The sequence below is a fragment of the Geodermatophilus sabuli genome (genome assembly GCF_900215145.1).
In the GTDB taxonomy this organism is placed as follows: Bacteria; Actinomycetota; Actinomycetes; order Mycobacteriales; family Geodermatophilaceae; genus Geodermatophilus; species Geodermatophilus sabuli.
This window is the reverse complement of record NZ_OBDO01000008.1, coordinates 1-55,444: the sequence shown is the minus strand read 5'-3', so window position 1 is coordinate 55,444 and position 55,444 is coordinate 1. Positions and strand designations below refer to the sequence as shown.

At 73.8% G+C, this 55,444-nt stretch carries 56 protein-coding genes and 1 riboswitch (1 of these 57 cut by a window edge); of the genes, 24 read left to right on the top strand and 32 right to left on the bottom strand.

What is annotated here, in order from left to right; all coding sequences use genetic code 11:
• Positions 1-306, bottom strand: partial view of a DEAD/DEAH box helicase gene (locus tag CRP39_RS17435; RefSeq protein ID WP_097207659.1) — the 5' end (the start) only. 2,811 nt of this gene lie to the left of the window's left edge; the window shows 306 of its 3,117 coding nt (coding positions 1-306); its start codon is at positions 304-306; the stop codon falls past the left edge of the window.
• 120 nt (positions 307-426) lie between these two features.
• Here CRP39_RS17435 and CRP39_RS17430 point away from each other — a divergent pair, with 120 nt between their 5' ends.
• Entirely contained in the window at positions 427-951 is a 525-nt protein-coding gene (locus CRP39_RS17430) for an HNH endonuclease (protein ID WP_172442497.1), read from the top strand.
• Positions 952-968: 17 nt separating this feature from the next.
• Here the strand turns inward: CRP39_RS17430 and CRP39_RS17425 are convergent, their stop codons facing one another.
• The 3 genes from CRP39_RS17425 to CRP39_RS17415 all read right to left on the bottom strand — a co-directional run bounded on the left by CRP39_RS17425 (position 969) and on the right by CRP39_RS17415 (position 2,502).
• Positions 969-1,877, bottom strand: a complete 909-nt coding sequence (locus CRP39_RS17425) for a phosphorothioated DNA-binding restriction endonuclease (protein ID WP_097207657.1) — start codon at positions 1,875-1,877, stop codon at positions 969-971.
• Between the two features lie 71 nt (positions 1,878-1,948).
• Entirely contained in the window at positions 1,949-2,266 is a 318-nt protein-coding gene (locus CRP39_RS17420; protein WP_097207656.1) for a type II toxin-antitoxin system PemK/MazF family toxin, read from the bottom strand.
• A complete protein-coding gene (locus tag CRP39_RS17415; protein ID WP_097207655.1) occupies positions 2,266-2,502 on the bottom strand; it encodes a ribbon-helix-helix domain-containing protein in 237 nt (78 codons plus the stop codon). Before CRP39_RS17415 ends, CRP39_RS17420 begins: the two co-directional genes overlap by 1 nt.
• A gap of 263 nt (positions 2,503-2,765) precedes the next feature.
• Here CRP39_RS17415 and CRP39_RS17410 point away from each other — a divergent pair, with 263 nt between their 5' ends.
• On the top strand, positions 2,766-3,128 hold the full coding sequence (locus CRP39_RS17410; protein WP_097207654.1) for a cupin domain-containing protein: 363 nt from the start codon (positions 2,766-2,768) through the stop codon (positions 3,126-3,128).
• Positions 3,129-3,337: 209 nt separating this feature from the next.
• Here the strand turns inward: CRP39_RS17410 and CRP39_RS17405 are convergent, their stop codons facing one another.
• A complete protein-coding gene (locus CRP39_RS17405) occupies positions 3,338-3,850 on the bottom strand; it encodes a hypothetical protein (protein WP_097207653.1) in 513 nt (170 codons plus the stop codon).
• A 92-nt stretch (positions 3,851-3,942) separates the two neighbouring features.
• On the opposite strand from CRP39_RS17405, the gene CRP39_RS17400 reads away from it, so the two are divergent.
• The 5 genes from CRP39_RS17400 to CRP39_RS17380 all read left to right on the top strand — a co-directional run bounded on the left by CRP39_RS17400 (position 3,943) and on the right by CRP39_RS17380 (position 10,359).
• Complete coding sequence (locus CRP39_RS17400; protein ID WP_097207652.1) at positions 3,943-4,215, top strand: type II toxin-antitoxin system Phd/YefM family antitoxin; 273 nt, start codon at positions 3,943-3,945, stop codon at positions 4,213-4,215.
• The gene (locus tag CRP39_RS17395; RefSeq protein WP_097207651.1) at positions 4,212-4,496 is read left to right on the top strand and encodes a type II toxin-antitoxin system RelE family toxin; all 285 of its coding nucleotides are present in this window, start codon (positions 4,212-4,214) and stop codon (positions 4,494-4,496) included. Before CRP39_RS17400 ends, CRP39_RS17395 begins: the two co-directional genes overlap by 4 nt.
• Positions 4,497-4,693: 197 nt before the next feature.
• Positions 4,694-7,942: a TM0106 family RecB-like putative nuclease gene (locus CRP39_RS17390; protein ID WP_097207650.1), complete on the top strand. Its 3,249-nt coding sequence runs from the start codon at positions 4,694-4,696 to the stop codon at positions 7,940-7,942.
• 202 nt (positions 7,943-8,144) lie between these two features.
• Positions 8,145-8,879, top strand: coding sequence for an endonuclease/exonuclease/phosphatase family protein (locus CRP39_RS17385; RefSeq protein ID WP_342744240.1), 735 nt, complete (start codon positions 8,145-8,147; stop codon positions 8,877-8,879).
• A gap of 205 nt (positions 8,880-9,084) precedes the next feature.
• Positions 9,085-10,359 carry a hypothetical protein gene (locus CRP39_RS17380; RefSeq protein WP_097207648.1) on the top strand — a complete coding sequence of 425 codons (1,275 nt, stop codon included), beginning with the start codon at positions 9,085-9,087 and terminating at the stop codon, positions 10,357-10,359.
• Between the two features lie 92 nt (positions 10,360-10,451).
• Here the strand turns inward: CRP39_RS17380 and CRP39_RS17375 are convergent, their stop codons facing one another.
• Positions 10,452-11,120, bottom strand: coding sequence for a DUF6308 family protein (locus CRP39_RS17375; protein WP_097207647.1), 669 nt, complete (start codon positions 11,118-11,120; stop codon positions 10,452-10,454).
• Positions 11,121-11,757: 637 nt separating this feature from the next.
• Between CRP39_RS17375 and CRP39_RS17370 the strand changes: the two genes are divergently transcribed.
• The 3 genes from CRP39_RS17370 (at position 11,758) to CRP39_RS17360 (ending at position 15,032) form a co-directional block, all read left to right on the top strand.
• Complete coding sequence (locus CRP39_RS17370; RefSeq protein ID WP_172442496.1) at positions 11,758-12,423, top strand: DUF4352 domain-containing protein; 666 nt, start codon at positions 11,758-11,760, stop codon at positions 12,421-12,423.
• A 213-nt stretch (positions 12,424-12,636) separates the two neighbouring features.
• A complete protein-coding gene (locus CRP39_RS17365) occupies positions 12,637-13,542 on the top strand; it encodes a hypothetical protein (protein WP_097207645.1) in 906 nt (301 codons plus the stop codon).
• Positions 13,539-15,032 carry a DUF4407 domain-containing protein gene (locus CRP39_RS17360; protein WP_143426685.1) on the top strand — a complete coding sequence of 498 codons (1,494 nt, stop codon included), beginning with the start codon at positions 13,539-13,541 and terminating at the stop codon, positions 15,030-15,032. Before CRP39_RS17365 ends, CRP39_RS17360 begins: the two co-directional genes overlap by 4 nt.
• Before the next feature lie 167 nt (positions 15,033-15,199).
• Here CRP39_RS17360 and CRP39_RS17355 read toward each other — a convergent pair whose 3' ends face one another.
• The 3 genes from CRP39_RS17355 to CRP39_RS17345 form a co-directional block, all read right to left on the bottom strand.
• Positions 15,200-15,661, bottom strand: coding sequence for a DUF898 family protein (locus CRP39_RS17355; RefSeq protein ID WP_216359786.1), 462 nt, complete (start codon positions 15,659-15,661; stop codon positions 15,200-15,202).
• A gap of 52 nt (positions 15,662-15,713) precedes the next feature.
• Complete coding sequence (locus CRP39_RS17350) at positions 15,714-17,102, bottom strand: ADP-ribosylglycohydrolase family protein (RefSeq protein ID WP_097207643.1); 1,389 nt, start codon at positions 17,100-17,102, stop codon at positions 15,714-15,716.
• A gap of 217 nt (positions 17,103-17,319) precedes the next feature.
• On the bottom strand, positions 17,320-17,601 hold the full coding sequence (locus CRP39_RS17345; protein WP_097207642.1) for a type II toxin-antitoxin system Phd/YefM family antitoxin: 282 nt from the start codon (positions 17,599-17,601) through the stop codon (positions 17,320-17,322).
• A gap of 309 nt (positions 17,602-17,910) precedes the next feature.
• On the opposite strand from CRP39_RS17345, the gene CRP39_RS17340 reads away from it, so the two are divergent.
• Complete coding sequence (locus CRP39_RS17340) at positions 17,911-18,915, top strand: DUF3048 domain-containing protein (RefSeq protein ID WP_245853940.1); 1,005 nt, start codon at positions 17,911-17,913, stop codon at positions 18,913-18,915.
• 379 nt (positions 18,916-19,294) lie between these two features.
• Here CRP39_RS17340 and CRP39_RS17330 read toward each other — a convergent pair whose 3' ends face one another.
• Positions 19,295-20,176, bottom strand: a complete 882-nt coding sequence (locus CRP39_RS17330) for a sulfurtransferase (RefSeq protein WP_097207639.1) — start codon at positions 20,174-20,176, stop codon at positions 19,295-19,297.
• 124 nt (positions 20,177-20,300) lie between these two features.
• Between CRP39_RS17330 and CRP39_RS17325 the strand changes: the two genes are divergently transcribed.
• Positions 20,301-20,945, top strand: a complete 645-nt coding sequence (locus tag CRP39_RS17325; protein ID WP_097207638.1) for a dihydrofolate reductase family protein — start codon at positions 20,301-20,303, stop codon at positions 20,943-20,945.
• A gap of 82 nt (positions 20,946-21,027) precedes the next feature.
• On the opposite strand, the gene CRP39_RS17320 is transcribed toward CRP39_RS17325, so the two are convergent.
• The 3 genes from CRP39_RS17320 to CRP39_RS17310 all read right to left on the bottom strand — a co-directional run bounded on the left by CRP39_RS17320 (position 21,028) and on the right by CRP39_RS17310 (position 22,390).
• Positions 21,028-21,663: a DUF2238 domain-containing protein gene (locus CRP39_RS17320; RefSeq protein WP_097207637.1), complete on the bottom strand. Its 636-nt coding sequence runs from the start codon at positions 21,661-21,663 to the stop codon at positions 21,028-21,030.
• A gap of 116 nt (positions 21,664-21,779) precedes the next feature.
• A complete protein-coding gene (locus CRP39_RS17315; protein ID WP_097207636.1) occupies positions 21,780-22,172 on the bottom strand; it encodes a type II toxin-antitoxin system VapC family toxin in 393 nt (130 codons plus the stop codon).
• Positions 22,169-22,390, bottom strand: coding sequence for a FitA-like ribbon-helix-helix domain-containing protein (locus CRP39_RS17310; protein ID WP_097207635.1), 222 nt, complete (start codon positions 22,388-22,390; stop codon positions 22,169-22,171). The genes CRP39_RS17315 and CRP39_RS17310 overlap by 4 nt, the downstream gene beginning before the upstream one ends.
• Before the next feature lie 144 nt (positions 22,391-22,534).
• On the opposite strand from CRP39_RS17310, the gene CRP39_RS17305 reads away from it, so the two are divergent.
• Complete coding sequence (locus tag CRP39_RS17305; RefSeq protein WP_097207634.1) at positions 22,535-24,202, top strand: NAD(P)/FAD-dependent oxidoreductase; 1,668 nt, start codon at positions 22,535-22,537, stop codon at positions 24,200-24,202.
• Between the two features lie 21 nt (positions 24,203-24,223).
• On the opposite strand, the gene CRP39_RS17300 is transcribed toward CRP39_RS17305, so the two are convergent.
• From CRP39_RS17300 to CRP39_RS17290, 3 genes are all read right to left on the bottom strand, one after another.
• Positions 24,224-24,421 carry a hypothetical protein gene (locus tag CRP39_RS17300; RefSeq protein ID WP_183358961.1) on the bottom strand — a complete coding sequence of 66 codons (198 nt, stop codon included), beginning with the start codon at positions 24,419-24,421 and terminating at the stop codon, positions 24,224-24,226.
• Complete coding sequence (locus CRP39_RS17295) at positions 24,418-24,621, bottom strand: DUF6290 family protein (RefSeq protein WP_172442495.1); 204 nt, start codon at positions 24,619-24,621, stop codon at positions 24,418-24,420. The genes CRP39_RS17300 and CRP39_RS17295 overlap by 4 nt, the downstream gene beginning before the upstream one ends.
• Before the next feature lie 215 nt (positions 24,622-24,836).
• Entirely contained in the window at positions 24,837-25,178 is a 342-nt protein-coding gene (locus CRP39_RS17290; RefSeq protein ID WP_097207633.1) for a hypothetical protein, read from the bottom strand.
• Positions 25,179-25,302: 124 nt separating this feature from the next.
• Between CRP39_RS17290 and CRP39_RS17285 the strand changes: the two genes are divergently transcribed.
• The 3 genes from CRP39_RS17285 to CRP39_RS26445 all read left to right on the top strand — a co-directional run bounded on the left by CRP39_RS17285 (position 25,303) and on the right by CRP39_RS26445 (position 27,620).
• Positions 25,303-25,926: a hypothetical protein gene (locus CRP39_RS17285; protein ID WP_097207632.1), complete on the top strand. Its 624-nt coding sequence runs from the start codon at positions 25,303-25,305 to the stop codon at positions 25,924-25,926.
• A gap of 20 nt (positions 25,927-25,946) precedes the next feature.
• Positions 25,947-27,083: an N-acetylglucosamine-6-phosphate deacetylase gene (locus CRP39_RS17280; protein WP_097207631.1), complete on the top strand. Its 1,137-nt coding sequence runs from the start codon at positions 25,947-25,949 to the stop codon at positions 27,081-27,083.
• Positions 27,084-27,395: 312 nt separating this feature from the next.
• Complete coding sequence (locus CRP39_RS26445; protein WP_143426684.1) at positions 27,396-27,620, top strand: hypothetical protein; 225 nt, start codon at positions 27,396-27,398, stop codon at positions 27,618-27,620.
• Positions 27,621-27,641: 21 nt separating this feature from the next.
• Here the strand turns inward: CRP39_RS26445 and CRP39_RS17270 are convergent, their stop codons facing one another.
• Positions 27,642-28,136: a C40 family peptidase gene (locus tag CRP39_RS17270; protein ID WP_097207629.1), complete on the bottom strand. Its 495-nt coding sequence runs from the start codon at positions 28,134-28,136 to the stop codon at positions 27,642-27,644.
• Between the two features lie 15 nt (positions 28,137-28,151).
• Positions 28,152-28,302, bottom strand: a riboswitch (cyclic di-AMP (ydaO/yuaA leader).
• Between the two features lie 319 nt (positions 28,303-28,621).
• On the opposite strand from CRP39_RS17270, the gene CRP39_RS26950 reads away from it, so the two are divergent.
• Positions 28,622-28,780 carry a hypothetical protein gene (locus CRP39_RS26950; protein ID WP_172442494.1) on the top strand — a complete coding sequence of 53 codons (159 nt, stop codon included), beginning with the start codon at positions 28,622-28,624 and terminating at the stop codon, positions 28,778-28,780.
• A 75-nt stretch (positions 28,781-28,855) separates the two neighbouring features.
• On the opposite strand, the gene CRP39_RS17265 is transcribed toward CRP39_RS26950, so the two are convergent.
• Positions 28,856-29,755, bottom strand: coding sequence for an SMP-30/gluconolactonase/LRE family protein (locus tag CRP39_RS17265; RefSeq protein ID WP_097207628.1), 900 nt, complete (start codon positions 29,753-29,755; stop codon positions 28,856-28,858).
• Between the two features lie 52 nt (positions 29,756-29,807).
• Here CRP39_RS17265 and CRP39_RS17260 point away from each other — a divergent pair, with 52 nt between their 5' ends.
• The gene (locus tag CRP39_RS17260; RefSeq protein ID WP_216359785.1) at positions 29,808-30,650 is read left to right on the top strand and encodes an NmrA/HSCARG family protein; all 843 of its coding nucleotides are present in this window, start codon (positions 29,808-29,810) and stop codon (positions 30,648-30,650) included.
• Positions 30,651-30,732: 82 nt separating this feature from the next.
• Here CRP39_RS17260 and CRP39_RS26440 read toward each other — a convergent pair whose 3' ends face one another.
• Together CRP39_RS26440 and CRP39_RS17255 are read right to left on the bottom strand one after the other, a co-directional pair.
• The gene (locus CRP39_RS26440; RefSeq protein ID WP_172442493.1) at positions 30,733-31,077 is read right to left on the bottom strand and encodes a hypothetical protein; all 345 of its coding nucleotides are present in this window, start codon (positions 31,075-31,077) and stop codon (positions 30,733-30,735) included.
• A gap of 181 nt (positions 31,078-31,258) precedes the next feature.
• The gene (locus tag CRP39_RS17255; RefSeq protein WP_221201696.1) at positions 31,259-32,425 is read right to left on the bottom strand and encodes an RtcB family protein; all 1,167 of its coding nucleotides are present in this window, start codon (positions 32,423-32,425) and stop codon (positions 31,259-31,261) included.
• A gap of 117 nt (positions 32,426-32,542) precedes the next feature.
• Between CRP39_RS17255 and CRP39_RS17250 the strand changes: the two genes are divergently transcribed.
• A complete protein-coding gene (locus tag CRP39_RS17250) occupies positions 32,543-33,082 on the top strand; it encodes a flavodoxin (protein WP_097207626.1) in 540 nt (179 codons plus the stop codon).
• Positions 33,083-33,122: 40 nt separating this feature from the next.
• Here CRP39_RS17250 and CRP39_RS17245 read toward each other — a convergent pair whose 3' ends face one another.
• On the bottom strand, positions 33,123-34,766 hold the full coding sequence (locus CRP39_RS17245; RefSeq protein ID WP_097207625.1) for a serine/threonine protein kinase: 1,644 nt from the start codon (positions 34,764-34,766) through the stop codon (positions 33,123-33,125).
• 11 nt (positions 34,767-34,777) lie between these two features.
• Complete coding sequence (locus CRP39_RS17240) at positions 34,778-35,209, bottom strand: ATP-binding protein (RefSeq protein WP_097207624.1); 432 nt, start codon at positions 35,207-35,209, stop codon at positions 34,778-34,780.
• Between the two features lie 88 nt (positions 35,210-35,297).
• Here CRP39_RS17240 and CRP39_RS17235 point away from each other — a divergent pair, with 88 nt between their 5' ends.
• Together CRP39_RS17235 and CRP39_RS17230 are read left to right on the top strand one after the other, a co-directional pair.
• Positions 35,298-35,648 (top strand): STAS domain-containing protein, encoded by a 351-nt coding sequence (locus tag CRP39_RS17235; protein WP_097207623.1) that lies wholly within the window; start codon positions 35,298-35,300, stop codon positions 35,646-35,648.
• Between the two features lie 10 nt (positions 35,649-35,658).
• The gene (locus CRP39_RS17230) at positions 35,659-37,872 is read left to right on the top strand and encodes a SpoIIE family protein phosphatase (protein WP_143426682.1); all 2,214 of its coding nucleotides are present in this window, start codon (positions 35,659-35,661) and stop codon (positions 37,870-37,872) included.
• A 42-nt stretch (positions 37,873-37,914) separates the two neighbouring features.
• Here the strand turns inward: CRP39_RS17230 and CRP39_RS17225 are convergent, their stop codons facing one another.
• The 5 genes from CRP39_RS17225 to CRP39_RS17210 form a co-directional block, all read right to left on the bottom strand.
• Positions 37,915-39,597, bottom strand: coding sequence for a PHA/PHB synthase family protein (locus tag CRP39_RS17225; protein WP_245853939.1), 1,683 nt, complete (start codon positions 39,595-39,597; stop codon positions 37,915-37,917).
• A gap of 203 nt (positions 39,598-39,800) precedes the next feature.
• Entirely contained in the window at positions 39,801-41,465 is a 1,665-nt protein-coding gene (locus tag CRP39_RS17220) for a GAP1-N2 domain-containing protein (protein WP_097207620.1), read from the bottom strand.
• A complete protein-coding gene (locus CRP39_RS17215; RefSeq protein ID WP_097207619.1) occupies positions 41,462-42,634 on the bottom strand; it encodes a TRAFAC clade GTPase domain-containing protein in 1,173 nt (390 codons plus the stop codon). The genes CRP39_RS17220 and CRP39_RS17215 overlap by 4 nt, the downstream gene beginning before the upstream one ends.
• Before the next feature lie 7 nt (positions 42,635-42,641).
• Positions 42,642-42,779, bottom strand: a complete 138-nt coding sequence (locus CRP39_RS26945; RefSeq protein ID WP_172442492.1) for a hypothetical protein — start codon at positions 42,777-42,779, stop codon at positions 42,642-42,644.
• Positions 42,780-42,839: 60 nt separating this feature from the next.
• Positions 42,840-43,943, bottom strand: coding sequence for a serine/threonine-protein kinase (locus CRP39_RS17210; protein ID WP_097207618.1), 1,104 nt, complete (start codon positions 43,941-43,943; stop codon positions 42,840-42,842).
• A 128-nt stretch (positions 43,944-44,071) separates the two neighbouring features.
• Between CRP39_RS17210 and CRP39_RS17205 the strand changes: the two genes are divergently transcribed.
• Together CRP39_RS17205 and CRP39_RS17200 are read left to right on the top strand one after the other, a co-directional pair.
• On the top strand, positions 44,072-44,308 hold the full coding sequence (locus CRP39_RS17205; RefSeq protein WP_097207617.1) for a FitA-like ribbon-helix-helix domain-containing protein: 237 nt from the start codon (positions 44,072-44,074) through the stop codon (positions 44,306-44,308).
• A complete protein-coding gene (locus tag CRP39_RS17200; protein ID WP_097207616.1) occupies positions 44,305-44,700 on the top strand; it encodes a type II toxin-antitoxin system VapC family toxin in 396 nt (131 codons plus the stop codon). Before CRP39_RS17205 ends, CRP39_RS17200 begins: the two co-directional genes overlap by 4 nt.
• A 52-nt stretch (positions 44,701-44,752) precedes the next feature.
• Here the strand turns inward: CRP39_RS17200 and ilvA are convergent, their stop codons facing one another.
• Positions 44,753-46,036, bottom strand: a complete 1,284-nt coding sequence (gene ilvA / locus CRP39_RS17195; protein ID WP_245853938.1) for a threonine ammonia-lyase IlvA — start codon at positions 46,034-46,036, stop codon at positions 44,753-44,755.
• Between the two features lie 46 nt (positions 46,037-46,082).
• Positions 46,083-52,142, bottom strand: coding sequence for a DUF4011 domain-containing protein (locus tag CRP39_RS17190; protein ID WP_097207615.1), 6,060 nt, complete (start codon positions 52,140-52,142; stop codon positions 46,083-46,085).
• A gap of 232 nt (positions 52,143-52,374) precedes the next feature.
• Here CRP39_RS17190 and CRP39_RS26940 point away from each other — a divergent pair, with 232 nt between their 5' ends.
• A complete protein-coding gene (locus CRP39_RS26940; protein ID WP_172442491.1) occupies positions 52,375-52,992 on the top strand; it encodes a hypothetical protein in 618 nt (205 codons plus the stop codon).
• 55 nt (positions 52,993-53,047) lie between these two features.
• Here CRP39_RS26940 and CRP39_RS17180 read toward each other — a convergent pair whose 3' ends face one another.
• The 3 genes from CRP39_RS17180 to CRP39_RS17170 are packed head-to-tail and all read right to left on the bottom strand — an operon-like array spanning position 53,048 to position 55,355.
• A complete protein-coding gene (locus tag CRP39_RS17180) occupies positions 53,048-53,923 on the bottom strand; it encodes an alpha/beta fold hydrolase (protein WP_097207614.1) in 876 nt (291 codons plus the stop codon).
• Entirely contained in the window at positions 53,920-54,585 is a 666-nt protein-coding gene (locus CRP39_RS17175; protein WP_097207613.1) for an isochorismatase family protein, read from the bottom strand. Before CRP39_RS17175 ends, CRP39_RS17180 begins: the two co-directional genes overlap by 4 nt.
• Positions 54,582-55,355, bottom strand: coding sequence for a maleate cis-trans isomerase family protein (locus CRP39_RS17170; RefSeq protein WP_097207612.1), 774 nt, complete (start codon positions 55,353-55,355; stop codon positions 54,582-54,584). The genes CRP39_RS17175 and CRP39_RS17170 overlap by 4 nt, the downstream gene beginning before the upstream one ends.
• Between the last annotated feature and the right edge of the window lie 89 nt (positions 55,356-55,444).

Genomic DNA, 55,444 nt, shown 5'->3' with positions numbered 1-55,444 from the left:
CAGGAGGGTGCGGGCCGGATCCGCGACGGCGTCGTCCATGTCGGCTACGTCCGGCGACAGGTCGCCGATGGCCGCGACGATCCGGTTGGCCAGCTCGACCTGTCGACTGATGGCCGATGCGTCGCTTCCACCGCCGGCCCGTAGGGCCCGGCTCGCGAGCTCGGCGATGTGGCGGGTCAGCGTCTCGTGGGCGTCGGCCGGGTCGAGCGTGCCGAGTTGGACCAGGTCGGGAGCCGTCGCGGCCAGGTCCTTGTTGAGCCGATCGGTGACCAGGTGCTCGTACAGCCCAGTGGGCGCGTCCCCCATAAACTCAACGTAACTGTACAATCTCGATCTGCTGAGTTCGACGCTCGGGTGGGGGACAGGTGCCTTCGGTCTGGGGACCTGTCGCTCAAGCTCCCCGCCGCGCTGGTCGACAGCACCAACGTGCATCTGAGCCCGGACGCAGGTGACGCGGGAGTTGCAGGCCTCGAGCCATCCGACTTCTTCACGGGAGTGCTCGGCGACGTCCTCGAAGGACTGGTCGCGACTCCGTGGCTCCTCGGGCTTGTTGTGCTCTTGGCGCTCCGCGCCGCCATCCGTACTGCGCGTTCGGTGATCCACGGCGGCTGCCCGCGGGATCCGCAGCGCGGGTTTTCCCGGTCCGACAAAGCGGAGATCCTGGCGCGGGCTGGTCGTCGTTGCGAACGGCACTCCTGGCTGCTCGGGCGGTGCCGGGAGACCGAGGGACTGCAGGCGGACCACGTCCACCCGCACAGCCGTGGTGGGGTCACCGCGATCGAGAACGGGCAGGCTCTGTGCCGACGGCACAACGAGCAGAAGGCTGCCCGCGTGCCGTGGAACTGGGAGCTCGCCCGCCTGGCCAAGCGCCGGGAGACCTACTTCCCGTCCGACGCGCCGAGGATCGTCGTGCGTCACCGGATACCCGCCGATCAGACCGCTGGAGGATGAACAGGCACGCAGTCAGCTCAGCCGGCGAGCGCCACTCCCTGGAACACCTGCTCCCGGTGCCAGGCAACATGCCGGTCGGCAGGCAGGAGCGTGCCGGGACGTGGCTGCAACCGCTGGCCGTGCAGGTCGTACACGGTCCGGCCCTGGGGCGCCCGGGCGGAGAAGCGGCGGGACACGACGACGGCGAGGTCGTCGTCCAGGCCGAGCATCCCGCGGTCGAACAGCTTGTGGTGCAGGGAGCACAGGGCGAGCCCGTTGTCGAGGTCGTCCGGACCGCCCAGCTTGAACCAGCGGACTTGCGCCGCCTCGATCCCCACGACGCCTCCGCCGGCGGCGCCGTCGAAGCCGCAGAAGGCGCACTGCCGGTCCCACGCCTCGATGACGGCGGCCAGCCACGTGCTGCTCCGCCGTCGGTCAGCGGGGCTCGCACCGCGAGCGGGTCCGCTGCCCTCCAGCCAGTCCGGGTCCAGGCCAACGGCAACGAGGACGTCGGGTGCCACCGTGCCCGGGAAATGGCTCTCGACCAGGCCGCGCGCCGCCTCGGCGATGAGTTCCGGACGATTCCGCAGGGCCGCTTCCAGTGACGCCTCGAACCGCCCCGTCACGCCTTCGCGGAGCGGGCCGACGGTGTCCATGGGGACATCGCGGTCGAGCGTCCACACGCCGTCGGACCGCAGCCTCGTGAACGGAAAGGCGGCGCTCTGGGCGCGGCCCGTCTTCGACGTCGGTCCGAACTCCTCGATCAGGTCGGCGAGCTCCTGCTCCGCCTCCGACCAGGGCAGGCGGCTCGTCCCGGTGGCGGCCAGGCGCCCCAGCGCCAGGAGGACGAGCAGGGGCTTGTGCGGGGACCGCCGGCCGTCCTGCTGGTGCTGGCGGAGGGATGACAGCCGCTCGAACACCTGAGCGTCAGGGGTGCTGGGGGACACGGGGTCCCACTGTCCCCGAGGCAGCGGCGACAGCGTGGCAGGACACGGTGGGCGAGAGCCGGCGAGAGAACTCAGCGAGGAGCGGGCAGGTCCTCGAGGTCGAACGCGGCGTGCAGAGCCGCGGTGAAGGCCGGCTCCTGCTCGGGGAGCAGTCGGCCGATCTGCCGACCGAGCGCTGCCTTCGGCACCGTGACGACGTTGTCGCAGCTGATGACGCTCGGATAGTCCAGGCCGTTGTCCGGTCCGACGGGGACCTCTGTCGACAGCCCGCGGACCGTGCTCGTGATCGGGGCGACGGTGACCCGCGAGAGGTGCGGGCGCACGAGTTCCCGGGTCAGCACGAGAACGGGCCGGGTCTTGTCCAGGTGGGCGAGATGGATCGGACGCATCAGTCGAGGTCGTCGAGCGGCGTCCGGGCAGCGTGTTCGGCGAGGGCGTCCAGGTCGTCGTCCTCGGCGGCAGCGGCCAGGATGGCCGCGTCGCGAGCCGCGACCTCGCGACGCCGCTCCCGCCGGAGCGCCTGACTGACGACGGCGGCGCGGGATGGAGCGCGGCCCTCGGACACCAGCCGGTCGATGAACTCCACGAGCTCCTCGGGGAGCCGGACGGCGATCTGTGTGCTCACCCATCAATGGTACCGATCTGGGATGCGCGGTGATACCACGAAGCGTGGTCGCACGGGTCTGACGACCGTCCGGCCCGGAGCCGGATGAGGGGAGAGAACCCGGACGACCGGCGCTCCCACGGCCGCGGCCGTTGACCGGCGGGGGTGCAGCGAGCACAGTGCATGGCGCCGGACACCCTCGCCCGACGCGGCAGGGCATCTCAGTGCGCAGCGCGGGCGCGGCCCGGTCGTCTCAACTCCTCGAAGTCAGGAGGCGACCAGCGATGGCCAGCATCGAGTCGAAGAGCATGGATCACCCCGACGAGTCGCGGACCCCGGACAAGACGAGCGTGGGCGTCGTCCACCTGGGCGGCACCACCGTGGGTCGCTACACCCTCCAACCGGGTTGGAGGTGGTCGGACTGCATCAAGCCGGTGGCCGGTACGGACACCTGTCAGGCGGCGCACCTGGGGTACGTCGTCTCCGGCAAGATCCACGTCACCGCGAGCGACGGCGCTGAAGCCGACATCAGTGCGGGTGACGCCTACCGTCTCGAACCAGGCCACGACGCCTGGGTCGTGGGCGATGAACCGTTCGTGGCGTTGGAGTTCGAGAGCAAGACGGCCGACACGTACGCCAAGGCCTGACCTGACGGCTGGTCGTCGCGCGCTCCGATCCGCGGCGCTCGTCAGCCCGAGCAGGTCCAGGGGCTGTCCGGTGGCGAGCGCCCCGGCGACCTCGTCGATCAGGTCCGGGCTGCGTGATTCCGTGCGGCCGGTCGCACGCCGGGCGGCGGACCGGCGCCGCGGTCCTTCGAGGGCTTCCTGCCGTGGTGCTTCGACACCGGGGGACGACGCTAGAGGGGGACGGCCCTGTCGTGGGCGGCCGTGGCAGTCATGTGGAGCGGGCCCCGCGCAGCCGCACACCGGCACCCCAGAGCTGGGACGTCGGGGTCGTCGGCTCCATGGCAGCTCGCCGGCGTCCCCGCGGCCACCTGCTCCCAGCCGGGGCCGACGCCGAAGCGCACCACGTCGTCGAGGTCCCCGGTGAGCACGACCGTCCGCGTGGCCGTGAGCTCGCCGTCCGGGCCGGCTGCGTGGTGCGCCGACACGGTGGCGTCGATCCGGTCCCCGGGCGCGGTCCCGTGCAGGCGGTGCTCCTTGCCGAGCTTGCCTGCCTCCGCGTCGTCCAGGAGGGCACCGTCCTGACCCCGCACGTCCACCTGGCAGACCACGCCCTCGGTGCTCCCCATGTCCCGGCCGGGGCCGTGCAGCACCCGCATCGTGCCGCCGACGCCGCTGTCGGCGAATCGTGCGTCATCGCCCAGGGTGTAGTCGTACGGGTACTTCCCGGGCTTCCGGCGTCCCACGTCGGGCAGTGTGCCGCGGAACCGGGCCAGCCCGGTCGGCCGCCGGGCGCGAGGCGGACATATCTAGCCAGAATTACGGCTAGAATGTCTGCATGACGACCGTGCCGTTGAGCGAGGCCAAGGACAAGCTGTCGGCTCTCGTCGAAGCCGCTGAGACGACCCACGACATCGTGACGATCACCCGGCACGGACGTGAGGCGGCCGTGCTGATGGCCAAGTCAGACCTGGACTCGTTGCACGAGACGATCTTCTGGTTGTCCCAGCCCGGCGTCCGGGAGGACGTTGCGCAGGCGCGACGGGAGTTCGCCGAAGGGCAGACCGTGGCTGCTGCCGATCTTCGAACGCAGTACGGCCTGCCCGGGTGAGTTCCTCGTACGAGGTCCACATCGCGTCAGCGGCGCACCGGCAGCTGGGCCAGCTCCCGTCCCGGGTCGCCGTAGCCGTCGTCGAGTTCATCACTGCCGTCCTCCCGGAGAACCCGCAGCGCCTGAGCAAGCCGCTGACCGGTGAGTTCGAGGGTCTCCGCAGTGCTCGCCGCGGCGACTACCGGGTGCTCATCGACATCGACGAGAGCGCGCGCACGGTGCTCGTCGTCCGCATCGCCCACCGCGCTGAGGTCTACCGCCCTCCGCCGCCGACCCCCTGACCCGTTCACCGCGAGCCGTGCCGCTGGACCCCCGGCCCGATCACAGACCCGCGTCGGAGCAGCACCGCGACGGCGCGGGAAGTTCAGGGACGGCGCCGTCCGTGACAGCCTCCTGAGGTTCTGCATTCAGCACCACGGGGGAACGTTGCCGCACTCATCCCTGCCCGCCGTCGTCCGCACGACGGAGGGCTGACGCCGTGTACCGCGTCGACGGGCGGCTGGTCCTCAGCCCCAGTGACCTGACCCGGCACCAGGAGTGCCACCACCTCACCGCGCTCAACGTCGCGGTGGCCGGCGGTGACGTGCAGCCACTGGCCGAGGGCGTGAGCGACCAGACCGTGCTCGTCGCCGACCTCGGCATCGCCCACGAGCTCCGCTACCTGGAGTCGCTGGAGGAGCAGGGCCTCGACGTCGTCCGGTTGCGGGACAGCCGCAGCGAGGCAGCCACACGCCAGGCGATGCGCGCCGGCGTCGACGTCATCCACCAGGCGTACCTGTTCGACGGCACGTGGGGCGGGCAGGCCGACTTCCTCCTGAAGGCGGACACCCCGTCGGATCTCGGCGACTGGTCCTACGAGGTCGCCGACGCGAAGCTCGCCCGCCGCATCAAGGTGCCGGCGCTGCTGCAGATGGCCACCTACGCCGACCGGCTCGCCACCCTCCAGGGCCGCACGCCCGAGCGCATCTGCGTCGTCACCGGCGACGGCGAGTCCCGACCCTGGCGGCTGGTCGACGTCGCCGCCTACGCCCGCCGCGCCCGTGCCCGGCTGGAGGGCTTCGTCGCGGACCCGGGGGAGACCGCACCCGTCCCGGTCGCGCACTGCGGTCAGTGCAGCTGGAAGGCGCGGTGCGAGGACGAGCTGCGCACCAGCGACGACCTCAGCCTCGTCGCCGGCATGCGCCGCGACCACCGGGCGGCGCTCAACGGCGTCGGCGTCACCACCCTCGAGCAGCTCGCCGCGGCCGACGACGACACCCTCAGGGCCACCGGCATCACTCGGGGCACCCGCGAGCGGCTGCGCGACCAGGCCCGCGAGCAGCTCCGCGGCCGGCAGGCCGGAGCGCCCACCCGCACCCTGCTCACACCGCAGCAGGCCCAGGGACTGCTGCGACTCCCCGCGCCCAGCCCCGGCGACCTCTACCTCGACTTCGAGGGCGACCCGCTCTCCGGCGACGGCCAGGGCCTGGAGTACCTCGCCGGCCTCGGCGACCGGGAGGACCGCTTCACCGCCCTCTGGGCGCACGATGCCGCCGAGGAGCGCCGCATGGTCGAGGAGCTGATCGACCATATCGTCGACGCCTGGCGCGGCGATCCCAGCATGCACGTCTACCACTACGCCGCCTACGAGGTCAGCGCGCTCAAGCGGCTCACCGGCCGGTACGGCGTCCGCGAGGCCGAGCTCGACCAGCTGCTGCGCGCCGAGCGGTTCGTCGACCTGTATCCCGTCGTCCGCCAGTCGATGCGGATCAGCAAGGAATCCTACTCGATCAAGAAGGTCGAGGCCTTCTACGGGCGCGAGCACACCGGCGACGTCGCCGACGCGATGTCCAGCGTCGTCGAGTACGAGAAGTGGCTGATCGACCGCGACCCGGCCCGCCTGCAGGCCATCCACGACTACAACCGCGACGACGTCGACTCCACCCGCGAGCTGCACGACTGGCTGGAGAGCCAGCGGGCCGAGCTGGAGGCCGAGCACGGCGAGCTGCCGCGCCCGCTGCTGTCCGAGATCGACGCGCCGAAGCCGCGGTCGGACGCCGAGGTCGCGGAGCTGGCGCTGGTCGAGCAGCTGCAGACCAAGGGCCACGACCTGCTCGGCGACCTCGTGCAGTGGCACCGCCGCGAGGCCCGGCCCGGCTGGTGGGAGTTCTTCAGCCGCGGTGACCTGGAGGACGAGCAGCTCGTCGAGGACCGCACCGCGCTCGGCGGGCTCTCCGCCGCCGTCGAGATCGGCACCGAGAAGCGCAGCAAGCTCTACGAGCTCACCTTCCCGCCGCAGGACGCCAAGCTCTCGGTCGGCAAGCCGGCCTTCGACGTCGACACCCGGACGCGCATCGGCGAGGTGCGGGCGCTCGACGCCGTCGGCGGGCGGATCGTCGTCAAGAGCACGAAGCAGCCGGGCGCCGTCCGCGGGCTCGGCCCTGAGGGACCGCTCGACGACAAGCAGATGCGTGCGGCGATCGTCGCCACGGCGGACGCCGTCCTCGCCGGCCGGCCGTGTCTCGGACAGGCGCTGCTCGACCGCGTTGTCCCGGCCGACTGCCGGCGGCTGCCGGGGGAGGAGGCCGGGGACGCCGTCGTCCGGCTCGGGCTGGAGCTGGACGGGCAGGTGCTCGCCGTCCAGGGGCCGCCTGGCAGCGGCAAGACACGGGCGGCGTCGCGGCTGATCCGCGCGCTGCTCGACGCCGGCAAGAAGGTCGGCGTCACGGCGCAGTCCCACGCGGTGATCGGCAACGTGCTGCAGGCCGTGGGCCGGCCGGCGCTGCAGAAGTGCGAGGAGCACCAGGCCTGCGGGGCGCCGGGGGTCGAGTGGTCTCGCGATTCCGGCGAGGTGGCCGGCCGGCTGCTCGACGGGTCGGCGTCGCTGGTCGGCGGGACGTCGTGGTTCTGGTGCCGGGAGGACCTCGCCGAGGCGGTCGACGTGCTGGTGATCGACGAGGCGGGGCAGTTCTCGCTGGCCAACGCGGTCGCCGTCGCCCGGTCGGCTCGTTCACTGGTTCTCCTTGGCGACCCGCAGCAGCTGGCGCAGCCGACGCAGGCCGTACACCCGGGGGAGTCGGGGCTCTCGGCGCTGGAGCACCTGCTCGAGGGGCACCCGACCGTGCCGGAGGACCGCGGCGTCTTCCTGGACCGGACCTACCGGATGCACCCGGCGCTGACCGCGTTCGTGTCGGACCTCGCGTACGAGGGCCGGCTGGAGTCGGCGGCCGATCGCGAGCGGATCGCGGTGGACGGCTGGGCCAGTGGGCTGGCGGTCCGGTTCGTGGAGCACACTCGCGCGGCCGCCGCTGCGTCGGACGACGAGGCTCGTGCGGTGGCCGAGTTGTGGCGGTCGCTGCAGGGCGTCGGCTGGGTCGACGCGGCGGGGGAGCGGTCGGTCATCGGCGCGGACGACGTGCTGGTGGTGGCGCCGTACAACAACCAGGTCGCCCGTATCCGGAGCCTGCTGCCCGACGGCGCGCGGGTCGGCACCGTGGACAAGTTCCAGGGCCAGGAGGCGCCGGTCGTCGTGTATTCGATGACGTCGACGTCGGCCGAGGACGCGCCCCGGGGCGTCTCGTTCCTCTACGACCTGCACCGGCTCAACGTGGCGGTGTCCCGCGCCAAGGCGCTGGCCGTCGTCGTGATGAGCGAGCAGCTGCTGGACGCAGCCGTGCGGACGCCGGAGCAATTGCGTCAGGTCAACGCCCTCTGCCGGCTCGTCGAGATGGCGACCGTCATCCGATGACGAAGAGTCTTCGCTGCCCCATTCAGTCGCTGCCGGGGTACGGGAGGGTCCGTCGTTCCGGGTCGACGGCGTGTTGGAACTCCTCGCCGTCGGCCGCGGATCACAGTGTCCGCCGGCTGCGCTCCTGAACCACCGGCGACTCACGAAAGCGAACCGTGTCGACCGACGAACGAGGAGCACCATGCGCATCGGCACCTGAACCCTGAAGCTCTGCCCCACCTCGGCTTCCGAGAGGGGGCAGGCCATCGCCGCCTGGATGGATGCTCAGGACGTCGACATCTGGCTCCTCACCGAGGTGCGCCGGGACTGGGACCCTCGTGGTGGACGCCTCGTCGTCGCCCCGCCGCGCGGGATCGACAACAAGGAGAAGCGGTGGGCAGGTATCGAGACCGCACTGCCGCTGGGCGGACTGCGTGAGCGCCCGACCTTGGAGCACGCGGCTGAGGAGGGATTGGCCCTCACGCGCCTCGAGGTCGGCGGTGCTCGACCCTCGTCCGTCCTGGTGGCCTGCTCTGTCCTTCCGTGGCGGGGTGCCGGCGAGTACTGGCCTGGGCTGCCCGTCAGCCAGGCTGCACAGTTCCGCTACGTCCTCGATCACCATGTCGCCCGGATCGGAGCCGAACGGCTGCCCGGGGAGCCGCTGATCTGGGGCGGTGACTTCAACCAGCAGCTCACCCGACCCTTCTGGGGTGCGACCGTCGGTGGGGCGACCGCCTTGCGCTCGGCGTTCGACAGACTCGGTCTCGTGGCGATGACCGAGCAGGCGCAGCATCTCAACGCTGACTCACACGCGATCGACCATCTTGCCGTCAGCCGTGACCTCGTCGTCGTCGACTCGGTTGCTGCCGTCCATCGACCCGGCTGGGGCGGCGGGCAGCTCAGCGACCACGCGGCATACACCGCCGAGGTGCGGGTCACGATCCCAACGGGTTCGTGACAGCCCTCAACTCTGTCGGTGGCGTGCCCTGGCCGATCTGCTGGGCGTGCCGTACTCCGACGTCGTTCGCGCTCGGTACGAGGGGGCGCCGGGCAAGCGGTGTTGGCGAGGACTCGGTGCAGTGGTTCGTGGAGCAGCGCCGCGCCACCTCCTGTCCGGCCACTTACCGTGACCCGGAGCCCATGACAGCAACGGAGAACGTGGCATGACCCCGGAAGTACCCGACGCCGAGCTGGCGATGGTCAGTGACGACGACCAGCTGGTCGTGCTGGGCGAGCCCTCGGCCGTCGACGCCTTCACCGCGAGACTGCGGCAGACCTGCTCCGCTGTGGGCGTGGACCCGTCGATGCATCGGCAGCAGCTGAGCGATGCCGCCTCGGTCGCAGCGTCGTTGAGCGCCGTGGGAGCCACTGCGGGAGAGGCACTCCGGTTCTCCCCGGAGAGCCTCGATCTGCTGCGGCACCACGACCTGATCCCGGGCGACCCGGGCTTCTTCCGGATGGCGGTCCGGGGGGAAGGTGGGCAGTTCGCGGGGCAGCTGCAGTGGCAGAGCGTCTCGCTGGGACCCGAGCAGGCACTCGCGATCCAGAACCTCACGGCGAACCTGGCTCTCCGGGCAGCCATCGCCGATGTCGCGCGGGCGGTCGAGCGCGTCGAGGGCAAGGTCTCGCAGCTCCTTGCCCTGGCAGAGGCGCAGAACGCCGGCGACGTCATGGGTCGCCATCGCGCACTTCGTCGCATCGTCGACACGCTGGACGAGACTGGCCAGCTGAGCGCCGCCGATTGGGATGCTGTGGCGCCGCTCGGGCCGGAGCTGGAGGTGGCCACGGATCGGCTGCGCCGGTACGCCACGAAAACGCTCCAGGACTTCGATGTCTCGGCCAAGGCCTCCACACGGGCCCGCGATCTGGCGTCCGCGGTGGAACAGAACCGGCTGGGGGAGATCCTCCAGCTGCTCCTCGTGGCCGAGGACGCGTTGTACCTCTGGCAGCAGCTGCGGCTGGAGCGCATCCGGGTCACGGAGGCCGGGCTGCACCAGCAGGCGAGGCGGGACGCGCTCAAGCAACTCCGTGAGGACGCCGCCGCCGACCGGCAGCTGCTGGACGACCTGGCGGCAACGCTCTCGGACACCGCAGCGTTGAAGCCGCTCGAGACGCACCACCGCGTCACCGCGCGGCGGCTGCGTCGTCACGCCGCCTCGCTGCACGTGGACGTCACCGCCTTCGCAGAAGCGCGCCGCCTGCAGATCGAGGGATGGGCGGACCCCTCCGTCCCCACGGTCGTCGAGGCGGCCCGCGAGCTGGGCTCGCGGACGAAGGAGGTGGCGTCGAGCACCGCCACCCTCGGGCAGGACGCCCTGGTGGCCACCTTCACCGGTCTGCGCTCTGTCGGCGAGGCGACAAGAAGTGCGTTCACCGAGCGACGCGGGACGGCGAACCGACGTGAGACGGAGCCGGAGGAGAGCCGCCCCGTGGAGTGACTCGCGGGGTGGTCGGCGGCGCCCGCCGACCGCCCCGCGGCCCGATTCGTCAGTGGTCACGGCCCCGCTCCTGTGGGCAGCGACCTCAGGGCTCACTCCTCAGGCAGAGCGGCGCCGGGCTGCTCGTCGGGTTCGGTGGGCCGCAGGTTCCGCTGCTTGCCCTCCATCCAAGTGATGACGTCGTAGACGCGGATCGCCGAGATCCGCTCATCCAGGCCGACCTCGTCGCGGAGACGCAGCAGGCGCTCGTGCAGCGCACCGTCGCCGGCGCGCAGCTCGTTGCGGAGTGGCTCCCACTGGGCGAGCCGCGCGTCGGTCACGTCCCGCACGACCGAATCGTAGATCGGGATCATCCGCGGCCGCTTGCGGGCGCAGAGCTTGCTGGCGATGGTGGGGCCCACTCCCACGAGCCGATCCTGGAGCGCGCGGTTGAGTCGGCGCCCCGGCCAGTCGGGGTCGATGGTCTGGTCCTCGTCGACGAGGTCGCGGTCCGGTCCGAGCTCCTTGAGCAGTCCGGTGAACAGCTCCGCCTCCTCGACCAGCAGCCGGTGGGCGGCCATCGGTGGGACGACGACGGAGAGGAACGTGACCGCGACGACGTCCTCTGCGGTGAAGCGGTCCGGGTCCTGCTCGCCGCCCCAGTCGTCGAAGTAGGAGCCGGTGTAGGCGCGACCTCCGTTCCGCCCGTAGTACGTGCGCAGGTACTCCAGCGCCTGGGTGTCGTCGGGCGTCTGCAGGGCCTGGGGCAGGCGGTAGGTCATGCGGTCTCCTCGAGGGTGGGGGGCAGCGGGCTGCCCGTAGCGAGTGCAGTACTCGGTCGATGTGGTCGCCGGGTCGTCGAAGACGGTGCGGTGGAGGCGACGAACCGATCGGGGCCGCGACCCGGCTCAGGCCACGCCGTAGGCGAGAGCGAGTTCCGTGTGGCGCGTTCCTGCTCCCCGCCCACGATCAGCAGCGTCGTGTCATCGCCAAAGCAGGCAAAGCGATCGGATCGGCTCTTCTCGGGCGCGAGCCGATTGTCGATGGATGCGGCGATGGCAACCGCTGTTGTGTCGTTGAACGACTCGCGTGTCTCGGCGACGGAGGGCAAGGAGGACTCCCAGTGCAGGGGCGTCGGACGGTGGGAGGTCGCCGATGAACCGGAGTCGGGGCACCTGCCGCGCCGATGCGGAATCCCTGCGTCTTGTGCGCTCAGCGGAGGTGGGTGGCGCCCGCTGGGGCACGGGCAACCCCCTGTGGCGGGACGTGTCTACCGGGACGGTGTCGGATCCGGCCTGCCCAGTTTCGGGACGTCGGCGTGTCACGGTCCAGCAGCCAACCCGAGGAGCTCACGGAGGCATGACCGCTGCCGCGGTCACGGCACCGGCGCCTCGATCACCGCCCACTCCGGGGGAGTCCATGTCCCAGACCCACGCGCCCGCCGGTCCGCCGCAGATGCCCGAGGGCTACACCCCTCAGCAGCCGGCCCCGGCCAAGAAGCCCTTCTACAAGAAGGCCTGGTTCCTCATCCTCGCCGTCATCGTGGTCATCGTCATCGCCACCCAGTCGGGCGGCGGCGACTCGTCGACCGACAGCTCGTCCTCCACCGACGGTGCTGCCGGCGCCGGTGCGGCGGCCGACGCGCCCGCCGAGGCGTCGGCTGACGCGCCTGCCGAGGCGCCCGCCAACGTGCCGGGCATCGGCCAGCCCGCCGCCGACGGCGACTTCAACTTCGTCGTCAACGGCGTCGACTGCAGCACCACCCAGATCGGCAACGAGTTCCTGAACACCAAGGCCCAGGGCCAGTTCTGCGTCGTCGACCTGACCATCTCCAACATCGGCGACGAGGCGCAGAGCTTCTTCGGCGACAACGCCAAGCTGTTCAACGCACAGGGCCAGGAGTTCTCGGCCGACACCGAGGCCGCCATCTACCTGGAGGAGTCCTCGTCGCTGTACGAGGAGATCAACCCCGGCAACACGCTGAACAGCAAGGTCGTCTTCGACGTACCTGCGGGTACGACGCCGGCTTCGATCGAGCTGCACGACTCGATGTTCTCGGGCGGCGTGACCGTCAACCTGCAGTAAGCGCCACGCCTCACTGAGGGCCTTTCGCCGATCCCGGCGGGAGGCCCTCAGTCGTCCTTGAGGTCAACGGCCCCATCCTCGCCCCATCGGGTGAGGAGCCGTGTCGTCGGGGAGTCGCCCCCGGTAACAAGAGCGAGAGGACTGCGAGCCGATCGGGTTCCGTAGATCCCATCGGACAACGCGCACGGGCTGGACCCGTGCATCGGGGGAGACATGTTCCGGGAACCGCTGCGTCGTGATCCGCTCGTCGTCGGCTGGGTGCTGCTGATGCTGCTCGGCGCCTTCGCGGCGTTGAGCAACAACACGGAGTGGAGCGGACACCTTCAGGCCGACCGTGTCGCTGGGTTCCTGAGAGACCTCGCCGAGATCTTCCTCTGGTCCTTCTTTGTTCTCCTCCTCCTCGCATGGCTGCGAGCACGGGCTTGGCGGATGACCGGGGGTCCCTTCCGTCCCGCTCGCTCCGCAGGACGCGCGGAAACAAGAGGAAACGCCTCGCCCGAGCTGCCCTGGACCGACCGCTGGATCCGGGACTGGCGTGAGGCCGCCGCGCAGCAGCGGAACGCGACCGGGACGGAATCCGACGCCGAGCCGCAGTTGGTCAGCTGCAGGCACGGCGTGGCCGTGGACGTCGAGACGCCGGAGGAACGGGCACCGGTCCTGCGGGCTCTGTCGGGCAGCCACACCATCGTGCGTCCCGGTTCGAGCGTGAGTGTCACGTGGTGCTTCGAGCACGCTCGGGACGTCGTGGTCGACGGTCGCGGCGGGTACCCGGCCTGCGGCGAGGCGCTCGTCCGCATCGATGACAGCCGCAGAATCGAGCTCGTCGGCCGAAACCGGCATGGCGCCACGCCGGTGGCGACGGCGGCAATCGTGGCCATGGCGGTGCCGCAGTTGGACCTGCCGACCGTGGCTTCGCCGCCACCCGTTGCCCTGCGGACCGACGTCGCGGCGACGGTCGGGGCGACAACATCGATCAGCCAGCAGCTCGACGCCTTCTGGGCGACCCAGGAGGACCTGCGTCCACGCCTGAGCGCTCCACCGGGGCTCGTCGGCGTACCTACCACCGTGATCGAGGGTCTGCGGCGGACCCGCCGGACCCGGGACGGCGAAGCCCAGTGAGCCCATCGACGGTGCAGGCGAGCGCTCGCTCGTCAGTCGGTGCAGCACTCCGACGGCTCAACCGACGAGCGATCGCGGAGCAGCTCCTCACCGTCGCAGGGGCCAACCGCGACGTCTTGCAGGAAGCACCCAAGGAGCGCACCAAGCAGGTCGCCATGGGTGCCGTGCTCGTGTCCACCGCCGCGATCGCGGTCGTGTCGGCGACCTACGCACTTCATCTCGCGCTCCACCTCTGGTGGCCCTTCGCCGTCCTCGGTGGCCTCGCCTGGGGTCTGGTCATCCTCAACCTGGACCGCTGGCTCGTCGTCTCGTCCCCCCGCCTGAAGACCAAGGGGGGAACCCTGGCGATGGCACTGCCGCGCGTGCTCCTCGCGATCCTCATCGGCGCCGTGGTCTCGACACCTCTCACGCTCGCCGTGTTCAGCGCCGAGATCAACACTGAGGTGCGACAGATGGCGGCGGAGGACGAGGACCTCTTCAACGAGCAGCTCGCGGAAGACAGCCGCTACAAGGAGCTCCCGGCGAAGAAGCAGCAGATCGAGCAGCTGGAGGTCTCCGTCGCGGAGGGCATCACCCCGGCGGACGTCGCACAGGACCCAGCCGTCGCCGACCTGCAACAACGGTTGGACGAGGTCACCGCCCAGTACGACGCGGCGGTCGCGGCTCTCCTGTGCGAGGCGGACGGCACCTGTGGCACCGGAGACGCCGGCATGGGCCCCGCCACCGCGGCGAGGATGGCCGACCGTGACCGGCTCGAGGGCGAGCGGGATGCCTTGACGCAGCAGCTGGAAGCGACCAAGACCCGGGTGGAGGCGCAACTCACGTCGGAGGAGGCTCGGAAGGCGGCCGACGAGCAGGCACGGCTGAACGCCCTGGAGGCCGAGGTCGCTGACACCGAACGACAGCGGGCGGAGGAGATCGCCGCTCACCGGGAATCGGTCGGAAACAGCGACGGGATCCTCGCGCGGCTGACCGCGCTGGAGCGCCTGGGAGAGGACGACCCGGCGGCGGCTACGGCGCACTGGCTGCTCTTCGCCTTCATGACCGCACTGGAGTGCCTGCCCATCATCTTCAAGACGATGCTCGCGCTCGCCCCGCCCTCCCTGTACGAGCGGCTCGTCGCGCTCGAGGAGGAGAAGGCCGAGGCGCGGGTCCGTCTACGGATGCAGACGGAGTACGAGGAAGCCGAGACGCTGGCGCGCTCGGCGCTCGCTGCCGCTGAGGCGCGCGCAGCGCGGACGCTGGAGGCCGAGTCCCGGGCGACCGGGATGGTGCTCGACGCCCAGCTCGCGGTCACCCATGATGGCGTACGGCGCTGGCGGGATGAGCAGCTCGGACGCGTTCCCGGAGTGGCTCCCCCCGGGCAGGGCGCCGATCCCCACGGAAGCGCGTCCGCCGACGATCTGGACGCCTTGTACGAGCCCGACGCCCTCGAATCCGAGGACCCACGAGACGGCCGGCTGGCCGGCTCGTCACCGGCATCAATGTGAAGCGCACCAAGCGGCCGGACAGGGTGTCCACGCCGCGTCGGCATTCCGTCCGTCTGAGCACGGTCGCACGGCGTCGTCGAACCGCGACCGGATTCCGGCGGCACCCGAACTACCCTGGCCGTGCCAGGCCCGGGTGAGACGTACTCCGTCCCACCCGGCCCGCTGAGTCAGTGCTGTGCGTAGGGCGCCGGCGCGTGGCCCGCCATCGGCAGGCCGCCGACCTGCTGGACCGGGATGGCCTGGCGGACGTCGGTCAGCGGCAGCGGAGTGCGGCTGCGGTCGAAGTCGGTGTGCTCCCACTTCCACTGCGTGATCCGCGGGCCGACCCAGAACAGGTAGATGCCGAGCGTGATGATGCTGAGCAGGAACCACTTGATCCAGTTGCCGAACAGCCCGACGGCCGAGCCGGTGAAGACCAGCGGGAAGCCGTCGATGTAGCTGTGCTTCGCGCGCCACCGCTGGGTCAGGACCAGCGCGAACGGGTAGCAGATCCCGAGCGTGCAGACGGTGATGAGGACGCCGAGGAGGGCGGTCCCCACGTAGGTCGCGGCGCCGCCGTCGAAGCGGAACCGGCCGGACTTGGACATGACGTACCCCCGTGAAGAGACGGTGATGGACACCACGTCCATCGGCAGGACGCCGCCTCAACGGAACGGGGTCGTCCCGTTGGTGCCATCCGCCTCATCGGGCTCGTGCGAGTCGCTCGAGGGCGGCGGTGAAGCTGTCATTCCAGAGGCCGAGGTGCTCCCACCGCTCGGCGACGTAGGCGGTCGCCTCCTCGACCGACATGCCCTCCTCGCGCACCAGCCAGCCACGCAGGACCAGCCCGGTCCGCGAGGCGCCGCCGTGGCAGTGCACGAGCAGCCGGTGGCCCTCGGCGCGCAGCGCCGCCATGTCGTCGAGGACGTCGGCCAGCACGGCGTCCAACCCGCTGTTGTGCTCGTTGTCCGCGATGTAGGCCATCCGGTGCACGGGATGGGGGAACGGCTCGCCGAGCCGGCACAGCGAGATGACCGCGAAGTCGGACTCGCTGTACCGGGCGCCGTCCAGATTGCCCGCCCAGATGCCGGGGATGACCTCGCGCGGCCCGATCCGCGGGATGACGCCCGGGTCGTACGGCCGGCCGTCCTTGCCGTCGAGCGCCGCCGCCAACTCCTGCAGGTCGGCCAGCCGCCACAGCCGGTCCGAGTGGCCCGGCACCCGCCCGTGCACCACCGACGGCCACCGCATCGGGATGCCGCCCATCCCGTACACGGCACCGGCCAGACCACCGGCGACGGCGGCCACCGTGTCGGTGTCCCCACCTAGGTCGATGACCAGCCGCATCACCTCGGCGAAGTCCTTGCCGTGCCGCAGCGCCCACACCGCCTGGCCCAGCGTCGGCCACACCGCGCCGTTGGACTCGGTGGCCTGCTCCGGCGTCCAGTCCGGCGCGAGCACGGTCGTCCACCGTTCCCGGTGCTCGTCCGGCACGGCCATCAATGCGAAGGGGATGAACGCGAGCGGGTCGCCGCCGTCGAGCGCGACCCGCACCAGCTCGTGGAAGACCGCGCAACCCTCACCGGCGGACGGGTCGCCGTGGGTGAGGGCCGAGATCCGGCGAGCGGCGTCCATCGTGGCCTCGCGGCCCTCGCGGGCGAACCGGATCGCGGCCGGTGTGGTGCGCATCAGCGAGCCGTTGCCGGCGGCGTGCCCCGACCGCGCGAAGTGCTCGGCCGCGGCGACGTCCCACGGCCGGCCCGAGCCCAGGACGGCACGGGTCTGGTTGCCGACGTTCGGCGGGTTGCCGCCGAGCCACGCGCGGAAGCGGGCGAAGAGGTCGGCCTCGTCCAGGCCGCCGCGCTCGAGGAGGGACGTCGCGACGAGCAGCGCCATCTGCGTGTCGTCGGTGAACTCACCGGGCTCCCAGCCGAGGGCGCCGCCACCGCACATCTCGGTGTGCGCTCCACGGGCAGGCACGGGAAAGCGGGCGGAGAACTGCCCGGGCGGGCCGAACTCGAACGGGGCGCCGAGTGCGTCGCCGACCGCTGAGCCGACCAGCGCGCCGGCGACGCGGTGGGAGCGGTGCATGCGAGGGGACCTCCGCCTCCTGTTGGCGCCGGCGTGCCGACGGTGCGCTCCGACCTCCGGAGCATCGCGTCAGGACGGTGACGGCTCATCTTCAGCTCCGCCAGCTCGCTCGTCGCCAATCCGGTGCCGGGGGGAAGCCGGCGGCGCCAGCTGCGCAGTGCCTCTGACTCGGCCTCGCGCTTGACGAACTCCACCAGCGTGCTGGTGTCGACGTGGATCAACGTCCGCGCTCGCGGCGCCGGTCGGTGACCACCAGCTCCGTCAGGTTGTCGAGCTCGGGAGTGAGATCGGGGATCAACTCCGGCATGCCCTGGTCGACTGGTGCGGTCGCCTCCCCGGAGACCACGAGGTCGTGCAGCGAGCCCGGGCGCTCGACCTCGCGCACCATGCGCAGGATCGGGCGGCCGCGGTCGGTCACGACGACGGTGACGCCGGCCCGGACCCGCGCCACGACTCTGGACGGGTTCTGCTCCAGCTCCCGCAGATCGATCGTCTCCACATCGGCAACGTGCCTCCTTGAGCCAGCTGCCTCAAGAGCAGTGCAGCCAAGCCGTCCCGCTGCGTGGACGTGCCGGGCCCGGTCGAGCGTGCCGATGTAGAGGAGGTACCACCCCGCTGACCCAGGAGCTCCGACGTGCCCAGGTCCACCCCGGCCCGGTCGCGCTCCGGGTCGAGATCCGGCGCCCGCGCTCCACAGCGGACGCCGGCGAAGCGGACGCCAGCGAAACGAACACCGGCGAAGCGAGCACCGGCGAAGAGGCAGCCCCCGGCAAGGTCACGGCGAGGCCGCCGAGCCGCCCTGCTCGTCGTGCTGGTGGCGACCGGCGTCGTCGTCTGGCCGGCGCTCCGGGAGCAGCTGGCCGCGGTGCCGTTCCTCGACTCGATCGTCTCCGCGCTCCCGTCGTCGTCCGCGCCCGCCTGGCCGCTGACCGGGGTCCCGGTCGCCGTGGTCCCCGACCGGCCGGCGCTCGCCGTGAAGATCGAGAACTCCGTCGACGCCCGCCCGCAGACCGGGCTGGACGCCGCGGACGTGGTGTGGGAGCAGGTGGTCGAGGGCGGGATTACCCGGTTCGTCGCCGTCTACCACTCCACCCTCCCGCCCGAGGTCGGCCCGGTGCGCTCGATCCGGCCGATGGACCCCGCGATCGCCGCGCCGCTCGGCGGGCTGCTCGCGTTCTCCGGGGGCGTGCCGGCCTACGTCAGCGCGGCCCAGGACGCGGGACTGCAGGTGCTCAGCCAGGACACGGGCGCCGACGGCTTCTCCCGCACGTCGACCCGCACGGCGCCGCACAACGTCTACGCGGTGCCGCAGACCCTCGTCGACCAGGCCGACGCCGCCCATCGCGCCGCCCCCGCCGTCCAGTTCGACCACGCCGGGGACGGCCTCCCCACCGCCGCCGCCGAAGGACAGCCGGCGGAGAGGCTGGACCTCACGCTGTCCGGGGTCAGCCACCCCCGATGGGCGTGGAGCGCGGCGGACGGCCGCTGGCTGCGCAGCGAGGGGAGCGCTCCGGCCGTCGAGGCGGACGGCCGGCGGGTCGGCGCCGCCAACGTCGTCGTGCTGCGCGTCGACGTCGTCGCGACCGAGGCCCGGGACCCGGCCGGCAACCCCGTCCCGGAGACCATCCTGACCGGCACCGGCCGCGCCCTCGTCGCCTCCGGCGGGCACACCATCGAGGCCACCTGGTCCAAGCCGGACACCGGTGACCGGGTGACCCTGACCGGTGCGGACGGCGACCCGGTGGAGCTCGCGCCCGGGAGCACGTGGGTCGAGCTGGTCCCCAACGGCGGCGGCGCGGTCACCACCGGTTGACGTCCCGGCCGGGCGATCCGGGGGCTGGGCCGAGGGGGTGAGGAGTGGGACTCTGGGCTCCGGTTACTCCTCTCGTGTGCCGATGACGACCCGTATGCCACCGCTCGGTGGCCCTTAGGAGGGGGAGCAGATGCACGCCGGAACACCCACGCACGTCCTGTGTGAGAGCTGCGGGGAACGGGTGGAGGAGCGCCAGGCCGTGGCGACCGGTTCGGTCGGGAGCTACTGCGGCTCCTGCACGGAGGGCTACCTCGAGCAGGAGCGGGCCTTCCGTGGTTCGTGGCTCGGTGCGCCGTGGCGGGACGAGGACCGAGACGCGCGGGCCGGGGCTCCCCGGTGCGGAGAACCCCGGCCCGACCGCTGACCGGTCAGCAGCAGGTCACCCGCCCGTCTCGAGCGGCAGCTCGGGGTCAGCCGCCCACTCGGTCATCGAGCCGTCGTAGACGGCGACGTCGTCCCGGCCGAGGCGGGCCAGGTTGAACGCGCTGTAGGTCGCCGCGATGCCGCCGCCGCAGTAGGTGATGACCTGTTTGTCGCCGTCGAGCGCGCCGGTCCCGCCGAACGCCTGCTCGACCTGCTCGGTCGTCGCCACCTGCCCGGGACCGCCGTACAACGACATCACCGGGACGTTCTTCGACGTGGGGATGTGCCCGGGCCGCGCGTAGGTCACCTTCTCGCCGCGGAAGGACTCCGGGTCCAGCACGTACACCAGCAGGCTGCGCTCGTCCTCCGTGGCGGCGAGCACCCGGTCGACGTCGGCCCGGAGCTCGGGACGGCGGCGGGCGGTGAACGTCGTCGGTTCGCGGGTCTCGTCGCCGGTGGCCACCGGCAGGCCGGCGTCCCGCCAGGCGGGGAACCCGCCCTCGAGCACCGAGATGTCGTCGAAGCCCTCGAACCGCAGGTTCCACCACAGCCGGGTGGCCCACATGAGCTGCCCCTGGTCGTAGACGACCACGTGGGCGTCGTTGCCGATGCCGAGGGCGCCGATCCGCTGGGCGAACGTGTCGGAGTCCAGTGCGGTGAACTGGTACGGCGCATTCTCGTCGGCGAGGTCGTGGAGGAGGTCGGCGAACACGGCACCGGGGATGTGCCCCTTGCGGTACGCCTCGCGGCCGGACTCGACGTCGTAGTAGCCGTCGCCCTCCGGCAGCGTGAGGAACGTCGTCGTGTCGACGACGACGACGCCCGGGTCGTCCTCGTGCGCGGCCAGCCAGTCGACGTCGACGACGAGTGGTGTGGCGGTGGTGTCCTTCGTGGTCATCGGTGCTCCTCGATCGAAAGGGTGCTGACGTCGCGGTCCCGGGTGCGATCCGCCGGGCCCCTCGTGCGGCGATGAGTTCCCCGGTCCCGGACGGTCTGACCGTCGTCGACCCGGGAGGAACCACGTGGAGCAGTTGCTGAGAGTCCAGAACTTCACCGTCTCGAGTGACGGGTTCGGTGCGGGGGAGGGCCAGAGTCTGGAGCGACCGTTCGGCCACGCCAATCCGGCGGAGCTGATGTCCTGGGCCGGGGCCACGGCGAGCTGGCCCAACCGCACCGAGCCCGGGGGGAGCCGTGGTCTCGACGACTACTTCACGCGGGACTTCGCCCGCAACATCGGCGCCGAGATCATGGGCCGCAACAAGTTCGGGCCCCAGCGTGGCCCCTGGCAGGACCTCGAGTGGCAGGGGTGGTGGGGTGCCGAGCCGCCGTTCCACACCCCGGTGTTCGTCATGACCCACCACCCGAGGCCGTCGTTCACGCTCTCCGACACCACGTTCCACTTCGTCGACGCCGACCCGGCCACGGCCCTCGGGCAGGCGCGGGAGGCGGCCCAGGGCAAGGACGTCCGGCTCGGTGGCGGCGCCACCACCATCCGGGAGTTCCTCGACGCCGACCTCGTCGACACCCTGCACGTGGCGGTCTCGCCGGTGACCCTCGGCTCCGGGGTGCGGCTCTGGGAGTCGCCCGACGAGCTGCTCGACCGCTTCCACCTCGACGTCGTGCCCAGCCCGAGCGGCGTGACGCACCACCTCTTCTGGCGGAGGTGACACGAGTACCGAGCGGGACGCCCCACGCGGAGCAGGACGTCCGTGTCGGTGCGGCACGGTTCCGCCGTGTCGATCTCGTGGGTCAGGCGCTGATCTCCTCGTGGGTGTTCACGCCGGGGATGCGCCGCACCGACCCCCAGCCGAAGCGAGCCCACAGGACCAGCAGTCCGGCGCCGACGAGCGAGCCCAGGGTGTCGCGGAAGAGGTCGCCGTTGGTGTCGTCGTTGTCCACCGACAGCGCCGTCCCGAACCACGCGTCCGACCGCCACTCGAACAGCTCCCACAGTGCGCCGACGGCGATCCCCAGAGCTGCGGTGACCACGCCGATCCCGATGTAGTGCTGGAGGTGGGTCTCGTCGCGCGGGTCCGGGACGACCTCCAGCCGGGCCAGAGCGATGTAGATGACCGGGGCCGTGAGCATCGGCAGGGTGAAGTGCACCAGGTCGTCGAACCGGACCCACTCGTCGTACCAGCCGAGCGTCTCGCCGAAGCCCTGCAGCGCCATGCCGAGGGTCAGGGACAGGTCGTAGAGCCGCGGCATGTTCACCAGGCGCGCGACGAGCGTGATGCTCCCCAGGAAGGCCAGCAGCGCGGCCGACCCCCAGTCCCCGATGGCCGCGTAGACGACCGCTCCGCCCAGGATGACCAGCCGCAGGACGTCGATGCCGTCCCGCACGATCGGCGTCCAGTCGCCCAGCACCAGCGTCCGCCCGTCCACGGCGGCTGCGTACCCTCTGGTGGCCTGAGGGTGCACACACATCGGCAGGTCTGCCGATACGGCGCAACATGCTCGCCCGTGAGGCCCCGATCTCGCTGCTCGACGACTGGAACGACTCAGCCGATCACGGACACCGCGCACCGCAGGCCCGGCGTGCGGGACAGTCGGCGATCCCCGGTGACGAGGGGCGCCTCCAGGACCTCGGCGAGGGCGACGTAGACCCCGTCGTAGGCGGTGACGGAGTCGCGCAGCTCGAGTGACCGGTCGAGGAGCAGGTCGTGACCGTGTCGGGCGACCGGTAGCTCTCGCAGGGCCGCGACGGCGCCGTGTACGGCGGCACCGCTCAGCCGGCCGGACAGCGCGTGGCGACGGACGGCCGAGAGGACCTCCACGTCGAGGAGGTGAGGCGCATGGGCCTCGTTCGCCAGCATCACCTCGCGGGCGCTCTCCCCGTCGGAGCCCGCATCGAGCAGGGCCGCGACGACCGTCGAGGCGTCGACGACGATCACCGGTTGTCGCGGTCGGCCCGGACGGCCTCGACCACCTCGTCCATCGGCAGTGGGACCCGCAGGGACGCCGAACGGGCGAAGACCTCGGCCGCGGTCGAGCGTTCGGCGACCCGCTGCAGTTCACGCAGCACGTAGTCCGACAGCGACACCCCCGCCGCCGCCGCTCGGCGGCGGAGTTCGGCGTGCAGCTCGTCCGGCACGTTGCGGACCTGCAGCATCTTGCTCACCCACGGAAGGTACATGCGAATCCCATGCGGCATGATGGGGACGACGCCCGTGGTCCCCGAGTGGGCGAGCACGTCGGCGGAGCCAGGGCCCTAAGTACCTGGTGCCCGGATCGGGGCCGCTCCTACGGTCCGGGCATGGTCGCCGCGAGCGCGCCCCTGCTGGTCGCGGTCGACGACGACCCCGGCCTGCTGGCCGACGTCGAGCGGGAGCTGCGCAACCGGTACTCGGCCGACTACCGCGTCTGCTGCCTGCGCTCGCCGGACGAGGCTCGCCGGAGGTTCCAGGACGTGGCGGCCGACGGCGGGGAGGTCGCCCTGGTGCTCGCCGGCGAGGAGCTCGCGGGCAGACCCGGCGCCGACTTCCTGGCGGGCGTGCCGAGCCTGTTCCCGCACGCTCAGCGGGCGCTGCTCCTCCCGTGGGCGCACGTCGGGGACCCGCCCACCGGCGACACCGTCTTCGAGGCCATCGCCCGCGGCCGCATCGACCAGTGGGTGATGCGGCCGGCACCGCCGCCCGACGAGCAGTTCCACCAGGCGCTCTCGAGCTTCCTGCTCGCGTGGGCCGAGACGCGCCGCCGCGCGCCGCACACGATCGACGTCGTCGGTGAGACCTGGTCCGGCCGCGCCTACGAGCTGCGGGAGACGCTGGAGCGCTGCGCGATGCCGCACCGGTTCTGCCTGGCCGGCTCCGAGGAGGGCCGCGCCATCCTCACCGACGCCGGTCTGGACAGGCGGCTCCCGCTCCTGCGCATGCCCGACGGGCGGGTGATGGAGGACCCCACCGACATGGACATCGCCCGGTCGGCCGGGACGACGATCGACCCGTCGGGGGACGAGTACGACCTGGTGATCGTCGGCTGCGGACCCGCCGGCCTGTCCGCGGGCGTCTACGGCGCTTCCGAGGGCCTGCGCACCGTGGTGATCGACTCGGGCAGCATCGGCGGGCAGGCCACGGCGAGCTCGTCGATCCGCAACTACCTCGGTTTCCCGCGGGGGCTCAGCGGTGCGGACCTGGCCCGCCGCGCCTACCAGCAGGCGTGGGTCTTCGGCGCCCGCTTCGCCTTCATGCAGCAGGTCACGAACCTGGCGCGCGAGGACGGCGGCGTCGTCCTGAGCCTCGACACCGGTGGGGTCGTGGTGGCCCGCGCGGTGGTCCTGGCGACGGGCGCCAGTTACCGCCGCCTGGGCGTCGAGTCACTCGAGGAGCTGCGCGGTGCCGGTGTCTACTACGGCGCCGCCGCCGCCGAGGCGCCGCTCGTGGCGGGGGAGGAGGTCTTCATCGTCGGGGGCGCGAACTCCGCCGGGCAGGCCGCCCTGCACCTCGCCCACTACGCCAAGCGCGTCACGCTCGTCGTGCGGGCCGCGACGCTCGCCGCCGGCATGTCGCACTACCTGGTCCACCAGGTCGAGCAGACCCCGAACATCGAGGTCCGGACCGGCACCGAGGTCGTCGACGGTGGTGGCGACGGCCGGCTGGAGCACCTGGTGCTGCGTGACCGCACGACCGGGGGGCAGGAGACGGTCGACGCGTTCGCCCTCTTCCTGATGATCGGCGCGCGGCCGCACACCGAGTGGCTGCCGCCGACGGTGGAGCGCGACGACGCCGGCTTCGTGCTGACCGGGGCCGACCTCGGTGCCGAGGCGCTCCGGGCGTTCGGGCGTCCGCCGGTGCCGCTGGAGACCAGCGTGCCCGGGGTCCTCGCGGCCGGGGACGTCCGGCACGGGTCGGTCAAGCGGGTGGCGTCCGCCGTCGGCGAGGGCTCGATCGCCATCCAGTTCGTCCACCGCCTGCTCGCGGTGTGACTCCTCGCGGCCGATCCGCGATCACCGCCACGGAGCCGTACCGGACCGCAGGCGCAGGGCCACTGCCTTCTCGTGGATCGTCGGATAGGCGTCCTCGCCGAACGCGGTGGAGCGCGGTCGTGCCGAGGCAGACTCCAGCAGGCCGAGGTCCCGCAGCTCGATCTCTCCGACCGCTCGCCCGGCGACGTGCAGGAGGTCGTCGAGGTCCAGGAAGATCACTGCCCGAGACGTTCCAGCGCCTCGGCATATCGCGGGAGTTCCTCGTCGAGCACGCGATCGAGCAGTTCGCGCTTGCTGGTGCGCTCGATGTAGTCGCGGACCGCCTGCCGAGCGACGTCCTGCATCGACCGGCCCTCGAGTTCCGCTCGGCGGCGGAGGGCTTCGGTCTCCTGGTCGTCCAGACGCAGGGTCATGGCCATGCCCGGATGGTATCGCCGCTGATACCACGTCGCGGGGGGCAGGACGGCGGCTGGGCGCCGACCACCCCGGCGATCACCGCGGCCGTCGCTGCCCGCTGCGGACGGCGTCCAGGACCGGTGGCCCGGCGCGCCACCCGGCCAGCACGCCGGCGAGCAGCCCGACGTACGCGTCGATCCCGGCGCCGGCATCCGGGTCGTCGCCGCCACGTCGACGCTCACCGGTACCCCGGCGTCGTGCGCCAGGGCAGCTCCGGCGGCCAGCGCGTCCGGGAAGCGCAGCAGGTCGTAGCCGTCCAGGTGGACGACGGCCGCGCCGGCCACCCACTCGCGGCGGACGTCACCCGGTTCCAGCCCGCCAGCCGTGCCGGCACGTCCGGCCGCACCAGGTTCGCGGTCACGTTGGCCGGCGCACCACCCGCGGTCGTCGTCCGCGCGACCCGCTGCTGCCCGCCGGCCACCAGCGGCGCGGAGAGCACCAGCACCTGGTCGGCCACCAGCTTGCCGAGCGCCACCACCGGGCCCGCGCCCGCGGGGCGGGGCCAGTGCGGGAGGTCCACGGGGACAGACTGCCCCGATCCCCGTCGGAGGACCGCTCGCCGGCAGCCACCGACGGCGGCCGCATCGTGGGATCCTCCGTCTCCGGAGGGAGCTCCCCGCCCTCCCCGGCCGAGGTGATCGCCGATGTCCGTGTCGTGGACCGCGCCGGGACGGCTGCGGACAGCACCGCCCGCGCTGTCGGCCGTCGGCCTGGCGGCGTGCCTGCTGGCCGGGTGCGCCACCGCCGGCGGCAGTGGGGCCGCACCGGGTCCCTCCCCGGAACCGGAGCCCGACTGGCCCGAGGCCACGTACAGCGTGACCTGCGACGGGATCGTCCCGGGTGGCTTCGAGGCGGACCTCGACGGCGGGGCCGCGCGCGTGCCCGCCGACGCGAGCCGGAGCCCGTTCTACGAGTACTACGACGTCTGGTTCGAGGCCAGCGCCAGCGGTGACGTCGACGGAGACGGCGAGCCGGACACGGTCGTGCTGCTGCAGTGCTCCCCGCAGCCGTCCAACGGGATCCTCGAGGAGGTCCAGGTCTTCGCCGCCGACGGAACCTGGCTCGGGCTGCTGCCCAGCCCGCGCACGCTGCGGGAGTCGACGATCCTGTCGCCGCTCTACGACCCGACCGCGCTGTCGGTCCGGGACGGCGACATCGTCGCCGGGATGCGGGCCTACGCGCCGGAGGACAACCGCGCCGACGGCCCGTCGATCCCCGTCACCGTGCGCTGGCACTGGAACGGCCGCGACTTCGTGCGGGTCCCGTAGCCGAGCTCCACGACGACGGCATGGGGAGTCTGCTGCTCACCGGCGGGGACGTCGTCCCGCCCGGCGGCGTCCTCGCCGGTGGCTGGGTGCACGCGACCGGGCCGCGCCTGACGGCGGTCGGCACGGGCCCGGCACCGGCCGCCGACCGCGTCACCGACTGCACCGGGCGCACCCTGGTGCCCGGCTTCGTCGACGTCCACCAGCACGGCGGGGGCGGCGCCTCCTACGACGGTGGCCCCGACGCCGCCCGGCACGCGCTGGCCGTGCACCGCGCGGCCGGGACGACGACGGTCGTCGCCTCGCTGGTGTCGCTGCGGCGGGGCGCGCTGGATCGGGCGCTCGACGACCTGACCGGACTGGTCGCCGACGGCGAGCTGGCCGGGGTCCACCTGGAGGGCCCGTGGCTGGCGCCGTCCCGCTGCGGCGCGCACGACCCCGCAGCCCTGCGGCCGCCGACGCCGGCGGAGCTGGCGCGGGTGCTGGCGCCGGGGATCGTGCGCATGGTGACGCTCGCGCCCGAGCTCCCCGGTGCGCTGGAGGCGATCGCCGCGCTCGCCGGCGCAGGGGTCGTGCCCGCGGTCGGGCACACCGAGGCCGCGTACGGCGTCGTCCGGGCCGCGGTCGACGCCGGGGCGCGGGTCGCCACCCACCTGCTCAACGCGATGCCCGCACCGGCCGGCCGCGAACCGGGGCCGGTGCTGCCGCTGCTCGAGGACCCGCGAGTCACCGTCGAGCTGATCGCCGACGGCGTGCACCTGCACCCGGCCTGGGAGCGGCACGTGCTCGCGACGGCCGGGCCGGAGCGGGTCGCGCTGGTCACCGACGCGATGGCCGCTGCCGGGATGCCCGACGGCGCGTACGAGCTGGGCGGGCTGGCGGTGACGGTCGACGGCGGGGTGGCCCGGCTGACGGGGGGAGGCACGCTCGCCGGCGGGACCGCCACGTCGGCGCGGCTCTTCCGTCGCGCGGTGTCCGAGCTCGGGCTGTCGCTGGCCGACGCCGCCCGGGTCACCGCGACCACCCCGGCCGCGGCGCTCGGCCTGGCCGACGTCGGCGCCCTCACCGCCGGCCGGCGCGCCGACGTCGTCCTGCTCGACGGGAACTGGGACGTGCGCGGGGTGCTGCGGGCGGGGGAGTGGGTCGTCCCGCCGTCGTGACCGTGGCTGTCGGTGACCCCGCCGCGGAACAGCGGGACGCTGGTCGCCCACACGGGGGACTTCGCCGTCCCAGGTGTCCGCCGGGCTCCGCCAACGGGCCCTGTGCGTGCTGCACTGAGCGTCCATCGGTGATCCGGCGGAGCACGGAACCAGGGGGAGCCAGTGTCCGACCACCTCGAGCCGCAGCCGGGCCCGAGCCGTGTCGAGGCCCCGACCCCCTGCCGGCGTCCGGGCCGCGGCCACGCCCCACACCCGGCGCACGTCCAGCTCGCGCAGGGCGGCCCCGACGAGCTCTGGCGGCAGGTGGTCGTCATGGGCGCCGTGGACGACGTCGTGACCCTCGCCGTCGGCGACGAGCTGCAGCGGCACCGCAACCACGACACCGGGCGCATGGCGGCCCTGGTCCGCGAGGACGGCCCCGAGGCGTTCCTGCACACCCGCCTGGGCCTGCTGTTCCTGCGCTCCTGGCCGCGGGACGCCGGCTCGGTCTTCTCGCTGCAGCCGGCCGACCAGCCGCCGGTGCCCTGCCGCGACTAGCAGGGCACCGGCGGCGCTGGATCAGGCGACGCGGCGCGCGGTGTTGTAGCTGGGCATGTAGTCCAGGTTCACGACCTTCACCGGCTGGCCGGCGGTCGAGGCGTGCACCATCTGCCCGTTGCCGATGTACATCCCCACGTGCGAGACGGGGCTGTAGAAGAAGACCAGGTCACCGGGCTGCAGGGCGTCGCGCGCGACCGGGACACCGGCCGTCGCCTGCGCCCGGGACGTGCGCGGCAGCTCGATGCCCGCCGCCCGGTAGGCGAAGGTCGTCAGGCCGGAGCAGTCGAAGGCGTCCGGGCCGGTGGCGCCGTAGCGGTAGGCGTCACCCTGCTGCGCGAGCGCGGTGTCGACCGCAGCCTGCGCGACGGGGTTCGGGGCGGCCGCCGGCGTGGCGACCGGGGCGGGCGCGGCCGAGGCGGTGGCGGGAGCGAGGGCGATCCCGGCGCCGGCGACCGCGGCGACCGCGATCCCACGGAACGAGCGACGGGCGAGGGACGTGCGGGCAGTCGTCATCGACGACGGTTCTCCTGTTCCTTCCGTCCGCCTACCGGGTTAGCTGACGGGTTCGGGCGGGGAGGTCGCCCGGCACGGCGCGTGGCCGTGCTTCACCCCAGTGCTGCGGTGGGTCCCCGGTCCGGGCGCGACGCGTGGCCGCGCCCCGGTTCGGCGGGATCCGACGGGTGTCACCAGGTGCGGCGACGAGGGGCCCGTCAGGACCGCGGAGGACGTTAAGAGCGGACTCGTCGGTCCGCTGCCCGGTCGGCGGACATCGCGACACGCGCGCGACACGCCGTCCTGAGCACCACGGACGCCGGAAACCCCAGCCGACGCGAACTCGAAACACCGCAGGTCAGCGCGGTGACAGACAGACAGGTCACACTCGGGGAGTCGTTGCTCGGAGTAGTGGTAGGACAACGCGGAGCCGCGGGAACCTCCGGGGTTGGCCGGACCGTTGGGCGGGCACGACTACGGACAACCAACCCAGGGAGGCAACTCACATGGCCGGAATGATCCGGAAGCTCGTGGCATCGGGGATCGCGGCGAAGGTCATCCAGGAGGCCCGCAAGCCGGAGAACCAGGCGAAGCTCAAGAAGTTCATCGCCGACTACCAGGCGAAGCAGAAGGGCGGCGGCAAGGGACCGGGCCGCGGCTACTGATCCACCGCTCGGCAGCGGCCCCTCCCGGACGTCCGGGAGGGGCCGCTGCCGTGTGTTCCGGGCCGCGATGAGCGGCTACGGCCGGCCGGCGTGGGGGACGTCGACCTCGGTCGCCACCAGCACCGCCTCGCGCACCGGCGCGCGGTTGTGCTCGTAGAAGTCCGGCGCGCAGCACATCAGCAGCGTGCGGCCGTCGTCCCCGCCGAGCATGCAGGCGTACACGCCGAGCCCGGCCGGCGCGGCGACCTCGTCGACGATCTGGCCGCCCTCGGCCACGCGCACCACCCGGCCCCCGACCGCGTCGGCGGCCCAGATCCGGCCCTCGGCGTCCAGCGTGCACCCGTCCGGCGCAACCACCAGTTGGCCGAGCACCTCGTCGACCGTCGTCCCGGTGACCTCCGGGCCGAGCGCGGCCCACACCCGCCGGTTGGTCAGCGACCCGTCGGCACCCAGGTCGAACGCGGTGTACCGGTTGCCCAGCGTCTCGCCGACGACGAGGGTGCCGCCGTCCGGGGTGATCACCGCGCCGTTCGGGAACTGCAACTCCTCCGCGGCGACGGAGACCGAGCCGTCCGGACCGATCCGCTTCAGCGACGCCGTCGCAGCAGCGCCGCCGCCCATCAGGTCGAAGCCGAAGTCGCCGACGAACACGTGCCCCTGCGCATCCACGATCAGGTCGTTGAGGTGCCCGCCGCAGTGCTCGGTGACGTCGGCGTACGTGCTCACCGACCCGTCGGCGTGGCGGAGGACGCGGTGGTCCTTCATCGACACGACCACCAGCGAGCCGTCAGGTAGCCAGCCGAGCCCGGAGGGCTGCTGCTCCACCTCGACGACGACGGTCTCCGCGCCGTCCGGCGCCACCCGGCTGACCGTGTGCCGGTAGAAGTCCGACACCCACCAGGTGCCCTCGTGCCAGCGCGGGCCCTCGAAGAACCCGCCGCCCTCCAGAACCGTCCTGAGCTGCCGATCTGCCATGGCCGGGACCCTAGGGTGGGTGGGACCCCGCACACCCCTCGAGGAGCGCCGCGTGCCCGAACCCCTTCTCGCCGTCGTCGGAGCCACCGGTCAGCAGGGCGGTGCCACCGCCCGCGCACTGCTCGACGCCGGCGCCCGGGTCCGTGCGCTGGTCCGCGACCCCGCGAAGGCCGGCGACCTCGCCGGCCGCGGCGCCGAGCTCGTCCGCGCCGACCTGCAAGACCCCGACAGCCTGCGGACGGCGTTCCGCGGGGCGCAGCGGGTGTTCGCGATGACCACCCCGTTCGGCGAGGGCGGCCCGGAGGCGGAGGTCACGCAGGGGATCTCGCTGGCCGACGCGGCCGCCGACGCCGGCGTCGAGCATCTGGTGTTCAACTCGGTCGGCGGCGCGGAGCGGTCCACCGGCATCCCGCACTTCGAGAGCAAGCGCCGCGTCGAGGAGCACATCGCCTCCCTCGGCCTGCCCGCGACCATCGTCCGGCCGGTCTTCTTCATGGAGAACCTGCCGTGGATGGTGGCGACGGACGACGGCGAGGTCGTCGTCCGGATGCCGCTGCCGGCCGGCGTGCCGCTGCAGATGATCGCTGTGGCCGACATCGGCGCGGTCGCCGCCGCCGTCCTGCTGGACCCCTCGCGCGTGCCGAGCGGCAGCATCGAGATCGGCGGCGACGAGCGGACCGGCGAGCAGATCGCCGCGGCGTTCGGCGAGCGCGCCGGACGGCCCGGCCGCTACGAGGCGCAGCCGCTGGACGGCCTCGACGAGGACTCCCGGGCGATGTTCGCCTGGTTCGGGACGCCCCCGGCCTACCGCGCCGACTTCGCCGCCACCCGCGCACTGGCGCCCGGTCTGCAGGACCTCCCGACCTGGCTGGCGGGCACCGGCTGGAGCGGCTGAGAGCGCCCGGCATCCCGGGCGGTCCAGGGCGGCTCGGGACGCTGGGTCGAGGGCGTCGGCCCTCAGTGGCCCTCAGTGGCCCTCAGTGGCCCTCAGCGCCGGATGCCTTGCCTCCCGTGTGCTCGAGGGCGATGACGTCCATTCCGTCGAGTGTCAGCTTCGTGATGCGATCTGGCGCATTGGCACTCTTGGCGGCTTTCAGTCGCTTCTCTGCTGAAGCGTCGAATGCACGTTGGTCGGCTGTGAACGGGAGGTAGCGGCCCAAGGGGCCGCGTTGTGGAACTGGCCGCTTGGTCCACCACTCCAGGGCAATGTCTGCCTCTTCGGACTTCAACCTGAGCCAGGGGCGGATGTCTGTGAGCGCCTTGGCGCCTGCGCCGGCACTGACCTGCCAGTTCCATGCGGGACGCGCGTACGTGCGGTTCATCACGCAGAGAGAACCACCCCAGCGGGATTGGCACTCGAGAAGCAGCACGGTACTGCAGACCGTGGCATTCTGGGTCAACTGGACCCGCAGCGTCCGGCCACGTGAGCTTCCACTCTCATAGATGCCGATCGACCCCTCTCCGTCGAAGAAACCTGTACAGCAGGGGAGGACGAGGTCCGACTCAGTCACCTTTCACGTTGACGACCTGCCTGAGCGTGTGACGCACCTCCACCAGATCAGAAGCGTCTGACATCACTTGGTCTATGGGCTTGTAGGCGTCGGGGTGCTCGTCGAGGAACGCGTCGGAGCGGCCCCACGCGATGCCCTTCATGCGGCGGTCCAGGTCCGCGCGGGTGAACATCCGCCGCGCCTGCCCGCGCGAGTGGTTGCGCCCCGCCCCGTGCGGCGCCGACATCAGCGCCTCCGGGTTCCCCTTGCCGACGACGACGTAGGACGCCGCGCCCATCGACCCCGGGATCAGCCCCTCCTGCCCGCGCCGCGCCGAGATCGCTCCCTTCCGAGACAGCCACACCGAGCGGCCGTAGTGCTCCTCGCGCTCGGTGTAGTTGTGGTGGCAGGAGATCTCCACCTGCCGCTCGACCTCGGTGGTCAGGAACCGCGAGACCTGCTCGGCGACGCGGTCCATCATCTCCTCGCGGTTGAGGTAGGCGAACCGCTGCGCCCAGTGCAGCGCCTCGACGTAGGAGTCGAATTCCGGCGTCCCCTCCTCGAGGTAGGCCAGGTCCCGGTCGGGGAGGTCCAACTCGCGGGCCCGCGCGAGGTCCTGCGCGACCCGGATGTGCTTGGACGCCAGCCGGTTGCCCACTCCGCGCGAGCCCGAGTGCAGGAACAGCCACACCCGGTCGGCCTCGTCCAGCGACACCTCGATGAAGTGGTTGCCCGACCCGAGCGACCCCAGCTGCAGCGGCCAGTTGTGTGCGACGCCGTCCGCCTGCGCCGCACCGGGCAGGTCCCGCAGCTCGGCGACCCGCGCGGCCGCCGAGTCGCGCAGCTTCTTGTTGTAGCGCCCGGCCGACAGCGGGACGGCCCGGGAGATCTGCTCGTGCAGCGTCGACAGGTTCCGCCCGCGCAGGTCGTCCGCGGTGAACTGGGTGCGGACGGCGTTCATGCCGCAGCCGATGTCCACGCCCACCGCCGCCGGGATGATCGCCCCGTCGGTCGGGATCACCGAGCCGACGGTCGCGCCCTTGCCCAGGTGCGCGTCGGGCATCAGCGCCATGTGCGGGGCGATGAACGGCATCGACGCCGTCCGCTCGGCCTGCAGGCGGGTGGTCGGCTCCAGGATCGACGCCCAGTTGAGCAGGCGGTCGCTGATCTTCTCCACCATGGGGCCCTACCCCGGCCGGGGACGTCCGTCCCGTCCGCTGCGGACCTCCGGACGGCGCGCCGCCGCACCCGCTGGACCAGCATCGGGAGGACGACGACCCACGGAGGTGTGCCCGCCATGACCAAGGCGCTGGTGGTCTACGAGTCCCTGTTCGGCGACGGCCGGACCATCGCCCGCGCGATCGCCGACGGGCTGTCCGCGCGGCTGCCCGTGACGGTGACCGCCGCGTCGGACGCCCCGACGACGCTCGGCCCCGAGATCGGGCTGCTCGTGGTCGGCGCCCCCAACCACGTGACCGGCCTGCCGCGCCCCGCCACCCGCGAGGGGGCCAACCGCGACTACGGACTGTCCGTCGACCCGGCGGCCGGGCTGCGCGAGTGGCTGGACGAGGTGCGCATCGAGGGCCCCGCCATCGCCGCGGCGGCCTACGACACCCGCATGGACCACCCGAAGCTCGTCACCAAGCTAGACCACGCGTCGCGGACGGAGGAGAAGCTCCTCGGCCGCCTGCACTGCCGGCTGGTCGCCCCGGCCGAGCACTTCCTCGTCACCTCACCGGAGGGGCCGCTGGTCACGGGCGAGGAGGAGCGGGCCCGCGCGTGGGGCGCCACGCTCGGGGACCAGTGGGAGGCGCGCCTGGCCGCCGCCAACGGCTGACGGGGCCGGCGGCTCACCACGGCCGGCGGGCCGGATGCGGTCAGTCCCGCCCGCGGTTGCCGTTGTCGCCGCGGTCCCGGTCGCGGTCGCGGTCCCGCTCGCCGTCCTCGTCGTCGCCGTTCCCGTTGCCGTTCCCGCTGTCGGGAGGCGCCGGGGCCTCCGTCGTGGGCACGACCACCGGAGGCGGCGGGGGCGGCGCGACGGCGTGGGTGACCGCGATCGTCGTGCCCACCGGCACCTCGCCGGTCGGGTCGACCGCGATCACCTGACCGTCCGGGACGTCGGAGGTCTCGATCGGCCGCAGCGCCACCTGCAGGTCCAGCCCCGTGAGCTCCGCCTGCACCTGGCCGACCGGCCGGCCCACGTACTCCGCGGCCGCCAGCCGGACCCGCACGACCGGCGGAGCGGGCGGGGGAGTCGGCGTCGCGGACGTCGTCGGCGCGGCCGGCGGCGGGGTCGTCGCGCTCGCGGGCGCCGGGGCCTCCCCGCGTGTGCCGAGGAACACCGCACCCGCGACGGCGGCGACCACGACCAGCGCCACGAGCAGCGGGAGCAGCAGGCGCCGCCGCGACCGGCCGGCGCCGTCGTCATCGGCGGGCGCACCCGCATCGGCGTCGGTGCCGACCCCGGCGTCGTCCGGAGCGGCAGCAGCCGCCGCGGCCGCCGGAGCCGCGGCCGCCGGAGCGGCAGCGGCGGGGACGGCGGGCAGCACGCGCGTCGTCGGCTCCGGCCGCACCGCCGGCATCACGAGCGTGTCGGCCCGGTCCGCGTCCGGGGCCGGGTCCGCAGCCGCGGCCGGTGCGGGGGCCGGGTCCGGAGGGGCCGCGTGCCGCCCGGTGGACGGCGTCCGCCCGGTGACGACGTCGTCCACCGCGGCCAGCAGCGCCGCGCCGTCCGGGATGCGGTCCGCCGGCTCCTTCACCAGGGTCTGCTCGACCAGCCGGCGCACCGGTTCGGGGACGTCGTCCGGGAGCGGGTCGGGGGTCTCGCGCAGCTGCCGGAACGCGACGTCGACCGGGTCCGGCCCGTCCACCGCCCGGCGGCCGGCCAGGCACTCGTAGGCGACCATGCCCCACGAGTAGACGTCGCTGGCCGGGACCGCCTTGTCGCCGCGTACCTGCTCCGGCGCGAGGTACTGGGGGGTGCCGACGACGTGGCCGGTGCGCGTGACCGCCGCGTTCGCCGCCGACCACGCGATCCCGAAGTCGGTGATCTTCACCGTGCCGTCGGCGCCGACGATCACGTTGCCCGGCTTCACGTCCCGGTGCACCACACCGGCCGCGTGGGCGGCGGCCAGCCCGGCGGCCACCTGGCGCAGCACGGCCAGCGTCCGCTCCGGGGTCAGCCGGTGTTCCCGCTGCAGCAGCTCCACCAGCGGTTCGCCGTCCACCAGTTCCATGACCAGGTAGACCAGCCGGTCGCCGCCGGCCTGCGCGGGCTCGACCTCGCCGTAGTCGTGCAGGACGGCGATGTTCGGGTGCACCAGCCCCGCGGACAGCCGGGCCTCGGTGCGGAACCGGGTCAGGAAGACGTGGTCGCCGGTGTACTCGGCCCGCAGGACCTTGACCGCGACCGAGCGGCCCAGGACCAGGTCGCGGGCACACCAGACCCGCCCCATCCCCCCGGCCGCGATCGGGGAGAGGAGCTCGTAGCGGTCCTCGAGGACCGTGCCCGGCCGGTGCATGCGCCCAGTGCTCAGACCGGGTCCACCAGACGCAGCTGCGGAGGAGGGGAGGACAGCCGCTTGTCCAGCGTCACCCGGTGCCGGCCGTCGGACTCGTGCCGGAAGGACAGCCGGTCGACCAGCGCCTGCATGAGCCGCAGGCCACCGCCACCCAGCGGCGAGCGCCCGGTGGCGTCGGGCAGCGCCTCGGGCTCGAGACCGTCGCCGTCGTCGAACACGCTGATCCGGCACAGCGCGTCGCTGATCGCGACCTGCACCTCGTACTCCGCGTGCTCCCCGGCATGGTGGACGACGTTGGCGCACGCCTCGGTGAGCGCCAGCGTCACCTCGTCGACGGCCGTGCGCTCGACCCCGAGGTGCTCCAGCGCCTGCCGGCACAGCCCGCGCACGAACGGCACGCTGGTGCCGTCCACCGGGAGGCGGACGGTGAAGGCTATGTCCATGCTGGATCGTCCATCCCGAGTTCCCCCTCCATGCCCGATGGCCCTTACCCTGCGATGGGCAGGATGACAACGACGAGGGGGCCGAACCGTGCTGTTCGAGGTGGAACGGACCACGGTCCTCGGGCAACCGGCGCTGAGAGTACGCGGTGAGCTCGACCTCGCCACCGCTCCGCAGCTCAGCGAGGCCGTGGCGTCACTGCTGTCCCAGCAGCCCCGCTCGGTCGTCGTCGACCTGACCGAGACCGCCTTCCTGGACTCCTCCGGCGCCCGGCAGCTGGTCCTCCTCGCCCGCTCGGCGGAGGCCGCCGGTGTCGCGCTGCAGGTGGTCTGCCCCCGCGACAACCGGCCGGTGCGGCTGGTCGTGGACCTGCTGGACCTGCGGGCCCTGGTGCCGATCGTGGAGTCGGCCGGGCTGATCGAGGGAGAGGTCCGCCCGTAGGGTCGTGACGGTGACGTCGACCGTCCCCCGTCCCGAGATGCCCGGCGTCAGCAACGACGCCCTGGCCCGCTGCGCCGACGAGCCGATCGCCGTCCCGGGCGCGATCCAGCCGCACGGCGCGCTGCTGGCCGTGACCGAGCCCGACCTCGGCGTCGTCGTCGCCTCCGCCAACGCCGCCGAGCTGCTGGGTGTTGCGCCGGCGGCCCTGCCCGAGCTGCTCGCCGCCGACGACCTCGCCCGGCTGCGCGCCGGTCTGGCCGGGGACCTCGCCGAGCTCAACCCGCTGCGGGTGACCGTGGGCGGCGCCGAGGTCGACGTCGTCGTCTCCCGCGCCGACGGCCTGCTGCTCACCGAGTGGGAGCCGGTCGAGGGCGCCGGGCAGGCCGGGGCCGCGTGGCACCGCCGGCTGCCCGCGGTGCTGCAGCGGCTGTCGGCGACCACCGGCCTCGGCGAGCTGACCGCGGTGCTGGCCCGCGACGTCCGCGAGCTCACCGGCTTCGACCGCGTGATGGTCTACCGCTTCGACGCCGAGTGGAACGGCGAGGTGGTCGCCGAGGACCGGCGGGCCGACCTCGAGCCGTTTCTCGGCCTGCGCTACCCGGCCAGCGACATCCCCGCCCAGGCGCGCGCCCTCTACACGGTCAACTGGCAGCGGCTCATCCCCGACGCCCGGTACCGCCCGGTGCCGCTGGACCCGCCGGTGCACCCGGGCACCGGCCGCCCGCTGGACCTCTCCGGCTCGATCCTGCGCAGCGTCTCGCCGGTGCACCTGGAGTACCTGGCGAACATGGGCGTCGTCGCCTCCATGTCGGTGTCGCTGATCGACCGCGGCCGGCTGTGGGGCCTGATCTCCTGCCACCACTACGCCGGGCCGCACCGGCCGTCCTACGCCGACCGGGTCGCCGCGGAGTTCCTCGGCCGCACCGCGTCCCTGCTGCTGCACACCACCGCCGAGACCGCCGACCGGGGCGAGGTCGTCGGCGTCGCGCAGCGGCAGGCGCAGCTGGTCGCCGCGGTCGGCCGCACCCCGCGCGACCCCGGGGCGGCGCTCACCGGAGGCGACCGCACGGTGCTCGACCTGCTGCCCGCCGCCGGTTCCGCGGTGCGGCTGGACGGCCGGCTGCGGCTGCTCGGCAGCACCCCGCCGGCCGACCGGGTGGCCGGGCTGGTCGAGGCCCTGCGCGCCACCGGGCAGCCGGCCACCGACGCGCTGGGGCGCGTCGTCCCGGCCGCGGCCGACGTCGCGGACACCGCCAGCGGGCTGCTCGCCGTCGAGGTCGGCGGCGGGAACGGGGACTTCCTGGCCTGGTTCCGCCCCGAGACGCTGCGCGAGGTCACCTGGGGCGGCAACCCGCACACCCCCAAGACGGTCGAGACCGACGCCGGGCCGCGGCTGAGCCCGCGCCGCTCCTTCGCCGCCTGGAGCGAGACGGTGCGGGGGACGGCGGCCCCGTGGCGCGTGCACGAGGTCGCCGCCGCCCAGGCGCTGGCCGCCCACCTCACCGAGACGCGGCTGCAGCGGGCGGGGGAGGACAGCCGGTTGGCCGCCGTCCTGCAGCGCACGCTGCTGCTCGAGGAGCTGCCCAAGGTCCCCGGCCTGACGCTGGCCGCGCACTACCGGCCCATCGCCGCCGACGTCGTCGGCGGCGACTGGTACGACCTCGTGCCGCTGCCCAGCGGCCGGGTGTCGGTCGTGCTCGGGGACGTCGCCGGCCACGGCCTGGCCGCCGCGGCGATCACCGCCCAGCTGCGGCACGCGCTGCGCGCGCACCTGCTGCGCGACCTCGGCCCCGGGGTGGCGTTGTCGGGGCTCGGCGCCCTGGTCGCGGCACTGCTGCCCGGCGAGCTGGCCACCGTCGTCGTCGCCGAGGTCGACCCGGCCACCGGCGCGGTCGTCGTCGCCAGCGCCGGGCACCTGCCGGTGCTGCACGTCGGCGCCGGCGGAGCCACGCTGGTGACCGACGGCCGCGGCCCCGCGCTCGGCCTGCTCGACGCCGCGGACTACTCCGAGGTGCGGCTGCAGCTGGCCGGCGACGACCGGCTGCTGCTGTACAGCGACGGCCTGGTGGAGCGCCGTGACGTCCCGCTGCCCGAGCGGCTGGACACCCTGCGGGCCGCGGTGACCGCCGGCCGGCCCCTGGAGGTCCTGCTCGACGACGTCCTCACCGCGCTGGACCCGCCGGACGTCGACGACGTCACCCTCGTCGGCCTCGGCCGCACGTGACGGGGAGCGGCCGGCACCGGGTGCGGCGCCGGCCGCGGCGGCTCAGGCCGGCACCCGGTCCAGCACGTAGAGGCCCGGTGCCGCCTCCTGCGCCGGGTGGTCCTCGCTGCCCAGCTCCTGCGGGGCGGGCACCTCGTCGCCGGACCGGGCGACGGCCCACTCCGCCCAGTGCTCCCACCAGCTGCCGGTGTGCCGCTCGGCCTGCGCGCGCCACTCCTCGGGATCGGGGCCGGGGGTACCGCCGGTCCAGTAGCTCATCCTCGGGTTGCCCGGCGGGTTGACCAGGCTCTGGATGTGGCCGCTGGAGCTGAGCACGAACTCGGTGGGGCCCGACAGCAGGTGCGTGGTGCGGTAGGTGCCCTTCCACGGGGTGATGTGGTCGGTGAGGGCCCCGACGACGTACGTCGGCACGGTGATCCGGCCCAGGTCCACCGGGCTGCCGAGCACCGTCTCCTCGCCCGGCAGGGTCAGCGTGTTCTCCCGGAAGACGCGCAGGAAGTCCTCGTGCAGCGCGGCCGGCAGGTTGGTGCCGTCGGCGTTCCACTCCAGGACGTCGAACGCCGGCGGGGCCTCACCCATCAGCCACTGGTTGACGAGGTAGCCGAACACCAGGTCGTCGGGCCGCATCCAGGTGAAGACGCTGCCCATCGACCGGGCCGGGATGACCCCGCGGGTGCGCGACAGCCGCCGCGCCAGGCCCACCGTGGACCTCCCGGCGAAGGCGCCGATCGGTGCCGGGGCGTGGAAGTCCAGGAGCGTGACCCCGAAGGTGGCGCTGTGGACGCTCGGGTCCTCGACGGCGGCCAGGTGGTTGAGCAGCGTGCTCATGACGATGCCGCCGGCGCAGAACCCGACCGTGTTCACGTCGGGGGAGCCGGTGACCTGCCGGGCCACCGCGACCGCGCGGCGGACCCGCTCGGCGTAGGTGTCGAGGTCCCAGTGGGCCTGCTTCCGCGTCGGGTTCCGCCAGCTGATCATGAAGACCTGGAGCCCCTGGGCGACGGCGTGCTCGACGAAGCTGCGGCCGGGGCGGAGGTCCAGGAAGTAGAAGCGGCCGATCGGCGGCGGGACGACGAGCAACGGCCGCTCGCGGACCCGCTCGGTCGACGGCGAGTACTGGATGAGCTCGATGACGTCGTCGCGGTAGACCACCGCGCCCGGGGTCATGCCGAGGTTGCGGCCCACCTGGAAGGCCGAGCGGTCGGTCTGGGACGGCAGCCCGCCGTTGTGCAGGACGTCGTCCACCAGCGCCTTGGCCCCGCGGACGACGCTGCCGCCACCGGTCTCGAGCACCCGCTTGAGCGCGGCCGGGTTGCCCAGCAGCGTGTTGGTGGGCGCCGCCGCGCTGGTCAGGGCGTTGATGGTGAAGCGGGCGCGCTCGACGTCCCGCCAGTCCCCGCCGTCGGCCTCCAGCCGGTCGACGAGGCGCTGCAGCGCCGATGCCCAGGCGAGGTAGCCCTGGCCGAGCCGCCGGTAGCCGGGGTTGTCCGTCCACGCCGGGTCGGCGAACCGCCGGTCCCTCGGGGACGGCGTGATGCGGTCGGTCCCGCGGACGATCTCGACGAGGTCCCGGCCGAGTTGCACGGTCTCGGCCGCGATCGCCTGCGGCCTCCCCAGCAGCGCGGCGACCCCACCGAGCCGGCCGGCGGTCGCTCCCGCGGCGACGTCCTCACCGCCGTCGGCGGGCACGGAGTGGAGTGGACGGTCGTGCACGGCTTGGCTCACGTGCTCTCCTCGCTGTCGGTCCCCTTGACGGCCGACGTTAACGAGAAGAGACCGTCCACAACCGGGCCCAAGGTCCCGGTGGGGACGAGGGGTGGGACACACTCCGCGGACGCTCGACCGAGCTGGGCAGGGCGGTGTTCTCCTGCAGGAGGACACCGCCCTGCGGCGAGGTCCGGTCAGCCGTGCCGGCGGGGCGGTCCGGCTCAGTCGCGGCGGCGGCGCCGGCGGGGGACGTCGTCGGCGGCGCCGCGGCTGCGGGCGAAGGACTCCGCCAGGTCCGCGGGCCAGCCGTCGTCGACCAGCAGCAGCGCCAGCGAGCGGCCGAGGATCGCGTCGACGTCGCGCGCCGGCAGCTCCGAGCCGAACACGACCTCGCGCAGCGCCCACCCCTGCCCGGCGGTGGCCCCGACGGCGACCGCGGCGGCCAGCTTCTCCACCCCGGCGACGTCCATCCGCAGCGCGGCCCAGCGCAGCACCGGCGGCAGCCCGGACGCCGGCACCAGCGGCTCCAGCCGGGCCAGCCAGCCGACGTCGGCCACCAGCAGGTGCCCCAGCAGCGCCCGGTGCTCCTCCTCCCAGCCGCCGTCCGCGCGCCACTGCGCCTCCAGCGCGTCGCCGACCACCCGCCGCCGGGACGCCAGCAGGGCCAGCTCCCACCGGTCGTCGGTCAGCCGCAGCAGCGGCAGCCGGACCCCGAGGCTGAGCGCCTGCTCGACGAGCAGCCCGGCCGCGCGGTCGAGGTGGGCGATCCGCCGGCCACTCCGCACCTCCTCGGCGAGGGCCTCGCACAGGTCACCCTGGGTCAGCCCGGCGACCGCGACGGCCGCCTCGTCCGGCCCGTCGGCGCCGTCGAACACCTCGTCGAGCAGCCGGGCCAGCACCTCGGCCCGCACCCGCCGGGCGACCGCCGCCGACCGGCGCACCGACGTCCGCAGCGCGGTGGACACCTGCGGTTCGGCCGCGGCGAGGGTCAGCGCGTCGGCGGAGTTGCGCCCGCGGGTCAGCCAGCGCGCGGCGGCGTCGGACCCGAGCACGCAGGCCACCTGTTCCGCGGTCAGGTCGGCGGCGTCCTGCTCGGCCCACTCGTCGGCGAAGAGCCACGCGTCCAGCGCGCGCAGGTCGCCGATCGTGTCCGGCGGCAGGTAGCCCTTGCTGGCCGCGGCCAGCAGCGAGCCCGCCCGCTCGGTGTCGACCGGACCGGCGGCCGCCCCGGCCGGCCCGTCCCCGAGGGCGACCGCCACCGCGGCGGTGTCGCCGTCGTCGGCCTGCGGATCGGAGGTCAGCGAGACGTCGGCGGTCAGCCCCCGCGGCAGCACGGCGGCGACGACGTCGGCGACCTCCCGGCCCGACGGCGTCCGCCGCGGCAGGGTGCACGCCCCCGATCCGTCGGCGAGCGCGGCCAGCAGCAGCGCCAGGCACGGGGTGAGGGCGTCCACGTCGTCGGCGGTGAGGGCCGGCACGGTGCGCTCGGCCGGCGGCACCCGCAGCGGCGGCAGCTCCGCGGTCGGGGCGGCGTCCGCGTCGAGCCCGTCGAGGAAGCGGCCGGTGCGGCGCAGCGCCAGCAGGTCGCGCAGGCCCAGCCGGTCGCCGTCGTCCCACAGCAGGTGCACCAGGTAGTTGCCGGGCCGGCCGAAACCGTCGGTGCGGGCCGCCACCTTGCGGTAGAGCAGCCGGCCGGCGCCGCGCTGCACCAGGCCGAAGGCCTCGCCCGCGTCCGGGGTGAAGCCGACCAGCGCGCCGAGCGCCTTGCGCGTGCGGCCCACCTCCGCCGGCCAGTCGGGGGAGTGGGCGAAGACGCCGAAGCCCGGCCCCTCCAGGGTCCGCGGCGCGGAGGTGTAGACCGCCTGCGGGTACGCCCGGCCGCTCATCCGAACCACTCGCCGCGCAGAGCCGAGCCGGCCTCCTCCGGGTCCAGCCCCTCCTCGGACAGGAAGCCGTGCCGGGCCAGCAGCACCAGCAGCGGGTCCAGGCAGCCCACCGGGGAGATCTCCGGGTAGCCGCCGTCGCGCGCGTCGGCGCCGGTGGCCGACACCGCGTGCACGGTGGGCCGCGGCAGCCGGTTGAGCACCGCGGTCAGCAGGTTCGAGCCGCCGTTGACCTCGAGGAAGTCGACCAGTCGGGAGCTGGTGGACCGCACGTCGGCGAACCAGTGCGCCAGGGGCATCGCGGCCAGGTCGGTGTCGCGCAGCGCGCCGGCGGGGAAGTCGGGCAGGCCGCGCAGCTTGTCGGCCTTGGTGACGACGACCGACGCCGAGACGCCCGCCAGCGGGCTGTCCGGGTGCAGGTTGCGCGCGGTGCGCAGCAGGTTGGCCAGGTTCACCACCATCTGGGTGTGCCGGGCCAGACCCATCGACTCCTCGCCCGGGTCGGCCAGGTGCCGCAGCCGCGGGAAGACGCCGGGGGAGAGCAGCACCAGCACCGACGACGCCGCGTAGAGGAACTTCCCGTACTGGCCCATGTCCTCGGCGCGGTAGAGCTGCTCGCCGGAGGCGTCGAAGAAGACCAGGTTGACCGCCCGCTCGGCGCCGCCCCGCCCGGTGCCGCGTAGCACGAGCATGAACGGCTCCGGTGAGCTGCCCTCGCCCAGCAGCGGCAGGGTCAGCGGCAGCTGCCGGCGCTGCACCATGAGCCGGTAGCGGTAGTCGTCGAAGCGAGCCGCGCTCTCCTCGTCCATCTCCACGGAGATGCCGAGCGGCGCCAGCGCCCCCTCGTGCAGCAGGTCGATCAGGACGGTCAGGTACGTGCTCTTCGACGCGCCGGTCAGCCCGACCAGGCCCACGACGATCGTCGGGCGCTCCAGGTAGGCCGGCGGCAGCCGGTGCCCGTTCGGGCAGGTGGGGCTGACGCTGGCCGCGGCCGCGACGGCGGCGTCCCTGGGGGTGGGTGGCGGCGCCATCTCGGCGGTCCGCAGCGGCTCCAGCAGGCGCTGCCAGCGGCTGCGCCGCTCGACCGGCGGGCGCCGCGGCACCCCGGCGGCGTCCCGCCACACCGGGGTGACCAGCGGCTCCAGGCAGCGCGGGCAGACGCGACGCTTCATCGCCGGCTCAGCGGACGAAGAGGACGAAGAAGACGACGGCGGTCGCGCAGAACACCGCCAGCAGCACGCGCTGCCGCTCGCGGTAGCGGTGCCGTCGCGCGTCCAGGCGCTGCTGGGCGAGCGCCCGCTCGTACATGCCGGACACAGGCGGTGGCCTCCTCGGGGGACGGTGGGTGAGGGGACGTGGGTCAGAGGACGACGTGGGTCAGAGGACGACGTGGTAGAGGACCGCCAGGACGAGCCCGGCGATGATCCCGAGCAGGACGGCGACCGCGACGGCGGCGGCGAACCCGGTCCGGGTGTCGGCGATCGCCCGCTCCAGCCGGGCCAGTTCGTAGCGCGCGGCCTCGACCACCGCGCCCACCGACTGCAGGTCGCGCATCGTCGTCCGCGGGTCGGGGATCTGCGAGGTGCCGCCCAGCCAGCGGGTCTGCTGCTCGACCTGCCGGGCCAGCTGCGCCACCGACGGCCGCTTCTCCGGGGCGTACCGCAGCGCCTGGCTGACGCTGTCGAGCAGGTTGGGCGGCACCCGCGACAGGTTGAGCCGGCCGCCGCGCAGGGCGAGGAAGTAGTCGGAGTCGGACATGGTGTCGTCCGGGTCGACCGGGTGCTCCGCCCCCGCGGCGAAGGCGATCACCATGCCCCAGCTGTAGAGGTCGCTGGCCTCGGTGAGCGCGGCGCCCTGCAGCTGCTCGGGGCTGGCGAACAGCTTCGTGCCCAGCACCGCCATGCCGGTGGTCGCGGTGCCCGACGGCGGCTCGGGGCCGATGTACCGGCTGATCCCGAAGTCGACCAGCCACACGTCGCTGCCGGAGATGATGATGTTGCCTGGCTTGACGTCCCGGTGGACGACGCCGGCGGCGTGCACGTCTCGCAGCGCGCGGAGCAGGCCGATGGCGATGCGGCGCAGCTCCTCGGCGTTGAGCCCGGCCGAGCGGTGGGCCAGGAACTCGTCCAGCGGCGTGCCGGACACGTACTCCTGCACGTAGTAGGGCGCGCCGGCGGCGAGGTCCTGGTCGACGATCCGGGCCACCCGCGAGCTCTTCACCCGGGCGGCGTTCTCCACCTCGCGGGCCAGCCGCTTGCGGGCCAGCTCGGGTGCGGCCTCGGGCAGCCGCTTGATGACCACCAGCGGGCCGTCGTCCCCGGTGGAGCCCACGAAGACGTCGGCGCCCTGGCCGCCGCGGGGCAGCCGGCACATCAGCGTGTACGGCCCGATCCGCTCGGGGTCGCCGGGCTCCAGGAGGTGGACCTGGCGGGTGCCGGCCAGGTCGGCGACGGCTCCGGTGGGGTCGAGCGCCTCGTCCACGGTGCGCGGCCCTCCCGGGATCGACGACGACTGGACGACGACGGTAGAACGCGAACCTGGGAACGACCATCCACGCCCGCGTCACGGCACCGCATGCAGAGTGCATGCGACGCAGCTAGAGTGATGGCATGCCCGTCTCCATGACGATCCGCGACGTACCCGACGAGACGCGCGACGTCCTCGCGGCGCGTGCGGCGCGCGCCGGCCAGTCGCTGCAGGAGTACGTCCGGGCGCAGCTGAAGGCGCTGGCCGAGCGGCCGGCCCCGGACGAGCTCTGGGAGCGGGTGGAGCAGCGGGTGCGCGCCACGGGCACCCGGTTGTCCGCCGAGGAGATCCTGGAGGCCAGGGACGCCGGCCGGCCGTGACGCTCGTCGTCGACGCCTCCGCGGTGCTGGCCGCCCTGGTCGACAGCGGCGACGAGGGCACCTGGGTACGCCGACAGGTCCGCGGCGAGGCGCTCGCCGCTCCCGGCCACCTGCTGGTCGAGGTGTCCGGCGCCCTGCGCCGGGCGGTCCTCGGGGGGCGCCTGGGCCGCGATGTCGCCATCCTGGCCCACCACGACCTCGTGCAGCTCAGCGTGACGTCGTTCCCCTTCGAGCCGCTGGCGCCCCGCGTGTGGGCGCTCCACCCGACGGTCACCGCGTACGCCGCCGCCTACGTGGCGCTGGCCGAGGAGCTCGGAGCACCCCTCCTCACCCTCGACCGCCGCCTGGCCCGGGCGAGTGGCCCGGCCTGCGACTTCCTCCTCCCGGCGTGACCACACGGTGGGAGCCGGAGGGAGACGGTCCGGCGGGGAGCCGGCCGCCGGGTCAGACGAGGAAGCGGTAGGCCGTGGTGCCGGGAGCCAGGTGCTGGATGCGCAGCGGGCTGGCCTCGATCCGCGCCAGCAGGCCGGGGAGGTCGCCGGCCCGGCCGATCTCGATGCCGGTGAGCGCCGCGCCGGTCTCCCGGTTGTCCCTCTTCACGTACTCGAACAGCACGATGTCGTCGTCGGGGCCGAGCACCTCGTCGAGGAAACGGCGCAGCGCGCCGGGCTCCTGCGGGAACTCCACCAGGAAGTAGTGCTTCAGCCCGCGGTGGACCAGCGACCGCTCGACGACCTCGGCGTACCGGCTGACGTCGTTGTTGCCCCCGGAGAGCAGGCACACGACCGTCTGCCCCGGCTCGACCGCGACCAGCCCGCCGGTCAGGGCGGCCGGCGCCAGCGCACCGGCCGGCTCGGCGATGACGCCGTCCACCTGGTAGAGGTCGAGCATCTCGGTGCAGATCTGGCCCTCGGGGACGGCGACCAGGTCCGCGCCGCAGTCGCGGACCAGCGGCAGGGTGACGTCGCCGACCCGGCGGACGGCGGCGCCGTCGACGAACGTGTCCAGCTCCGCCAGCTCCACCGGGCGCCCGGCGGCCAGGGCGGCGGCCATGCTCGCCGCGCCCGCCGGTTCCACGCCGACGAGCCGGGTGCCGGGGCTGTGCGCCCGCAGCCACGTGCCGCAGCCGGCCAGCAGCCCGCCGCCGCCCACGGGCAGCACTACGACGTCCGGCGGGACGGGGAGCTGGTCGAGCACCTCGACGGCCACCGTGGCCTGGCCGACGACGGTCGAGGGGGCGTCGAAGGCGGGCACGAGGGTGGCACCGGTGCGCTCGGCGAACGCCGCCGCGGCGGCCGCCGCCTCGTCGTAGGAGTCACCGGCGACGACGAGTTCCACCGCGTCCCCACCCAGGGCGCGGATCCGCTCCCGCTTCTGTCGGGGCGTCGTTCCCGGCACGAACACCGAGCCGTGGACGTCCAGCGCCCGGCAGGCGTACGCGACGCCCTGGCCGTGGTTGCCGGCGCTGGCGCACACGACCCCGGCCGCGCGGGCGCCGGCGTCGAGTCCGGCGATCGTGTTGTAGGCGCCGCGGACCTTGTAGGAGCGCCCGATCTGCAGGTCCTCCCGCTTCACCCAGACGTCGGCGCCGGTGGCGGCGGAGAGGCGGGCGTTGCGCTGCAGCGGGGTCCGCTCGGCGACGCCGGTGAGGCGACCGACCGCCTCCCGCACCGCCGCCTCGAACGCGGCCGGGTCCAGCCTCGTGCCCACGAGGGAGGGAGAGCTCACCCCGCCATCGTCGCCGACGTCCGGCCGCCGCCCGCGCGCAGCCCGGTCACGCGGCCACGGTCAGCAGGCCGGAGTCCTGGCGGGAGAGCCGCCCGGCGTCCAGCACGCGGGCCAGCGCCGCCTCCAGCAGCGGCAGCAGGGACGGCGTCCGCCGGCGGTAGCCGAACACCTCCGCCGTCCGCAGGAACAGCTCGTCCGGCGTCATCCCGGCGCTGGCGCGGCACAGCGCGACCATCGCGTTGCCGACCTCCTCCGGCGCGACGTGCTCCAGCGGACGGTCCGCGCTGGCGGCCTGCCGGCGGAAGGCCGGCCACGTGTCGCGGTCCAGCGCCTCGGGCCAGACGAACTCGCCGACGAGGGTGGCCGGCGGCAGCAGCGCCAGCAGCGCGTCGCGCCGGGCCTCGCTGACCCGGGTCAGGCCGAACGCGCTCGCGGTCAGCCGGGCCAGCCGGTCCCGGTGCACCGGCCCCTCGGCCTTGAGTCCGGTGGTCAGCACCCGCTTCACCGTGCGCGCGATCCGGGCGTCGGACAGCGAGTCGAGCACCTTGCGGTCCCCGGCGGTCTTGGGCACCCACGGCACGAACGGCAGCTCGCCGTCCAGTGGTGACGCCGTCTTCCTCGGCGTCCGCCGGGCCGGCTTCGTCGGCGCCGTGTCGACGACCGGGGTGGGGACGGCGGGCTCGCCGTCGGTCGGCTCCACGACGACCGCCGCCTGCGGGACGTCGGCGACCGGTGCCGCCACCTCGACGACGACCGGCGTGGTGGCCCGGAGCGGGACCGCCGACTTCAGCTCGGTCGCGGGCGGCTCGGCCGGTGCGGGCACGGGCGGGACGACGTCCACCGGCGGCGCGACCACCGCGGCCTCCTCGATGTGCGCCGGGGCGGCAGAAATGGCCATTTCTGCCGCTCGGGCCGGGAGATCGGGCGCAGGTACGGCGGCGACCAGCCGGTCGAGGACGGCGGCGCGGTCGCGCAGCCAGGTCGGCAGCCACACCCGCTCGACCGCGGGCCAGCGCAGCATCCCGGCGAGCACGTCGACCGGCAGGCCGTCGCGGTCGCCGACCGTGCGCCGGCGGGCCCACGCGGGGCCGTCGAGCAGGACCGCCATCACCGGCGCGTCCGGGGCCTCGGCGCGGGCGACCGACAGGTCCACCCGGAACTCCGAGAGCCCGACGTCGGTGCGCACCACGAGCCCGCGGTCGCGCAGCGCGGCGGCGATCTCCTCGCGGTGCCGATCCGGGACGGCGACCGGCCGGGCGTCGCGGGGGAGCGCGTCGGTGCCCAGCGCGGCCAGGTCGAGGTAGGCGCGCAGGTGCTTGATGCCCACCGAGGAGGTCTGCTCCGCCCGCAGCTGCGACGGCTCGAAGGAGGAGAAGACGACGACCTGGCGCCGGGCGCGGGTGACCGCGACGTTGAGCCGCCGCTCGCCGCCCACCCGGTTGAGCGGGCCGAAGTTCAGCGGCAGGAACCCGCGGTCGTTGACGCTGAAGCCGGTGGAGAACAGCACGACGTCGCGCTCGTCGCCCTGCACGTTCTCCAGGTTCTTGACGAACAGCCCCTCGCCGTCGGTGCGGTCCAGCGCCTCGACCAGGCGGTCGTCGCCGGCGTCGCGCAGCAGGCCCTCGATGTAGGCCCGCTGCTGCACGTTGAACGTGATGACGCCGATCGAGGGCAGGCTGCCGTCCTCCCCGGCCTGCCAGGCGTCGAAGCGGCGGCGGATCTCCGCGACGACCGCCTTGGCCTCCATCGGGTTGGTGCGCAGCAGCCGCCCGGCGCCGGAGCGGTGGAAGGTGCCGTTGACCCGCACCAGCGAGATGCCGCGGCCGTCGACGTCCGCCGAGGGCCGGCCGTGGGTCGGCGCGGGGAACGACGACAGCCGGTTGTCGTAGTAGTTGGCGTTGCTGAACGCGATCAGCGACTCGTCCTGGCTGCGGTAGTGCCACGACAGCCACTGCCGCGGCACCCGGGCTTGCACGCACTCGGAGAGGATCGACTCCTCGTCCTCGACCGCGGTGCCCAGCAGCTCGATCGCGTCGTCCTCGGCCGATCCGGAGGACGGCTCGGCGAAGGACGTCGGCGGCATCTGCCGGCTGTCCCCGACGACGACCGCGGCCTTCGCCCGGCCCAGGGCGCCGACGGCGTCGGCCACCCGGATCTGCGAGGCCTCGTCGAACACCACCAGGTCGAACAGGCCGGCCTCGGCCGGGAAGAACCGCGCCACCGAGTCCGGGGAGACGAGCACGCACGGCATGACCGCGGTGACCAGCTCGCCGTACTGGGCCAGCAGCCCGCGCACGCCCAGCCCGCGGCGGGACTTGGCCAGCTCCCGCTGCAGCGCGCCGACCTGGCCGTTGCCGCTGGCGGCGTCGAACGGGCGGGCGGCGAGCACCGCGCCGGGCAGTGCCGAGCGCAGGTGCTCGCGCACCGCCTTGGACGCGGCGGTGAACCGGGTGATCGCCTTCTGGTGCACGTCGGCGTCGAACCCGTCCAGGCCGGAGGCGGCGCGCCGCTCGGTGACCGAGGCCAGGGCGACGCCGTGCTCGAAGGCCCGCACCGCGTCGTCGGCGAGCAGCTCGCCGCTGACCAGCAGCGCCCGCGCCTCGTGTAGGCCGGCGGTGCGCAGCGGCTCGAGGGTGTCGATGAAGTCCGCCCAGCGGCGCAGTGACATGAGCCCGGTGTGCTCCACGCCGCGCTCGGGGCGGGTCATGTGCCAGCGCAGCACCAGGCCGTCGTCCCCGGCCCAGCGGGCGAGCTGGCGGGAGCCGGTGGAGCACACCCGCAACAGGGCGGTCACGGCGTCGCGGAGCCGGGCGACGGCCGCGCCGGTCGCGGCGTCGGGGCCGGGGCCCTGGACGACCCAGCGGCGCAGCGCGGCGGCGAACTCGCCGTCGCGGTCCGCGGCGGCGCCGGCCGCGCGCAGCCAGGCCACCTGCCCGTCGAGCAGCGCCGGGTCGACCAGCGGGTTCCACCCGGCCGGCACGGCGAGCCCCGGGATGACCGAGGCGCGGGCGGCGATGCCCTGCGCCGCGGTCTGCACCCGCCACAGGGCGGCGGTCAGCTCGGGGACGTCCGCGAGCTTGACCTTCACCCCGGGGCGCAGCACGGGGGCGAGCTGGTCGCGGACCGCGCGCAACCCCTTCCGGCGCGCCATCCAGCGTCCGGCCTGGGCGGTCTGCGCGGCGACGTACAGCTCGGCCAGCGGCAGCTCCAGCGCGGCCGGGGTGGCCAGTTCCAGCCCGGGGTGGACGGCACCGGCGAACGCGGCGACCTCACCGAGGACGCTCGCCGTCGCCGTCGTCCAACGCTCGGTCGGCACCTCGTCGAGCACGTCGAGGGACGTCGCCGGGCCGGACAGCAGGTGCGCGAGGGCGCCGAGGTCCTCCGGCGTCCGCACCTCGCGCAGCGCGCGGGCGAGGTGCGCCTCGGCGGGCAGCTCGCGGATCGCGGCGTCGACGGCGGCGGCGGCCTGCTGGGCGGCGAGGAGGTCCACCTGCGCGGTGTCGACGAAGGCCCACGCGTGCTGCGGCGAGGGCCGGACCAGGTCGGCGATGTCGGGCAGCAGCGCCAGCGCGCGGCGCACCGCGGTCATCGTCTCGGCGGAGGCCCCGGCGACGAACGTCGCCGGCAGCGGCATCGCCGGGACGCCGTCGCGCACGGCCAGGACCGCCGTCCGCGCCGAGTAGTAGGACAGTCCGGTGGCGTTCTCGGCGTGCAGCCGGTCGGCGTAGCGGGCGAGGGTGCGGCGGGCGGAGCGCAGGTCCTCGCCGTCGGCGGCCAGACCCTGCTCGTCGACGACGACGGCGTGCTCCAGCGCCGCCTTGATCTGCGCCCGGACCACCGAGGTCTTGCTGCCCTTGTCGTGCAGGTCGAGGGCGAAGGGAGCCATGCCCACGGCCTCGAGCCGCCGCGCGACGACGTCCAGGGCCGCCCGCTTCTCGGCGACGAACAGCACCCGCTTGCCGTCGGCAACCGCGCGGGTGAGCAGGTTGGTGATGGTCTGCGACTTGCCGGTGCCGGGCGGGCCCTCGAGCACGAAGGTGCGGCCGGCGCCGGCCTCCGCGACCGCCCGCAGCTGCGAGGCGTCGGCGGGGACGGGGCACTGGGCGGCGAGCTCGTCGAGGTCCACCCGGCCGGCGGTGTCCGGCGCGGGGTCGGTGAACGCCTCGGTCGGCTCGTGGACGAGGTGGGCGACCAGCGGGTTGGCGGTGAAGTCGGCCCAGTGCTCGTCGAGGTCCTTCCACAGCCGGAACTTAGCGAACTGCAGGACCGCCAGGTCGGCGGTCGGCTCGACGCGGTAGGGGAGCGCGGCGTCGGCCAGCGCCTGGCGCATGGCCTGCAGCGCGCGGTCGAGGTCGATGCCGGCGCCGTCCTCGGCGGGCTCGGTCAGGCCGGGGACGGTCAGGCCGTGCACCTGGCGGAGCTTCTCCAGCAGGCAGTAGTTGGGGGTGCTCGTGCCGGTGTCGTCGAGGGTCAGCCGGTAGACGCCGTTGCGGCTGGTCGGGGTGAGGGTGACCGGCACCAGCACCAGCGGCGAGCGCAGCGGCCGGCCGTCGAGCTCCCAGGCCAGGCTGCCCAGCGCCAGGTACAGGTTGTTGGCGCCGGTCTCCTCGCGCACGGTCTTCGCCTTGTAGGCCAGGTTGCGCAGCCGGGGCAGGTAGCCGCCCTCGGTGACGTCGGCGTGCACGGACTTGCGCTCCACCAGCAGCTCGGCGAGTACGTCGGCGGGCAACTCGGCGGCCGAGCGCAGCCCGCGTTCGCGCTGGACGGCCGCGATCCGGTCGCTGGGCAGCAGCTGCACCGCGGTGCCGGCGTGCAGCAGGTCCTCCAGGGTGCCCAGGTGCGCGGCGGGCACGGCGAGCGGCAGCCCGGCGCGCTCGGAGTAGTTGATCAGCCGGTTGCGCAGCGAGAGGTCGAGCAGGCTGTTCTTCCACTGCTGCACCCGCGCGGGTGTCTCCGTGCGGCCCGGCTGGGCCGGCGCCGGCACCCGCTCGACCGGCCGGGCGGCGACGCTGTGCTGCGCCGGCCGGTACTCGAACACCTGCACCGCGCCGTCCGGGCCGCGGGTGCGGGCCGGCAGCGGCACGATGCCGTCGCGCCGGGCCCGGTGGACGTCGGTGACGCCCAGGACGCGGTCGAGGTCGCCGGTCAGCCAGGCGTCGTAGGCGGGGGAGTGCAGGTCCTGCGGCTCGTCGTCGCGGGCACGGCTGGTCAGCAGCGTCGTCTCGACCAGCCGGACCAGCCCGAGGTCGACCAGGTTGACCAGCGGGGCGACGTCGGTCGTGGCGGCGCTCTCCGCGCCGCGCTCCTCGCGCCAGTACCCGAGGAACGCGTGGCCCTCGGCCAGCCACAGCAGCGGCCGGATGCCGGCCTGCTCGAGGGCGGCGGCGAGGACGACGACGGTGTCCAGGCAGGTGCCGACGCGGCCGTCGAGGACGTCGCCGGGCGTGCGCACCTTCTGGCCGACGTCGGCCCAGCTGGCCGGCGGCTCGCTGTAGCGGATGCCGCGCCGGCGCATCGCTTCGGTGAGCGCGGCGACGATCTCGTCGACCCGCTCCGGGCCGGACTGGTAGCCCTGCACCGAGGCGCTGCCGGTGCGCTTCTCCAGCAGCGCGCTGGCCTCGTCGATCAGCGCGCTGACCGCCGGGTGGTTGGGCAGCACGTGCGCGGCCAGCATCTCCAGCGCCAGCGGCACCGGCGCGGCCAGCCACTGGTTGGCGGCCAGCACCTGCACCGGGACGGCGGTGCCCGCGACGTCCTCGCCGTCGACCAGCAGGTCGATCTCGATCGAGCCCGGGCGCTGCTCCTCGATCTGCAACATCGCGGCGGGGTCCATCACTAGGCCGACGTCGCTGAGGACCGTCGTCTGGCCGGCGTCGAGGTCGACCAGCAGCTCGACGGCGGTGCCGATCGGGCCCTCGGCGTCGCGGACCCCGAGCCGGACCGTCGCCGCGCGGACCGCGCCGCCGTGGTTGGTGAACGCCAGCCGGCTCACCACCGGCACCCGGTTGTGGGCCAGCGCGTAGCTGAGGACGGGGGTGGAGGTGGCCGAGATCGCCACGGCCGGCCGGGTGTTCGTGTCGGTCGACCGGAGGTCCGTGGCGCTCATGGTGCCTGTCTACCGGCCCGGACGGACCGGTCCGGTCAGGTGCGCGAGGCGTCTGTGGCGTCTGTGGCGGGTGCGTCCGGTCTGACCACGGAACACCTCCGGGACGCCTCCGGACGGTCACGGCGCCCGTTCCGCGTGCCGATGACGCGACGGCGATACGGGCCGGTCTCGTCCGATCGCCCGGTCGGCGTCCTGCCCTCCGTCTCCTCTCCTTCGTCGTCGGAGGTCATCCGTGTCGCAGCCGCAGGGCCCGCCGCCCTTCCCCCCGCCCGGTCCGCAGGGGTCGGATCCCTGGCCGCAGCAGGTCACCGCGCCGCTCCCTGCGGCGCCCGAGCAGAAGCCGTTCCTCAAACGTCCGTGGGTGTGGGGTGTGGCGGCCGCGCTCGTCATCGGCATCGGCATCGGGAACGCGAACGGCGGGTCGGAGGCGGCGGACTCGATCGAGGCGGCCAGTACGTCCTCGGCGGCCGGCTCGTCCTCCCCGACGGCCCCCGCCGAGTCGTCGTCCAGCCCCGCGACTGCTCCCACGACCGTGGTCCCGCCGGCTGCCGTGGCGCCCACCCAGCCGCCGACCACGCCGCCGCCGGCTCCGGCGACCCAGCCCGAGGTGGTCGTCGACTTCGCGATGCCGGACCTCGTCGGGGTCGACCTGCAGACCGCGCAGATCACCGTGCAGAGCAACGGCGTCTTCCTGAGCCGGTCGCACGACCTACTGGGGTCGCGCAACCAGCTGGTCGACTCGAACTGGATGGTCTGCACGCAGAACGTCCCGGCCGGTCAGCGCGTGACCGGTGAGGTCGAGGGGCTCATCGACCTCGGGGTCGTGAAGCGCGAGGAGACCTGCCCCTGACGGAGGCAGGTGTGGCGCCGGGGTCAGGTCCTCGTGGACCTGACCCCGGCGGGCATCACGCGACGTCGACGACGGCGCGGCCGAGCAGGGACGCGAGGGCGCGGCGGGTCTCCGACAGCGCGGTGTCGGGGACGTCCCAGAACACCATGTGGCCGGCGCCGGGCACCTCGACCAGCTCCGCGGCGGGGTTGGTCCGGGCGGCCTCGGCAGCACCGGCAGCGGTCACGACGGGGCTGTCGCCGCCGTGGACGAGCACGGTGGGCGCCGGGACGTGCGGCCACGTGGCGAAGAAGTCCTCGGTCTCGAACCCGCGGTGCGTCTCGGCGATCGCCCGCTCCGAGCAGCTCGCGAGCCACCGGGCGCGCAGCGCCTGCTCGCGCCGCGGCCAGCGCGGCCAGGACCGGGCCACCTCGTCGGCGGTCGTCCCGCGCTTCGCCTCCGCCAGCTGCCCGAGGAAGGCGGCGAGCGTCGTCGGGTAGGGACCGCGGCCGGGGCCGCTCATCGGCGGGTCGACCAGCACGGTGCCGCGGAGCGGGACCGCCCCCCGCGCCGCCACCACCGCCGCGATCCGGGCGCCCATCGAGTGGCCGAGCAGGACCGGTCGCTCCAGTCCCAGGCCGGTCACGACGGCTTCGGTGTCGTCCGCGTACGCGTCCAGGTCGTAGGTGTCCCCGTCGTCGGACAGGCCGCGGCCCCGGACGTCCACGACCAGCGGCCGGACCAGGTCGGTCAGTTCCCGGGCGACGAAGTCCATGGCGATCGCGGGGCTGGTGATCCCCGGCAGGACCACCAGCGGCACCCCGTCGCCCCCGTAGTCCAGGACGTGCAGGCGCACGCCGGCCGACCGCACCCACCGGCTGCCCGCCGGGACGTCGGCGAGGTCGGCCAGCGCGGCCTGGGTCACGCACCGGGGACCGGGGCCGTCGGTCATGCCGGCACCCCGACGGAGGCCAGGGCCGCCAGGTACGCGACGGCGTCGTCGAGGTCGACGACGTCCCCGTACTTGGCCTGGATGTCGAACAGGCTGGCCTCGTGCGGGCCGGGCGCCCGGTCGCCGACGCAGTCCCGGGGCACCAGGACCGGGAACCCGGACTGGACGGCGTCGACCGCGGTCGCGCGGACGCAGCCACTCGTCGTCGCCCCGCAGACCAGCACCGTGTCGCAGCCCAGCCCGGTGAGGGTCGCGGCCAGGGTCGTCCCGAAGAACGCCGAGGCGCCCTTCTTCACCAGGAGCACGTCCTCCGGGCGCATCGGCAGCCGCGGGTCGATGGCGACGGCCGGGCTGCCCTCCCGCAGCGTGCGCATCCCGGTCGCCTTCTGCAGCCAGGTCACCGCGGAACCCTCGGCCTCGGCCGGCGTGTACGCGATGGTCGTGAAGACCACCGGTGCGCCCGCCCGGCGGCCCGCCTCGATCAGCCGACCGGTCGCCGTCACCACGTCGGTGAGGTCGGCTCCGGCCGGGAACTCCGGTTCGGTGAACCCGCGGCTGAGGTCGACGACGACGATCGCCGGCCGCCGCCCACGGCGCACGGGCGCGCCGAAACCGGCCTGCTGGTACGTCCGGTCGGTGTCCTCGCCGTAGCCCGCGGTCACCGGGACGCCCCCGCCGGGGCCGGCTCACCGCTGAGCAGGCGCCCCGCGCCCGGTACCACCGTCGGCAGGCCGAGGCGGGTGAGGATCGACCAGGTGGTGGCGACGGCCGCGGTGAGCACCGGCAGCCCGGCCTCGTCCTCGACCGGCTGGACGGCGGCGAGCGAGGGCATCTGCACGCACGCCGACAGGACCAGCGCGTCGGCGTTCGTGAGGTCCAGCCGCTTGTAGTGGTCGCGCAGGTCCATGGGGTCCAGGCGGGCGACCGCGAGGTTGTCGGGCTCCTCGAGGCTGAGGGCGTCGACCACCTCCACCCCGGCGTCCTCGATGTAGTCCGCGACCAGCTTGGTGAGCGGCTTCAGGTACGGGGTGACGATCGCGACCCGGCGGGCCCCGAGGGCGGCGATGCCCTCCAGCAGTGCGCCCGCGCTGGACACCACCGGCGCGGTCGCCCCCTCGCTGCGCAGGGCCGCGGTGATCTGGTCCTCCGCGGTGCAGTGGGAGCCGGGTCCCTGGGCCATGATCGCGACCAGGCACGCGGTCGTCACGACGTCCGGACGGGCGTCGGCCAGCTCCAGCGCGGCCCGCTCGGTCTGCGCGTTCATGGCGCGCAGGCCCTCGGGGGTCACGTGCTTCATGCGCATCCGGCTGGCGTGGAAGACGAACTCGTCCACGGGGAGGACGGTTTGGCGGTCCCGCAGCATGCGGGGCAGTTCCGTCTCCATCGTCAGGTTGGAGCTCGGCACGATCATGCCGATGCGGTGGACGCTCATCGGCGGTTTCCCGGGCGCATCTCGGGGACGGTGAGCTCGCCGGCGTCGACGATGAGGGCGTCGTCGAGGTAGAGGCTGCAGCCGCGCAT

Bases quoted from the DNA above. Each gene is read 5' to 3' on its own strand.
- CRP39_RS17420 (WP_097207656.1), bottom strand. From the start codon at position 2,266: ATGCGTCCGATCCATCTCGCCCACCTGGACAAGACCCGGCCCGTTCTC.
- CRP39_RS17410 (WP_097207654.1), top strand. From the start codon at position 2,766: ATGGCCAGCATCGAGTCGAAGAGCATGGATCACCCCGACGAGTCGCGG.
- CRP39_RS17400 (WP_097207652.1), top strand. From the start codon at position 3,943: ATGACGACCGTGCCGTTGAGCGAGGCCAAGGACAAGCTGTCGGCTCTC.
- CRP39_RS17380 (WP_097207648.1), top strand. From the start codon at position 9,085: ATGACCCCGGAAGTACCCGACGCCGAGCTGGCGATGGTCAGTGACGAC.
- CRP39_RS17375 (WP_097207647.1), bottom strand. From the start codon at position 11,120: ATGACCTACCGCCTGCCCCAGGCCCTGCAGACGCCCGACGACACCCAG.
- CRP39_RS17370 (WP_172442496.1), top strand. From the start codon at position 11,758: ATGTCCCAGACCCACGCGCCCGCCGGTCCGCCGCAGATGCCCGAGGGC.
- CRP39_RS17365 (WP_097207645.1), top strand. From the start codon at position 12,637: ATGTTCCGGGAACCGCTGCGTCGTGATCCGCTCGTCGTCGGCTGGGTG.
- CRP39_RS17355 (WP_216359786.1), bottom strand. From the start codon at position 15,661: ATGGACGTGGTGTCCATCACCGTCTCTTCACGGGGGTACGTCATGTCC.
- CRP39_RS17350 (WP_097207643.1), bottom strand. From the start codon at position 17,102: ATGCACCGCTCCCACCGCGTCGCCGGCGCGCTGGTCGGCTCAGCGGTC.
- CRP39_RS17330 (WP_097207639.1), bottom strand. From the start codon at position 20,176: ATGACCACGAAGGACACCACCGCCACACCACTCGTCGTCGACGTCGAC.
- CRP39_RS17310 (WP_097207635.1), bottom strand. From the start codon at position 22,390: ATGCTGCAGGTCCGCAACGTGCCGGACGAGCTGCACGCCGAACTCCGC.
- CRP39_RS17305 (WP_097207634.1), top strand. From the start codon at position 22,535: ATGGTCGCCGCGAGCGCGCCCCTGCTGGTCGCGGTCGACGACGACCCC.
- CRP39_RS17295 (WP_172442495.1), bottom strand. From the start codon at position 24,621: ATGGCCATGACCCTGCGTCTGGACGACCAGGAGACCGAAGCCCTCCGC.
- CRP39_RS17285 (WP_097207632.1), top strand. From the start codon at position 25,303: ATGTCCGTGTCGTGGACCGCGCCGGGACGGCTGCGGACAGCACCGCCC.
- CRP39_RS17280 (WP_097207631.1), top strand. From the start codon at position 25,947: ATGGGGAGTCTGCTGCTCACCGGCGGGGACGTCGTCCCGCCCGGCGGC.
- CRP39_RS26445 (WP_143426684.1), top strand. From the start codon at position 27,396: ATGGGCGCCGTGGACGACGTCGTGACCCTCGCCGTCGGCGACGAGCTG.
- CRP39_RS17270 (WP_097207629.1), bottom strand. From the start codon at position 28,136: ATGACGACTGCCCGCACGTCCCTCGCCCGTCGCTCGTTCCGTGGGATC.
- CRP39_RS26950 (WP_172442494.1), top strand. From the start codon at position 28,622: ATGGCCGGAATGATCCGGAAGCTCGTGGCATCGGGGATCGCGGCGAAG.
- CRP39_RS17265 (WP_097207628.1), bottom strand. From the start codon at position 29,755: ATGGCAGATCGGCAGCTCAGGACGGTTCTGGAGGGCGGCGGGTTCTTC.
- CRP39_RS26440 (WP_172442493.1), bottom strand. From the start codon at position 31,077: ATGAACCGCACGTACGCGCGTCCCGCATGGAACTGGCAGGTCAGTGCC.
- CRP39_RS17255 (WP_221201696.1), bottom strand. From the start codon at position 32,425: ATGGTGGAGAAGATCAGCGACCGCCTGCTCAACTGGGCGTCGATCCTG.
- CRP39_RS17250 (WP_097207626.1), top strand. From the start codon at position 32,543: ATGACCAAGGCGCTGGTGGTCTACGAGTCCCTGTTCGGCGACGGCCGG.
- CRP39_RS17245 (WP_097207625.1), bottom strand. From the start codon at position 34,766: ATGCACCGGCCGGGCACGGTCCTCGAGGACCGCTACGAGCTCCTCTCC.
- CRP39_RS17240 (WP_097207624.1), bottom strand. From the start codon at position 35,209: ATGGACATAGCCTTCACCGTCCGCCTCCCGGTGGACGGCACCAGCGTG.
- CRP39_RS17220 (WP_097207620.1), bottom strand. From the start codon at position 41,465: ATGAGCGGCCGGGCGTACCCGCAGGCGGTCTACACCTCCGCGCCGCGG.
- CRP39_RS17215 (WP_097207619.1), bottom strand. From the start codon at position 42,634: ATGAAGCGTCGCGTCTGCCCGCGCTGCCTGGAGCCGCTGGTCACCCCG.
- CRP39_RS17205 (WP_097207617.1), top strand. From the start codon at position 44,072: ATGCCCGTCTCCATGACGATCCGCGACGTACCCGACGAGACGCGCGAC.
- CRP39_RS17190 (WP_097207615.1), bottom strand. From the start codon at position 52,142: ATGAGCGCCACGGACCTCCGGTCGACCGACACGAACACCCGGCCGGCC.
- CRP39_RS17180 (WP_097207614.1), bottom strand. From the start codon at position 53,923: ATGACCGACGGCCCCGGTCCCCGGTGCGTGACCCAGGCCGCGCTGGCC.
- CRP39_RS17170 (WP_097207612.1), bottom strand. From the start codon at position 55,355: ATGAGCGTCCACCGCATCGGCATGATCGTGCCGAGCTCCAACCTGACG.